General features: G+C 54.8%; 64 protein-coding genes and 1 pseudogene (2 of these 65 running past the window's edge). 20 read left to right on the forward strand and 45 right to left on the reverse strand.

What is annotated here, in order from left to right:
- The 7 genes from BLU25_RS05230 to BLU25_RS23905 form a co-directional block, all read right to left on the reverse strand.
- Nucleotides 1–776 carry the 5' portion of a hypothetical protein gene (locus BLU25_RS05230; protein WP_016781334.1) on the reverse strand. The gene continues 274 nt to the left of window position 1, outside the view, so only the first 776 of its 1,050 coding nucleotides appear in the window; the start codon lies at nucleotides 774–776; its stop codon lies off the left edge, out of view.
- Between the two features lie 119 nt (nucleotides 777–895).
- Nucleotides 896–1,285 (reverse strand): antiterminator Q family protein, encoded by a 390-nt coding sequence (locus tag BLU25_RS05235; protein ID WP_016781335.1) that lies wholly within the window; start codon nucleotides 1,283–1,285, stop codon nucleotides 896–898.
- Nucleotides 1,286–1,581: 296 nt separating this feature from the next.
- The gene (locus BLU25_RS05245) at nucleotides 1,582–2,910 is read right to left on the reverse strand and encodes a tyrosine-type recombinase/integrase (RefSeq protein ID WP_016781336.1); all 1,329 of its coding nucleotides are present in this window, start codon (nucleotides 2,908–2,910) and stop codon (nucleotides 1,582–1,584) included.
- Nucleotides 2,907–3,116 carry a hypothetical protein gene (locus BLU25_RS05250; RefSeq protein WP_016781337.1) on the reverse strand — a complete coding sequence of 70 codons (210 nt, stop codon included), beginning with the start codon at nucleotides 3,114–3,116 and terminating at the stop codon, nucleotides 2,907–2,909. Before BLU25_RS05250 ends, BLU25_RS05245 begins: the two co-directional genes overlap by 4 nt.
- The gene (locus tag BLU25_RS05255; protein WP_016781338.1) at nucleotides 3,109–3,804 is read right to left on the reverse strand and encodes a replication protein P; all 696 of its coding nucleotides are present in this window, start codon (nucleotides 3,802–3,804) and stop codon (nucleotides 3,109–3,111) included. The genes BLU25_RS05250 and BLU25_RS05255 overlap by 8 nt, the downstream gene beginning before the upstream one ends.
- Nucleotides 3,801–4,583, reverse strand: coding sequence for a helix-turn-helix domain-containing protein (locus BLU25_RS05260; RefSeq protein ID WP_016781339.1), 783 nt, complete (start codon nucleotides 4,581–4,583; stop codon nucleotides 3,801–3,803). Before BLU25_RS05260 ends, BLU25_RS05255 begins: the two co-directional genes overlap by 4 nt.
- Before the next feature lie 254 nt (nucleotides 4,584–4,837).
- Nucleotides 4,838–5,074: a transcriptional regulator gene (locus tag BLU25_RS23905; protein ID WP_016781340.1), complete on the reverse strand. Its 237-nt coding sequence runs from the start codon at nucleotides 5,072–5,074 to the stop codon at nucleotides 4,838–4,840.
- Nucleotides 5,075–5,104: 30 nt separating this feature from the next.
- Between BLU25_RS23905 and BLU25_RS05270 the strand changes: the two genes are divergently transcribed.
- The 6 genes from BLU25_RS05270 (at nucleotide 5,105) to BLU25_RS05295 (ending at nucleotide 9,032) form a co-directional block, all read left to right on the forward strand.
- A complete protein-coding gene (locus BLU25_RS05270) occupies nucleotides 5,105–5,848 on the forward strand; it encodes a LexA family protein (protein ID WP_016781341.1) in 744 nt (247 codons plus the stop codon).
- Between the two features lie 190 nt (nucleotides 5,849–6,038).
- The gene (locus BLU25_RS05275; protein WP_016781342.1) at nucleotides 6,039–6,287 is read left to right on the forward strand and encodes a DUF1654 domain-containing protein; all 249 of its coding nucleotides are present in this window, start codon (nucleotides 6,039–6,041) and stop codon (nucleotides 6,285–6,287) included.
- A gap of 342 nt (nucleotides 6,288–6,629) precedes the next feature.
- Nucleotides 6,630–7,013 (forward strand): LuxR C-terminal-related transcriptional regulator, encoded by a 384-nt coding sequence (locus BLU25_RS05280; RefSeq protein WP_016781343.1) that lies wholly within the window; start codon nucleotides 6,630–6,632, stop codon nucleotides 7,011–7,013.
- Nucleotides 7,014–7,407: 394 nt separating this feature from the next.
- Nucleotides 7,408–7,755, forward strand: a complete 348-nt coding sequence (locus tag BLU25_RS05285; protein ID WP_016781345.1) for a hypothetical protein — start codon at nucleotides 7,408–7,410, stop codon at nucleotides 7,753–7,755.
- A 91-nt stretch (nucleotides 7,756–7,846) separates the two neighbouring features.
- On the forward strand, nucleotides 7,847–8,194 hold the full coding sequence (locus BLU25_RS05290) for a hypothetical protein (protein ID WP_016781346.1): 348 nt from the start codon (nucleotides 7,847–7,849) through the stop codon (nucleotides 8,192–8,194).
- A gap of 25 nt (nucleotides 8,195–8,219) precedes the next feature.
- Nucleotides 8,220–9,032: a YfdQ family protein gene (locus BLU25_RS05295; RefSeq protein WP_016781347.1), complete on the forward strand. Its 813-nt coding sequence runs from the start codon at nucleotides 8,220–8,222 to the stop codon at nucleotides 9,030–9,032.
- A gap of 406 nt (nucleotides 9,033–9,438) precedes the next feature.
- On the opposite strand, the gene BLU25_RS05305 is transcribed toward BLU25_RS05295, so the two are convergent.
- Entirely contained in the window at nucleotides 9,439–10,476 is a 1,038-nt protein-coding gene (locus tag BLU25_RS05305; RefSeq protein ID WP_016781349.1) for a hypothetical protein, read from the reverse strand.
- A 51-nt stretch (nucleotides 10,477–10,527) separates the two neighbouring features.
- The gene (locus BLU25_RS05310) at nucleotides 10,528–11,103 is read right to left on the reverse strand and encodes a hypothetical protein (protein ID WP_016781350.1); all 576 of its coding nucleotides are present in this window, start codon (nucleotides 11,101–11,103) and stop codon (nucleotides 10,528–10,530) included.
- A gap of 127 nt (nucleotides 11,104–11,230) precedes the next feature.
- On the opposite strand from BLU25_RS05310, the gene BLU25_RS23715 reads away from it, so the two are divergent.
- From BLU25_RS23715 to BLU25_RS05365, 11 genes and pseudogenes are all read left to right on the forward strand, one after another.
- A complete protein-coding gene (locus tag BLU25_RS23715) occupies nucleotides 11,231–11,773 on the forward strand; it encodes a hypothetical protein (protein ID WP_228795893.1) in 543 nt (180 codons plus the stop codon).
- A 43-nt stretch (nucleotides 11,774–11,816) separates the two neighbouring features.
- Nucleotides 11,817–12,233, forward strand: coding sequence for a hypothetical protein (locus BLU25_RS23720; protein ID WP_228795892.1), 417 nt, complete (start codon nucleotides 11,817–11,819; stop codon nucleotides 12,231–12,233).
- Nucleotides 12,134–13,285, forward strand: a complete 1,152-nt coding sequence (locus tag BLU25_RS05320; RefSeq protein WP_228795913.1) for a tyrosine-type recombinase/integrase — start codon at nucleotides 12,134–12,136, stop codon at nucleotides 13,283–13,285. The genes BLU25_RS23720 and BLU25_RS05320 overlap by 100 nt, the downstream gene beginning before the upstream one ends.
- A 1,095-nt stretch (nucleotides 13,286–14,380) precedes the next feature.
- Nucleotides 14,381–15,367, forward strand: coding sequence for a HEPN domain-containing protein (locus BLU25_RS05330; RefSeq protein WP_029611471.1), 987 nt, complete (start codon nucleotides 14,381–14,383; stop codon nucleotides 15,365–15,367).
- Between the two features lie 145 nt (nucleotides 15,368–15,512).
- Nucleotides 15,513–16,013 (forward strand): annotated as a pseudogene (locus BLU25_RS05335) (IS66 family transposase); the annotation flags it as partial.
- 220 nt (nucleotides 16,014–16,233) lie between these two features.
- Complete coding sequence (locus BLU25_RS05340) at nucleotides 16,234–17,895, forward strand: ATP-dependent nuclease (RefSeq protein ID WP_016781356.1); 1,662 nt, start codon at nucleotides 16,234–16,236, stop codon at nucleotides 17,893–17,895.
- Nucleotides 17,888–19,060 (forward strand): UvrD-helicase domain-containing protein, encoded by a 1,173-nt coding sequence (locus tag BLU25_RS05345; protein ID WP_029611472.1) that lies wholly within the window; start codon nucleotides 17,888–17,890, stop codon nucleotides 19,058–19,060. The genes BLU25_RS05340 and BLU25_RS05345 overlap by 8 nt, the downstream gene beginning before the upstream one ends.
- Nucleotides 19,061–19,749: 689 nt before the next feature.
- On the forward strand, nucleotides 19,750–20,472 hold the full coding sequence (locus tag BLU25_RS05350; RefSeq protein ID WP_016781358.1) for a hypothetical protein: 723 nt from the start codon (nucleotides 19,750–19,752) through the stop codon (nucleotides 20,470–20,472).
- 235 nt (nucleotides 20,473–20,707) lie between these two features.
- Nucleotides 20,708–20,947 carry a hypothetical protein gene (locus BLU25_RS05355; protein WP_037001070.1) on the forward strand — a complete coding sequence of 80 codons (240 nt, stop codon included), beginning with the start codon at nucleotides 20,708–20,710 and terminating at the stop codon, nucleotides 20,945–20,947.
- Nucleotide 20,948: 1 nt separating this feature from the next.
- Nucleotides 20,949–21,575, forward strand: a complete 627-nt coding sequence (locus tag BLU25_RS05360) for a hypothetical protein (protein ID WP_016781359.1) — start codon at nucleotides 20,949–20,951, stop codon at nucleotides 21,573–21,575.
- A 2-nt stretch (nucleotides 21,576–21,577) separates the two neighbouring features.
- On the forward strand, nucleotides 21,578–22,327 hold the full coding sequence (locus tag BLU25_RS05365; protein WP_139803944.1) for a hypothetical protein: 750 nt from the start codon (nucleotides 21,578–21,580) through the stop codon (nucleotides 22,325–22,327).
- A 196-nt stretch (nucleotides 22,328–22,523) separates the two neighbouring features.
- On the opposite strand, the gene BLU25_RS05370 is transcribed toward BLU25_RS05365, so the two are convergent.
- From BLU25_RS05370 to sdhC, 18 genes are all read right to left on the reverse strand, one after another.
- The gene (locus BLU25_RS05370) at nucleotides 22,524–23,048 is read right to left on the reverse strand and encodes a lysis system i-spanin subunit Rz (RefSeq protein ID WP_016781361.1); all 525 of its coding nucleotides are present in this window, start codon (nucleotides 23,046–23,048) and stop codon (nucleotides 22,524–22,526) included.
- On the reverse strand, nucleotides 23,045–23,578 hold the full coding sequence (locus BLU25_RS05375; protein WP_016781362.1) for a glycoside hydrolase family 19 protein: 534 nt from the start codon (nucleotides 23,576–23,578) through the stop codon (nucleotides 23,045–23,047). Before BLU25_RS05375 ends, BLU25_RS05370 begins: the two co-directional genes overlap by 4 nt.
- Before the next feature lie 56 nt (nucleotides 23,579–23,634).
- On the reverse strand, nucleotides 23,635–24,672 hold the full coding sequence (locus BLU25_RS05380; RefSeq protein WP_016781363.1) for a phage late control D family protein: 1,038 nt from the start codon (nucleotides 24,670–24,672) through the stop codon (nucleotides 23,635–23,637).
- Between the two features lie 68 nt (nucleotides 24,673–24,740).
- Nucleotides 24,741–24,950: a tail protein X gene (locus tag BLU25_RS05385; protein WP_016781364.1), complete on the reverse strand. Its 210-nt coding sequence runs from the start codon at nucleotides 24,948–24,950 to the stop codon at nucleotides 24,741–24,743.
- Nucleotides 24,925–25,770, reverse strand: coding sequence for a phage tail protein (locus BLU25_RS05390; RefSeq protein ID WP_016781365.1), 846 nt, complete (start codon nucleotides 25,768–25,770; stop codon nucleotides 24,925–24,927). Before BLU25_RS05390 ends, BLU25_RS05385 begins: the two co-directional genes overlap by 26 nt.
- A 9-nt stretch (nucleotides 25,771–25,779) precedes the next feature.
- The gene (locus BLU25_RS05395; protein ID WP_169716041.1) at nucleotides 25,780–28,413 is read right to left on the reverse strand and encodes a phage tail tape measure protein; all 2,634 of its coding nucleotides are present in this window, start codon (nucleotides 28,411–28,413) and stop codon (nucleotides 25,780–25,782) included.
- 35 nt (nucleotides 28,414–28,448) lie between these two features.
- Nucleotides 28,449–28,571 carry a hypothetical protein gene (locus tag BLU25_RS23830; RefSeq protein ID WP_254925087.1) on the reverse strand — a complete coding sequence of 41 codons (123 nt, stop codon included), beginning with the start codon at nucleotides 28,569–28,571 and terminating at the stop codon, nucleotides 28,449–28,451.
- A complete protein-coding gene (locus BLU25_RS05400) occupies nucleotides 28,546–28,863 on the reverse strand; it encodes a phage tail assembly protein (RefSeq protein ID WP_016781366.1) in 318 nt (105 codons plus the stop codon). Before BLU25_RS05400 ends, BLU25_RS23830 begins: the two co-directional genes overlap by 26 nt.
- Nucleotides 28,864–28,875: 12 nt before the next feature.
- Nucleotides 28,876–29,379, reverse strand: coding sequence for a phage major tail tube protein (locus BLU25_RS05405; protein ID WP_016781367.1), 504 nt, complete (start codon nucleotides 29,377–29,379; stop codon nucleotides 28,876–28,878).
- An 11-nt stretch (nucleotides 29,380–29,390) separates the two neighbouring features.
- The gene (locus BLU25_RS05410; protein WP_016781368.1) at nucleotides 29,391–30,554 is read right to left on the reverse strand and encodes a phage tail sheath subtilisin-like domain-containing protein; all 1,164 of its coding nucleotides are present in this window, start codon (nucleotides 30,552–30,554) and stop codon (nucleotides 29,391–29,393) included.
- A 67-nt stretch (nucleotides 30,555–30,621) separates the two neighbouring features.
- Complete coding sequence (locus BLU25_RS05415; protein ID WP_139803943.1) at nucleotides 30,622–31,041, reverse strand: hypothetical protein; 420 nt, start codon at nucleotides 31,039–31,041, stop codon at nucleotides 30,622–30,624.
- A 62-nt stretch (nucleotides 31,042–31,103) separates the two neighbouring features.
- A complete protein-coding gene (locus BLU25_RS05420) occupies nucleotides 31,104–31,910 on the reverse strand; it encodes a hypothetical protein (protein ID WP_139803942.1) in 807 nt (268 codons plus the stop codon).
- Nucleotides 31,911–31,931: 21 nt separating this feature from the next.
- Nucleotides 31,932–34,136: a phage tail protein gene (locus tag BLU25_RS05425; protein WP_083369554.1), complete on the reverse strand. Its 2,205-nt coding sequence runs from the start codon at nucleotides 34,134–34,136 to the stop codon at nucleotides 31,932–31,934.
- Nucleotides 34,136–34,939, reverse strand: a complete 804-nt coding sequence (locus tag BLU25_RS05430) for a phage tail protein I (protein ID WP_016781372.1) — start codon at nucleotides 34,937–34,939, stop codon at nucleotides 34,136–34,138. The genes BLU25_RS05425 and BLU25_RS05430 overlap by 1 nt, the downstream gene beginning before the upstream one ends.
- Nucleotides 34,932–35,822, reverse strand: a complete 891-nt coding sequence (locus BLU25_RS05435) for a baseplate assembly protein (protein WP_016781373.1) — start codon at nucleotides 35,820–35,822, stop codon at nucleotides 34,932–34,934. The genes BLU25_RS05430 and BLU25_RS05435 overlap by 8 nt, the downstream gene beginning before the upstream one ends.
- Entirely contained in the window at nucleotides 35,819–36,145 is a 327-nt protein-coding gene (locus BLU25_RS05440) for a GPW/gp25 family protein (protein ID WP_016781374.1), read from the reverse strand. Before BLU25_RS05440 ends, BLU25_RS05435 begins: the two co-directional genes overlap by 4 nt.
- A 4-nt stretch (nucleotides 36,146–36,149) precedes the next feature.
- Nucleotides 36,150–36,344, reverse strand: coding sequence for a hypothetical protein (locus BLU25_RS05445; protein WP_016781375.1), 195 nt, complete (start codon nucleotides 36,342–36,344; stop codon nucleotides 36,150–36,152).
- Nucleotides 36,345–36,508: 164 nt separating this feature from the next.
- Entirely contained in the window at nucleotides 36,509–36,886 is a 378-nt protein-coding gene (gene sdhC, locus BLU25_RS05450) for a succinate dehydrogenase, cytochrome b556 subunit (protein ID WP_016781376.1), read from the reverse strand.
- A 223-nt stretch (nucleotides 36,887–37,109) separates the two neighbouring features.
- Between sdhC and BLU25_RS05455 the strand changes: the two genes are divergently transcribed.
- The gene (locus BLU25_RS05455; RefSeq protein WP_016781377.1) at nucleotides 37,110–37,733 is read left to right on the forward strand and encodes a TetR/AcrR family transcriptional regulator; all 624 of its coding nucleotides are present in this window, start codon (nucleotides 37,110–37,112) and stop codon (nucleotides 37,731–37,733) included.
- 19 nt (nucleotides 37,734–37,752) lie between these two features.
- Here the strand turns inward: BLU25_RS05455 and BLU25_RS05460 are convergent, their stop codons facing one another.
- The 17 genes from BLU25_RS05460 to BLU25_RS05540 all read right to left on the reverse strand — a co-directional run bounded on the left by BLU25_RS05460 (nucleotide 37,753) and on the right by BLU25_RS05540 (nucleotide 51,461).
- A complete protein-coding gene (locus tag BLU25_RS05460; protein WP_016781378.1) occupies nucleotides 37,753–38,334 on the reverse strand; it encodes a phage baseplate assembly protein V in 582 nt (193 codons plus the stop codon).
- On the reverse strand, nucleotides 38,331–38,822 hold the full coding sequence (locus BLU25_RS05465; protein WP_016781379.1) for a hypothetical protein: 492 nt from the start codon (nucleotides 38,820–38,822) through the stop codon (nucleotides 38,331–38,333). The genes BLU25_RS05460 and BLU25_RS05465 overlap by 4 nt, the downstream gene beginning before the upstream one ends.
- Complete coding sequence (locus BLU25_RS05470) at nucleotides 38,815–39,480, reverse strand: hypothetical protein (protein WP_016781380.1); 666 nt, start codon at nucleotides 39,478–39,480, stop codon at nucleotides 38,815–38,817. Before BLU25_RS05470 ends, BLU25_RS05465 begins: the two co-directional genes overlap by 8 nt.
- Nucleotides 39,477–39,797, reverse strand: coding sequence for a head-tail joining protein (locus tag BLU25_RS05475; RefSeq protein WP_016781381.1), 321 nt, complete (start codon nucleotides 39,795–39,797; stop codon nucleotides 39,477–39,479). The genes BLU25_RS05470 and BLU25_RS05475 overlap by 4 nt, the downstream gene beginning before the upstream one ends.
- 2 nt (nucleotides 39,798–39,799) lie before the next feature.
- Nucleotides 39,800–40,795, reverse strand: a complete 996-nt coding sequence (locus tag BLU25_RS05480) for a major capsid protein (protein WP_083369555.1) — start codon at nucleotides 40,793–40,795, stop codon at nucleotides 39,800–39,802.
- Between the two features lie 63 nt (nucleotides 40,796–40,858).
- A complete protein-coding gene (locus BLU25_RS05485) occupies nucleotides 40,859–41,203 on the reverse strand; it encodes a head decoration protein (protein ID WP_016781383.1) in 345 nt (114 codons plus the stop codon).
- Nucleotides 41,200–42,330, reverse strand: a complete 1,131-nt coding sequence (locus tag BLU25_RS05490) for a head maturation protease, ClpP-related (RefSeq protein ID WP_016781384.1) — start codon at nucleotides 42,328–42,330, stop codon at nucleotides 41,200–41,202. The genes BLU25_RS05485 and BLU25_RS05490 overlap by 4 nt, the downstream gene beginning before the upstream one ends.
- Entirely contained in the window at nucleotides 42,327–43,811 is a 1,485-nt protein-coding gene (locus BLU25_RS05495) for a phage portal protein (protein ID WP_016781385.1), read from the reverse strand. Before BLU25_RS05495 ends, BLU25_RS05490 begins: the two co-directional genes overlap by 4 nt.
- Nucleotides 43,811–44,017, reverse strand: a complete 207-nt coding sequence (locus BLU25_RS05500) for a phage head-tail joining protein (RefSeq protein WP_016781386.1) — start codon at nucleotides 44,015–44,017, stop codon at nucleotides 43,811–43,813. Before BLU25_RS05500 ends, BLU25_RS05495 begins: the two co-directional genes overlap by 1 nt.
- 2 nt (nucleotides 44,018–44,019) lie before the next feature.
- A complete protein-coding gene (locus BLU25_RS05505) occupies nucleotides 44,020–46,032 on the reverse strand; it encodes a phage terminase large subunit family protein (RefSeq protein WP_029611474.1) in 2,013 nt (670 codons plus the stop codon).
- A gap of 4 nt (nucleotides 46,033–46,036) precedes the next feature.
- Nucleotides 46,037–46,597, reverse strand: a complete 561-nt coding sequence (locus tag BLU25_RS05510; protein WP_016781388.1) for a hypothetical protein — start codon at nucleotides 46,595–46,597, stop codon at nucleotides 46,037–46,039.
- A gap of 153 nt (nucleotides 46,598–46,750) precedes the next feature.
- Complete coding sequence (locus BLU25_RS05515) at nucleotides 46,751–47,095, reverse strand: phage holin family protein (RefSeq protein WP_029611475.1); 345 nt, start codon at nucleotides 47,093–47,095, stop codon at nucleotides 46,751–46,753.
- Nucleotides 47,096–47,617: 522 nt separating this feature from the next.
- On the reverse strand, nucleotides 47,618–47,977 hold the full coding sequence (locus tag BLU25_RS05520; RefSeq protein ID WP_016781390.1) for a PA0613 family protein: 360 nt from the start codon (nucleotides 47,975–47,977) through the stop codon (nucleotides 47,618–47,620).
- The gene (locus BLU25_RS05525; RefSeq protein WP_016781391.1) at nucleotides 47,970–50,186 is read right to left on the reverse strand and encodes a virulence-associated E family protein; all 2,217 of its coding nucleotides are present in this window, start codon (nucleotides 50,184–50,186) and stop codon (nucleotides 47,970–47,972) included. Before BLU25_RS05525 ends, BLU25_RS05520 begins: the two co-directional genes overlap by 8 nt.
- Nucleotides 50,176–50,505, reverse strand: coding sequence for a TraR/DksA C4-type zinc finger protein (locus tag BLU25_RS05530; protein WP_371837503.1), 330 nt, complete (start codon nucleotides 50,503–50,505; stop codon nucleotides 50,176–50,178). Before BLU25_RS05530 ends, BLU25_RS05525 begins: the two co-directional genes overlap by 11 nt.
- Nucleotides 50,387–50,905, reverse strand: coding sequence for a phage regulatory CII family protein (locus BLU25_RS05535; protein ID WP_016781392.1), 519 nt, complete (start codon nucleotides 50,903–50,905; stop codon nucleotides 50,387–50,389). Before BLU25_RS05535 ends, BLU25_RS05530 begins: the two co-directional genes overlap by 119 nt.
- 334 nt (nucleotides 50,906–51,239) lie before the next feature.
- The gene (locus tag BLU25_RS05540; protein WP_016781393.1) at nucleotides 51,240–51,461 is read right to left on the reverse strand and encodes a hypothetical protein; all 222 of its coding nucleotides are present in this window, start codon (nucleotides 51,459–51,461) and stop codon (nucleotides 51,240–51,242) included.
- Nucleotides 51,462–51,561: 100 nt separating this feature from the next.
- Here BLU25_RS05540 and BLU25_RS05545 point away from each other — a divergent pair, with 100 nt between their 5' ends.
- The gene (locus BLU25_RS05545) at nucleotides 51,562–52,209 is read left to right on the forward strand and encodes a LexA family protein (protein WP_016781394.1); all 648 of its coding nucleotides are present in this window, start codon (nucleotides 51,562–51,564) and stop codon (nucleotides 52,207–52,209) included.
- Between the two features lie 8 nt (nucleotides 52,210–52,217).
- Here BLU25_RS05545 and BLU25_RS05550 read toward each other — a convergent pair whose 3' ends face one another.
- Nucleotides 52,218–53,567, reverse strand: coding sequence for a hypothetical protein (locus BLU25_RS05550; RefSeq protein WP_139803940.1), 1,350 nt, complete (start codon nucleotides 53,565–53,567; stop codon nucleotides 52,218–52,220).
- A gap of 353 nt (nucleotides 53,568–53,920) precedes the next feature.
- On the opposite strand from BLU25_RS05550, the gene BLU25_RS05560 reads away from it, so the two are divergent.
- On the forward strand, nucleotides 53,921–54,499 hold the 5' portion of the coding sequence (locus BLU25_RS05560; RefSeq protein ID WP_016781396.1) for a hypothetical protein. 15 nt of this gene lie beyond the right edge of the window; 579 of the gene's 594 nt are visible here — the first part of the coding sequence; it begins with the start codon at nucleotides 53,921–53,923; the stop codon falls past the right edge of the window.

Here is a 54,499-nt window from a genome sequence, read left to right on the forward strand (position 1 = left end):
AAAAAGTAAGCAAAAACTTCTACAAAGACCACCAGCATCACCCTAGGAATAACGGGCAATACTAAGTTCTTGTAAAACTTAACATTCGACTCCTCCCCTTCAGACGCTAAAGCCTTCAACAAGGTTGAAGTATCTAACATAGACACCGTAGACCAAAGGAGCCATAGGCCTCCTGCGGTTATTAACATGCCTATCAGGAGGTTGATATTTGAGCGCAAACGTAAATCAGAGATCTCACGCTTCAACCGTTCTACACTACTTCTAGAAAAAGAAGTTAGCCGCTCCAAACCTAAACCGTCAACCAGCTCTGCCTTTAGTCGACTCACCTCACTTTCAAAAATCCCCTTGATAGCCTCCGCTCCAGAATGTTTTATTATATCCTCGATAACGGCGCATCTTTCAGCCTCTGACAATCCTTTGAGCGCATCAAGCTCGTCAATCTTCTTGTTTAAAATTTCAATTTTTTTTGCCGCTTCTTGACGATGCAAATTCAGCTCATCAAACATACCCCTAACGTCTTTAGTATCTATATGCGCCCTACTACTTTTCGCATCTACCCTTGCACCTCCAGATTGCAGATATAAAAAAGCAAACATAAAAACCGAAAGAAAAAGAGTAACTATTGGTATAACCCGACCATAAGAAAAATTTTCCAGCATAAAAGAAAATGGACTTGAGAAAAACGACAGCATCGTAAACGTAGCTAAAATTACAGCAGTTACAAAAATCAACTTGAACGGGTCAGTACTTCTTGTCACTTGATTGCTGGCCTTCACGCGCTACCCCTTCCTTTTGATGGAAAACCCCGAAAAACACAAAAAAAACAAAGACACCGCAAGGAAATCGCTTTTACGGTGCGCTCTGTTTTTCATTCGCAAAAAATGATCAGCAAACTCTAAGCGGCTTGACGCACTTCATCAATAGCGCAGTCTATCCAAGCGGTTCCGGCCCTCGCTAACTCCCTAGCCTTCCCCTCACTAATTCCGTAATGCTTGCCCACTCGCATCATGGGCCATTTGGCACCGTAATATAGCCAGATAATATCACCCATCTGCTGGTCGCGGTGCGCGAGCTTGGCCACCGCATTGTCGATGGCAATAGCCCAGTCATCAGTAATACAGTAGTTCTTGCTTGCTGCCGGCTGTGCCACCGCTTGACGCATCAACGCTAAAGTCGGAGATGTGTAGCCAGGCACCACCATTCCATCCATCCTCCACCAGCCCCACTGCTCAAGTAGGTACTCGGTGTCTCCCAATGGTCGACCTGCAGGCTTACGAATCATCATGTTCTCAATCTCCTGTGTAATTTGTGCCACCCGATCCCAAGCGATTCGCTTGTTCGTACTGGCTGTGCGGCCCTGCCATAGTTTGCGAACAGTTCAGCGCCAAAATTTCACGCTGAGCCTGCTGCAATTTGATACTTAATTGGGTGACTAACTCGCCCGAAGAAAGCACCAACTTTCTACCCCTAACAACCCAACCCGAGCTGTTGCAATCAGTAAAAACGGGTTCATAAAACAGCCCTTTCACCACCGCCTTCCCCTTGCAGATCGAGCAAGACTCCAGCTCGATCCGCTCTCGCCTAAAGCCACGCCCCTGCCCTTTCTGCATGTTTTGAAACCTCGCCTATGGTTGTTTTCTGAATAGCGCTGCAAGCCTCACCGTTAGCGGCTTCCAGCGTATTACCGGATTCTCCGAATCTAACGCCTGTCTGCCCGTGGATCAGGCTGAAACCCTTCTCGTCTAGATGGGCATGCCACTTCTCCAGCGCGTCACGCTTGCGGTTCATCACGTCCGATTGGATGTACACCTTCACGTTGTGGCCCATCGCGTGGTTGATCAGCAGCTCACCGATCAGGTGGTCGATGCCGAGGACTGCCCAGCCAGTACGAGCCAACTTGCGCAAGTCATGGCTGGTCCACTCGCCCTTGCCCAACCGGGTGAACACGGCACTGGCCTGCCCTTCGCTCAACGCCTTGCCATTGCGCGCAGGGAACAGGTACTGGCCGTCATAGCCGCGGGCGGTTTGGGTGTCGCGGTACTGGATCAACAGAGCCCGTACCTGGTCGGTCAGTGGCAGGTGATGCTCCACGCCGGTCTTAGTGTGCTCGGCCGGAATGAACCACTCGCGTTCGGCCAGACTGATATGCGGCCAGCGCGCTTGCCGGGTCTCCCCTATTCGCGTGCCGTGACAAAGCATCATCAGGGCCAGCATGGCGTCAGCCGGTTCGCTGTCCATGACCTGCTCCAGCTCGGCCAGCAGATCCTGCAGTTGCACACCACGCAGCCGAGACGGCTTGATCCCGACCTTGGCTTTGGAGAAGTCGCTGAACTTGATGGCAGTCATCGGGTTGGACGTGATCAGCCCCAGCTTCAACGCCTGCCGGAATGCCAGGGCCAGTAACTGGAACGCCAGACGCACGTAGTCGATGGAAAGTGCTTCCTGCAGGGGCCACATGAACAGGGTATCGAGAGTGGCCTTGTTGACCTCCACCAGTGGCAAGTCACCCAGGCGCGGCAGCAGGTGGCACTTCATGGCCGAGGCGCCGGTGTTCTTGCGCTTGGCCGACAGGCTGCGATCACGGGCCATGCGATCGGCGTACCAGGTGAGCAATTCTCCCGTGGTGACCCACTGGGAAATGGTCGAGCCCGCATCAGCCGACACACGCAGCCGAACGGCCGGCAGTTCAGCCAACACCTGCTTGGCGCTCAAATCCGGGAACGCGCCGATGCGATGCCAACGGCGTTTGTTGAGCAAGTACCATGAGCCACGGGTGCGATTTTTGGAGAAGCGAAAGTGCAACGCCGGGTGACCGGCATCGCGCAGGTCGCGCACATGCTCAAGCTTTGCATTGCGGCCAATCTCGGCGTCGGACAGCTTCACGGTCAGGGTTTTGATTTTGGTGTTCATCGCCCCGCTCCCACAGGTGATTGCAGGTCCACCACTTCAAAGGTACTGGGCCACATCAGCCCGCCAAAGTGCTTTGCCGCGCTTTCGTGCTCAAAAAGGGCCACGGCCCGGTCGGGTTTGTGGCTCAAGTCGAGCTTGTACGAACAGCAATGAACGGCCCAGCGATAGGCGCTCGGTTCAACCGGGGCCAGATGAGGGTTAGGCATGTGCAGCACCTCCCGAACGCATGGCCCGCAGCGCCGCCAGCGCCTTGTTGCCCACTTCAGGCGCGCTGCGTTCAATGGCCCGTGGCGGCAATGCCAGCGGCATTTTCTGCAACGGCAGGCCCGCCAGAATGCGGCGCACCGTGATCGTGTAATTGCGCTCAAACAGCTTGATGCTCAGGTCATGGGACAGCCGGTTGAGGTTTTCAAAACCGCACTCTTTGGCCGTATGCCACACCGCATCGTGAGACCACTTAGCCTGGCCGGCCATCGACGGATGCGCGTTACGGCAAGCCTCGCGGTGTGCCGTAGCCAACCTCGGCAGGCCAAGCATTTCCGCTGTAGGCGTACACCAACCGATAAACACGCCCACGTTCGGCACAAAGTCCTTGGCGGCTTGGCGCGCCTGCATCAGGCCGAAGCGCAGTTGCTCAGTGCTGCAGATCCCTGCTTCGAGAAAACCGCGCATCCACTGCTGCTTGGCGGCTTTGTAGGTCGCCATATCCGGCCAAGCCTGCTTCCATGCCGGGAAGATCGATCGCAGTTCGCGGAATAGCCCGTTGATGACCTTGGCCGTGGCCTGGGACAGCTCGGCGGCGGGCTGGATGTTTTCGCTTTCACCGGCAGCGATAAATTGGCCGGTCTGCACCTTGGCCCACAGGCCGGTGGCGATTACTGAAACTTGGTTCACTTGGCACCTCCATTGATCCAACTGGTGTCTTCATCGTCATACCCGGGCGCCCCGGTCTGAACCACAGCACCGGCGGTCTTCACCCGCTCACGCTTGATCCAGGTAACCAGCCGGAAACACCAGCCCGCCGCGCTATCGACAGTTGAAGGCTTGGCAACGTGAAAGCCCTTGAAGCCTGAAATGACTTCATCGGTCAGCGAGTCAGATGGCAGACCAGCGATGGCAAGCTGATCGGCTAATGCCTTCGTCGCAGGCTCCCACTGAGCGAACATGGCAAAGCGTTGGCGATCATCGGCAGCGAGTGTTTGCTGATCCTGCTCGGCTATCACAGCATCCAAGTCGCGCTGCTGCTCTTTGGTTACTTGATGGTTAAGTGGTGGTTTGGGTGCAGAATCTGCACCCCGCTCTGTCGAAATCTGCACCCCGTTGTGTTGTAGGTTGCACCCCGGTACGTCGAAATCTGCACCCCGCTTTAAGCGGGGTGCAGCATTTGCACCCCGTAAAAGCTGAAGGTCGTACACAACCGGACGGCGGTCGTGCTGATCGATATAAACCGCAGCAAGTGCCTGGTTCCCGCGAACGATCCAACCGGCCTCACGCAAGAGGTCGAGTTTGTAACGAACAGTTCGCTCGGAAAGACCGGTGTCTTCGCTCAGGCGGTTTACAGAAGGGAATGTGCCGCGACCATCTGCACTTGCGTAGTTGGCCAAACACAGCAGGACGTGACGCGCACTTGAATCGGACAGTTCCGTTTTGGCGATTTGAAGCGCCCAGGACATTGCTTGAACGCTCACTGAATAACTCCACATGGCTTTTCAGACGAGGCATGAGCCTCCTCGTTTGATACCTCCACTGAACGCATGCGAACGTCAGCGGCATTGCGCGAAAACCGGATAATGCTCATAATCAATCTCGTAAATTGTTGTGAAGAAGCCGGTCTAGCCACCGGCTTTTTTTTGCCTGAAATCTGGTAACTGGATGGATTAACAGCTAATCCGAGGTGCTATTTCCGGGCTGGAAACAAGCGGATAATTCACTCACTCGATGCTTCAAGTGCTTCCAGGGGATAGAGGTCTGGCCGCAACTGGTGTCGAGTCACTTCCCCCTTCACGGCCTTCTCAAATGGGATGACGAGGTCAGCAGGAACCCGCTGGTTACGGTTGATGCACTGCCAGATACGCGGCTGACTCGTGTTGCAGCGGCGAGCCAACTCAGCCTGCCCTCCTGCGAGTCGAACCACCTGGTCTATGGGTCTTTCTTTGCCTGGCATGAATAAGTGCCTCAATGAATCGTGGCAAAAATGATAACTCAAGTTATAAAAACAACCAACACATGTTATTTGAATGCCGATAACGTGTGTTTTAACCTTCAGAACATGCGAACAAACAACGAAAGCCTTAAAGACCGTATTCACGCCAAGCGCGTTGAGCTCAATTTGAGCCAGCAGCAGCTCGCGGAAAGGGCGCATGTCAGCCAGGTAACGATCCAGCACTTGGAGAGCGGGCGTAATGCCACGTCCAAGCGACTGGTCGATATTGCCAAAGCATTGGGGGTGAGCGCCGAATGGCTCACATCGGGAAAGGAAGCACCTCAACAATCTGATAGCGACTCCAGCAACCTGCGGATGATCGCTCAGCCAAACCAGATTTTTCGCTATCCAGTCATAAGCTGGGTCGCCGCAGGCGCCTGGGCTGAAGCCGTGGAAGCCTATCCGCCCGGCTTTGCAGACCGCTATGAAATGTCAGATTACGACTCGAAAGGTCCAGCCTTCTGGCTGGAGGTCAAGGGCGACTCCATGACCTCCCCGGTAGGAGTTAGCGTGCCTGAAGGCATGCTGATTTTGGTTGATACCGAAGCCGAGGTTCGGTCAGGAAAACTGGTTGTTGCCAAGCTGGCTGACAGCAATGAAGCAACATTCAAAAAGCTTGTTGAGGATGGTGGCAAGACCTATTTGAAGCCTCTAAACCCAGCCTATCCAATTGCAGTGTGCGCAGATGACTGCCGAATCATCGGAGTAGCAGTTCGCATGATGGGCAAGCTGTAACCTCCCCCAACACAGCCCTGAGATTTTCTAAATCTTCAAAAAGCCGGCCCAGCGCCGGCTTTTTCATGCCCGCCAAAACACTGACAAGCCTTCTACTTTGGCCTTTTGGGCAATCTGCCATTGCTCGAACGGGGAGATTTCCTTAGAATCCGAAAGCTGTATATATATACAGCTATTCAAGGAGATAGTTATGGCTGCAAGCAGTTCCGTTACAGCAAAAACCATTGGTACTTACGAACTGATGGGGCTACGAATACAGAAAATAGTGAACTCCCACGCAGCGCAGAAAACACGTTGCGCAATCGTATCTAAAGGGGTGAATGAGCTGGACGAAGACTGGAGCCAGCTTCTCAGTGATCTTGAAGAAACAGACGGAGTGAAGGTTGCGCTGACCGAGACTGGCGCCGCGAAAATTACCTGGCAATCTCCCGACGAATAATCCTCCCCCTGCAAAGAGCCCGCTAGCTGCGGGTTTTTTTGTGCCCCTCACAAAAAATATAACCTAGGTTATTGACACAATTAAAACTCAGGTTATCATTCGGCCCATAACTTGAGTTATAAGCCAGTACCGAACAGCTCAAGCGAAACCTCAGGGGCAACCTTGGCGCTCTTTAAAAATCTGCAGACACTCCCTGACGCCATACGGCTTCGAGCTCAGGGACCAACACCTGACAAGGCATCGCTTACGCCACAGTTATTCGGCGTTCAAGCTTGCCAACGGACACTTTCACTGCTGCACCTGGCTTGCCGGGTGCATCGGGAAAACAACCGGGAAGACATCATGGAATCGACAATCGTAGACGGTGCATGGAAAGGCCACCTCGGCCGAGGCCTTGCGCCGCGGGAACTGCAATTCGTGCTTTCAGTTGCACAAGGACTGACCGCCAAAGAGATCGCCAGAGCGTTCGGTATTGCACCGGGAACAGTAGTCAAACGACTGGCCTGCGCCATGTACAAGCTCGGCGTTCACCGTCAGGGTGCAATGGTTGCCGAAGCGATGCGCCGGCAGATCATCACCCCGCTCTGCTTGTTACTGGCTGGCCTGATAGCAATGCATGCAGCTACGGATAGTCAAATGTCACGCCGCGACCGCCGCCCCTCAGAACGCCGCTTTGCGGAAATGCGTCTGGTACGACGCGCCGAAGCGCTTGAGCTGACCGTATAACCCGAATCAACCAGCGCCACGACAGCCTGTCGCTAACTGCCCGAGCCCCTGGTACACCCCAGCATCAGGTCGTATCGGTCTGATCTTCGGCATTATCCCGCCTGAGTACAGACCAATGCGGACGCCAACCCAGCAGACGCTGGACACCTGCATTACCCCTGCCCTGCTGACCATTAACACGGAGGACTCCGCCATGCACAAGTAAACAAAGACGGGCACGCCCGCACAGCCAGGCTCTTACATACGGTGGCGTTTTAAGAGTGCAGCACAGCCCGGTTTCGACTGGGCTTTTTAATACCTGCGTTTATTCGTCAGCACTCCATTGCGCGCCCATCAGCAAACAGCGCGATGGTTGAGTGCTGACGAATAACCGTAACCCTGTCGAGGATCGACCATGCACCAATCAATCGCCCAGCGCATCACCGTTCTCGACGGGTTGCGCGCACGTGCCCACCAGGCCACGGCCGAGTTCTACCAAAAGCCCGGTGTACAACCTCCGCCACTCGCACCGCTGATCATCGTGCGCCCAAGCGGCAACAACACCTTCTCGCTGATCAATCGGGCTACTGGCGTGGTCGTAGCCGAGCGCTTCGGCCACAACAATGCAACTGCTCATGCTCATGAGCTGGAGGCAAAAGAAGCGCAGTTCAACGTTAAGCAGTTCGGAAAATTTCTGAGCAGTTGGACTTTGCGCTTTGGCATCACGCTGACCGTGTTCGCCTTCTTCGGTAGTCACATGTGAAACGCGTCAACGCATCCGCACAACGACGCCTTCGCCAGTCCCAACACCACTTGCCGCCAAGCGGACTCCAAGCCAGACCGGAGCAACAGCCATGTCCAAACCTACCGATACCGCGCAGTTTCTCGAAGACCTCAATGGCGGTGCTTTCATCAGCCAAATCGGCCATGCACTCTCAGAAGTAGCTGCGGGCGTAGTGGACCACGGTAAAGCCGGGAAGCTGGTGATTACCCTCGACTTCACCCAGATCGGCGAGTCCAGCCAGGTAAAGATCAATCACAAGTTGGATTACAAGGTTCCCACAAAGCGTGGAACTCGCAGCGAAAACACCCGCCTCGATACCCCTATGCATGTCGGTACCGGCGGCAGCATCACCATGTTTCCTGAAAAGCACGACCAGCTTTTCAGCCGAGAAGAAGCCCCAATCACCCCGCGCACTTAAACCCGCTCTCACAGGTACTTGAACCATGTCCCTAAGCCAAGAAGCAATTCAACTAATCACCGACACAGCCCTTTTGGCTGCTGGCAAAACTCTATCGACCTATTCGCCAACGGCCGTCCTGCCTGAAGGCGTGAAAGTGGTTGATCTGGAAAAGTACCACATGGGCCGCAGCCGCTTCCGTGGTGTGCTTTCCACTAACTCCCTGATTGATTTCAGTACCTACGTCAAAGAACGCGCTATTGAAGGCTCGCGCGGCTTTATCGATCAGGACGACATGACCTGCACACTGATCTTCAACCTGGGCACCAACATTGCGCCCGGGCATGCAGATGATCGCGCAGTTCTGCGTCTCAAGCCGTCAGCAGGTTACAAGGCTGTCCAAGGCATCCCCGGGCGCGCGCTGTCGCAGAAAGACCTAAGCGATTGGATCGAAGACTGGAATGCCTCGTTGAACGCCACTGACGAAGCCGGCCAGACGATGAGCATCGCCAAGGCCATTGCAGCGGTGCGAACCATCACCATCAAAGCCTCATCGGAAAGCGATCACGCTGTCAGCGAAACCCGTACCAGTCGCAGCGCCATGGACCAGATCGAAGCCACCAGCAAAGAGACCCTGCCCGCATCATTGGTGTTCTCGGTAGTGCCTTACGAAGGCTTGAGCGTGCGCAACATCACTTTGCGCTTATCCGTCATCACCAGCGGCGCCCAGCCAATGCTGAAACTGCGCTGGATCGGCGAAGAAGTTCAGCGAGAAGAAATCGCTCAAGAATTCAAGTCAGTGCTCGATGCGCAGATTGGGGCAGCGACTCCGCTTACGCTCGGCACTTTCGCCGCCTAAATAACCAGATTCATAGAGGTATTCCGAAATGAATCCCGAAGTGATCACTCTCAGAGCAAAGACACGATAATCAAGATCCCCGCGCCTTGCAGGAAATGCTTAGCGTGGCAAGCGTTCGCCCAAGTGATGCCACCCGCGGTCAATGTGAGATTGACCTCTTCGAACTCGGGCTCAAGTAGGGCTCTAGTTGGCTGGGTCAATACAGATTCAACGACTGCCGGGAAGAAGCGCACACCGATGCTCATCCCATAGCCAAAAAAATCCGGACTTCCTTCAGCAACCAGTACAAGCAACCGGTGATTGGCTAAGAGGTGCTGCACTTCAGCGGTGGGGAGCTAGTTAGCGGAAACCGTGCGCAGACTGATAACGGGGCGTGCGCCCGCATGTACTTCGCAATGACACAGATCTAATCCTGATCAGGGCCGGACGCAGGAGGAAGGGGGGCTCCTGGTCTCCACATCCTGCTGCGCGGCTCCCCCACTTTTGTTGAGAGCTCAACGAAATATTTAGCTACGCGCATATCATCTTCATCAGAGCCTGGCCATAACATTGGTATCGACGAATTACTTGAGCGTTCGCAAAAAGCAATATGAGAAAGAAGTAAAAATACTCTTATAAAATTGGCGGGCGATGCAAAATCATTTTTTAACAGGTGAAGAATCAGATGCCTATTAAAACCATCTGACGCATCACGGCTACGACGATACAATACCTTTTTAAAAAAAATTCTGAATGCATTCATTACATCGCATTGGGGATTTGCATGCGTTAAGAAATCTAAACGAACCTCATTAGAGCCAAATGACCCAGGATAAATTGAAATGTCACTTGCTTCACGCTCACCATGCTTAACAATCATATCGCCTAGCCTGGCAACAAAATCTTCACTCTTGATATTTGCGTCAGTGTGACTCAGTACGATTTCTTGGACATTCCTTAATCCACCCTCTACAACCGGCAATAAAGCCATTACAGCCACATGATCGAGCTCCATATAATAAGCTTCAAGACTTTCATAGATAATCTGAATATAAGGACGCAAGGACTGGCTATTTTCGAAATATTTTAGTACGTAAGTAGATGCCACTGCCGGGGTAAAAAGATCTATCAACCATTTGTCAGCATCCTTGTTATCCGAACTAGAGACCTCATGTATTTGATTGATGAGATCGCCAAGCCCCAAAAACAAAGGAATCGGTATATTTTTCTGGATAGCCCTTTCTTGACAAGTAGTAACTCGCACACGCCGAGAGTTCATGTAAGAAACGCTGCGCTCGGAAAGAAAAGCTTTTGCCCCCAAGCTGTCGACAACAAAACCGTCAACTTGGCCATATGAGAATGGGCTGAGCTGAAAGTCCAGCCCTTTCCGCAACAGACTGGATTCTATTATCTCTTCATTTAAATATTCTTGCTTATAAAGCCAACTCAACACGTCCTTTAGCATGCCCAATCTCCACGTTATGGCCAGTAAACCTACATTACCAATACCCTACACCTAAGCATCTGGCTCAAGATTCCTTATAACCCATAATACTCGAAGACAACTTAGTAAATGGGTGACTTCCAAGCCCTGCCGCCTATGTAGCTCATAGATCAAATCTCGACAGGAATCAAAGCAAGCTCGGACTTTAGAATTTGTGAGTTGGGTTTGCCAACCCACGCTGGTCTGTTCACGGTGAGGAAATTCCATTCCCTCCACCTCCCTGGAAAAAAAGTGAGTTTCTGTTCGGCCATGGGCCATCGTATTTCTAAACTCTATAGTGTCTTTGACCAGTGGATAGACGACATCCAAGCTGGAGTCTGCCAAGCCGACCTTAGATCTAAGAAGCTTGTACTTCGTCCAGATGCTGGTTCTCTTATCAATTCCAGTATTCCATTCCGGATAGCCGAGTTCATCACCGAGGTGATTAAAGTAAGCTTCGACAAAAAAGCTACTTAGGACCATTGCATTGAGCAGATTGTAACTTCTACCTTCCTCTGCCTCCTCTGCACTAGTTAGCGCAGCCCTTGCACCTATATGAAAAAAAGCATAGGTGATAAGTTTTGTTTCACCACGCAACATCCCTGCCATTCCGTCTCTCCTATAAATCACATACCGGACAGTGACTATACCACTCCGCCGCTCGGGCATAGCCCGGCTTAGGAACCCCCATCCCTTTATTGAATGCCTGCCAGTGATCGGCGGGCGAGGTATCCCTATGCCTGCAATCCTTCAGCGATTCCATCAGGTAGCAAACGACGCGCTCGTAAAGATCAGTTCTCACTGCCTACCCGGCGCCAAGATAGCACTGGTGATTTACACCCCAGGCAAGCCCGAGGAAGACATCATCCTCAAGGATCAAGGCCTCGATGACAACGAAGTGGTCAGCTCCCTGCGCCGCCGCGGCCTAAGCATTGACGGCGACAATGCCTACAAGCGCGACCTCTGCGACGCGATTGTCGGAACCCTGATCATGGGCGCACAGAACACCAACCCGCCACCACCGGATCACTGGGGACAGCGTTTCTGGGATATTGGCCGCGAGGAGCGTTCCAGTAACGAGAGCCTTCTGAAAGCCCTAGTGGCACTGACCCAGATCGCGGGTGAATGCGAGCAGATCGCTAGCAATTACAGCGGCACCATTGACGGAATTTTTGAACACGGCGGCGGCGACCACGAAGACCCGAGCTGCGCAATTTTCCACAGACTGTATTACGCCATGTTCGATGCACGCACCGCCATCGCCAAAGCCACCCGTTAACCCGCCCTTTGCCGCCCAACGCGGCGGTTTGGAGTTTTGCACCATGGCAAACGCAACAGCAGCAAAGGTCGGACAGCACCTGCCGCGCATTCTTCGCGCTGGCGAAGCACCGGGTTACCTCGGCATGTGCCGCGGCGAATTCGACAAAACAGTAAGGCCCCACGTCCGGGAATTCCGCATCGGTACCCAGGGTGTCGGCTTTGATCGGATCGAGCTCGATGAGTGGGTAGATGCGTACATCGCAAGCAGGCTGATTGAAAAAGCAGTCAATCAGGACAACAATCGGCCTCGCAGCGAGCGCCAAGGCAAAGATAACGGAGCTACGCCATGGCCCAAAAAGCAATCACCGGCCTCCAGAAAATGCCGAGCGGCATCTGGAAAATCGACAAAAAGTACAGAGGAGAACGAATTCAAGAGAGTACTGGCACTTGTGACCGCCAAGAAGCCGAGCAGTACCTGATCCACTTGCTGGAAAAGCTTCGACAGGAAAAGGTCTACGGTGTCAAAAAGGTCAGGACCTGGCGAGAGGCGGCTACCCGCTTCTTGCTGGAGGTGAGGGATCAGGCATCAATCCATATATCTGCAACCTATATGGCCCAGCTTGATCCGTTCATTGGGGACATGCCGATCACGCACATCGATGACGACTCCCTGGCACCGTACATTCATTCCAAGCTGCACCCTGTCGAGGGCAAGCCTGTAACGAATCGCACGGTCAATATTGCCCTTCAACGGGCAATCAGGGTTCTCAATCTATGCGCGCGCAAATGGCGTGATGATGAGCGCAGACCATGGCTCGATGTTGTGCCGATGATCTCGCTCCTGGATGAGAAGACGAACTGCCGCAAGCCTTACCCGCTTTCTTGGGAAGAGCAGTCGATCTTGTTCGCTGAGCTGCCGCCACACCTGCAGACCATGGCCATGTTCAAGGTCAATACGGGGTGTCGGGAGCAAGAGGTTTGCAAGCTTCAATGGGATTGGGAAATCGCGGTACCGGAGTTGGATACCACGGTGTTTTTGATTCCGGCCGGGTTCGGCGGACGAAGTGCAAGGTCTGGTGTGAAGAACCGGGACGAGCGCCTGGTGATTCTCAACACCGTGGCCAAGTCGGTCATTGAGAAGCAGCGAGGCCAGCACAAGCTGTACGTCTTTCCTTTCGGCAAGCCAGACAGCGAAGGGGATGAAACGATGGTTCACCGTATGAATGACTCAGCCTGGAAGAAGGCCAGGGTCAGGGCGGCGAAGAAATGGCAGGAGAAGTATTTGCGGCCGGCACATGATGGTTTCGCCCGGATCCGCATTCACGACCTGAAGCACACCTTTGGCAGAAGGCTGCGTGCAGCAGGCGTGACTGAGGAGGATCGCAAAGCATTGCTCGGCCATAAGAACGGCAGCATCACCAGTCACTACTCATCGGCAGAGCTGGACCAACTGATTGAGGCTGCAAACAAGGTATCAGTAACCGACTCGCGCGCACCAGCGCTGACGATCCTGAAGAGGAGGCAGGGATAGCAGGAAACCCAAGGTCACTCGAAAAGTCACTAGGGTAGAAATGAAAAAGCCACCGTAAAGGTGGCTAAGTCATTGAAAAATATGGTCGGGACGGAGTGATTCGAACACTCGACCCCTAGCACCCCATGTTCCCTCGTAAAATATCGTAACTCGTTGTAAGTAAAAGAAAAATACAATTATGGATGATGGCAAAATGTACTGCTATTCGTGCTTAGGCAAACGGTAAACCGGGGCCTGTGGGGTAGGTTTTGCGCAGCTTTGGTGCAGTCTGTCTCACCTTCAGCTTTTTGATTACAGCCATTCTCAGACCAGTAACGCTGAGCTGAAGGCCAAAAGCTGCCCTTCGCGAAAAGCGGCTCAGAGCTTCAACCAGAGAACGATTTGTGCTAGCCGCTCATGAGTTTCCAGTCTCCAAAAAAATGATAGCAAACATTCGATTCTATTCATCCAATACGCTATCTTTTACATAGGAGTTCAGCTGCTCACATATATAAAGCCGTTGAAGGTGCAGTAAGCCACTAAAAAACAATAGTAAATAGGTAACCCATAGGGAAGAGTGGCAGCTTTGGAACAGAGTGAAAAGATCTACAGAGCAACAGTTAAGACAAGTCGAAAATATCCGAAAAGGCTTACGGACTATATTGATGCGTTAGTTAAGCATGGACGATTATTGGAGGCCAAGCACTTTTTCTTAGATCTGTGCCAATTGGGCCCCAATCATCCAAAAACCATACGACTCGGTTATACGATAGCAATTGCAACTTTTGACAACGATTGGATTTATAAATACGACCAGCTTTTAACCAACTCTACAAAAGACAGCAGTGAAGTGTACTGGTACCGCTTGCGCTATTATCATTCACAAAACAACATCACGGCCTGCGAAACCACAAGCTGTGAGTTGCTTAAGGTTAAATTGAACACTGACCGCCTATCAACAATTATTGAGGTTTGTATGGCGCGAAGAAGCTACTTAATAGCTCAGTCGCTAGCAGAGTACTTATCAATAAACCACGTAACACTAACCCCTCAATACAACAAACTGCTTAAGCAAATAGTCATAACTAGGCTCACACATTCTATTCAGAGGTACCTATGACCAGCTATTTGGTTGTAAAAATTTTGGATGACAGAAGCTTTAGTCTTCCTTCCACTTTAAACTTTGGCCCTGTTGAGCTTCGATCTTATTCGGCCGATACCAAATATGAAGTTAGCGCACTTGAAAAATCCGCATCTGAAAACGGGCTTGACTACGAAAAACATAAAGTATGCGCAAGAATTGCCACAATAGTTGAATGCGAAAATCATAGCGAAGCTGTGCATACCGCTGACACCAGATTCCTTGAGGTTCTTGACTTCAAGTCTACAGAATATTCGACATCTACAATAAAGACCTCCCAAATTGGGCTGATAAAGGACCTGTCATCCGGCGAAATCACATCCATTACAAGAACAGGATTTCAACCATCTCTCGCGTTTGTAATGCATAATGGAAGCATACAATATGTTGATACTACAGTTTACTTACTTTCGCTCAAAAACGAGCTTTGCGACCGATACAGACGGTCTTTACACTGGGCAAGAAATAGCAAGAACGAGACAAATCCTCAGCTGAGAATCATATTTTTATGGTTTGCCTTAGAAGCACTATTAAAAGCAGATGAACACGATAACTGCGTAGAAAGCTACATTAGATTATTTATAGGATTCCCAAACGGACAACAGCAATGGGTAATATCGCCATTAACCAAAGAAAAGTTAGAGAACCACCCTAGATATCAACACTGGAAAAAACAGCTTATTGAAATAGTCAAGGAGATTCGAGATTTTCGGAACGACTCTGTCCACTCAGGGTTTCGAAGCATGGACTTCACAAAAGAAAAACTTGAATTATTTAGCACAATTATGATTTATGCCGTAAGCAGGTGCCAAGCTGGTGTAATGCAGGGCTTATTAAACAACTTAGAAACCTTAGTCGAATTCAAAGAGTATGCAGTACCATTATTCGAGAACAACAAAAATCTCATCAATGACATCCATAACAATATCATCTACTCTTTAGATCACCCCATCACTTACTAAACACTCTTCAGTTAAATTACGCACTGATGACACAGATCGTTTTTTTGCCAATCGCAGTCGGTCGCGAGTGGCTCGCTAATGACCCAGGCTGCGTTAAAACGCATGCACCATTTTGAAATCCGCGCAGGTACTTAAAATCTGCCAGCGTTTGGTTATCGCCCTGAATCTGATTAACAAGCTGTACGGTATCGAGCGAGATTTAAAAGAAGTCGGCGATGAACATCGTCACGAATGCCGACAGCAAAACAGTCTGCCGGTGTTGGCGCAGTTGCAAACATGGCTGGAGAAAACCCAGCCACAAGTGACGGCGCAAAATGCACTGGGCAAAGCCATCAGCTACTTGGCTAGCAACTGGATCAAGCTGGTGCGCTTCACCGAAGCCGGTTACTTGCCAATCGACAACAATGCGGCAGAGCGTGCGATCAGGCCCTTCGTTATCGGGCGCAAGAACTGGCTGTTCAGCGACACACCCAAAGGCGCGATGGCCAGCGCTCAGCTTTACAGTTTGATCGAGACGGCTAAAGCCAACGGCCAAGAGCCCTATGCGTGGCTGCGCTACGTACTTGAGCGCCTGCCACAAGCCTCGTCAGTCGACGCTTACGAAGCGCTGCTGCCGTGGAACTGCTCGCCAGAGATGCCACGGTAAACCGTTAACCCACTGTTAGGTAGGTAGGGTTTATGGATCGCATACCTACAATCGATCAGTCAGTCCTTCTTCACTGCTTGCTTTAGGTTTCAACACGTCTTGATATAAAACGCAGTGCCTGATTAGTGACTGCACTGGACAAGGTATCCACGGCCCTATAGCGTGAACTTAATGGCCTAACGCCATAATGTTCTTCAATGTCTCATAAGGATTTGAAATCGTGCACATAGAATCGATACGTCTGATCAACTTCAAAAAATTCAAGGATCAGACTTTTGACTTCAACGAAGACGTGAATATTTTCGTAGGTGATAACAATTCTGGCAAAAGCACGATCCTGGAAGCTTTGGAGATCGTACTCAATTTTCAGTATCGCGGTCGGCCATTCAATAGCGAATTTTCCCCTGATCTATTCAACGCAGAGACAGTCGCTGCGTTCAGAGCCTCGCCAAAAACGCCTGCAGACTTACCTACCCTCGTGATCGAGGCGTACATGAAGAACCTGCCCGACTACCGCGGTGCGAACAACAGTTTGAAGAAAGATGCTCAGGGGGTTCAGATCAAAGCCAGCTTTGATCCAGATTTTACTGATGCCTATGACGCTTACCTAGCCTCCGGTGCCGCGATAACCAGCATCCCAGTGGAATTCTACCAAGTTGAATGGATGGATTTTGCCTGGAATGTTATCAAACCGATGACCAAGCAATTTAGAGCGCTCTACATCGACCCCACTCGCATTCATCCCACCTTCGGCAAAAATCAGTACATCTCGAATGTGCTGAGCACCGCACTCAGAAAGGACGAAGAATACCGTTTGAGCCTGAACTACCGTGAGACCCTCCAATCCTTTAACAATACAGATGAGGTTACCACCGTCAACAAGGGTTTGGATTCCGATAACAGGATCACGGAAAAGAAGCTGACCATCGCCGCCAACACCATGCCCGCAGGCGCTCTCCAGAACGCTCTGCAACTTGAAGTAAATGCAGTGCCGTTCCACATGATCGGTAAGGGTGAGCAGAGCAAGGTACAAATCAAGCTGGCCCTGCACAACAAGTCAAAAGACATCGACCTAGTGATGATGGAGGAGCCGGAAAATCACCTCTCGCATGTCGAACTGAGCAAGTTGGTGCAAGACATCGAGGATCAGCGAGACGGCAAGCAGCTTTTCCTGACCACCCACAGTTCCTATGTTCTGAACAAACTGAGCCTCAATAAAATCTGCTTGCTGCATGACGGATACAAGAGACTTCACCTCTTGGACAAAGTGGTGGTCAAGACGCTGAAGCGGTTACCAGGCTACGACACGCTCCGTGTCGCGCTCTCGAAGAAGGTGGTGCTGGTCGAAGGCCCCTCTGATGAGTTGATACTCAAAAAGCTCTACAGAGACACTCACAAGGGGCGACTGCCAGAGCAGGACGGGATCGATATCATTGTGGTACGTGGCGTCGGGTTCAAGACGTTCATTGCGATCGGCAAAGAAATTGGTACCGCAATTAATGTCCTGCGGGATAACGATGGCAATTACGAAAGGAACATCGTTGAAGCGGGTAAGGAATACATTGCTTTCCCAAACATAAAGCTGGTCTCTTCAAAAAACGACAATGAGTTTTCGCTGGAGCCAGCGATGATTTTAGCCAATGCCACATCTGAAAAAGAGTTGCAGGCATTTGCAGAAATTGTCCTATCCACCCAAACCTTTAAACGGCTCGCTGCCAAACCTACCTTTGCTGAAAAGCTCGAGTTTATCGTGGAGTGGTTTAGAAGCAGTGACGGCGACGGGAAAGGTAAAAAGAAAGTCGATTCTGCCATCAGCCTTTTCGAGACTGAGAAGCCGTTCAAATATCCAGTATTCCTCACTGAGGTACTGAATTTTGCCTAATAAACTCTGCATGGCGGGTGCCGGCTCAGGCAAGACTCACAAGGTAATTGTCGAATCAATCGCCGAAATCGAGCGCGGGGGAAAGGTTCTGGTGGTGACCTACACGACAAGTAATCAGCAGGAACTGAGACGTCGATTTCTGGAGGTTTTTGGTACGCACAGTGATCGGTTCGTGGTCAAAGGTCTGTTCTCTTTTTACTTGGAAGACATGGTGAGGCCGTATCAGCAGGCATTGTTCTCGCGGCGGATCGATGGCATCTGCTTCAACCAGCGCAATCCTCATATGAAGCCAAATTCAACGTTTATGCTCCCGGGGCGTGCGGAGCAACTGGACGACAAAAGCTACAACCCAAAACATTTTCTGACCTCATGCAAGACTAAGGCTCACACCGGCTTTCTCGCAAAACTGGCGAGCCGGATCATGAAGGCCACGAAAAACTCTGCTGCAGTACGACTAGGGGAGATTTACACCCAGGTGTTCTTTGATGAGGTCCAAGATCTGGTTGGGTGGGACTATGAGGTGCTAAAGGGATTGAACAAAACGATGCCGACACCTATCACGTGCGTGGGAGATTTCCGGCAGACGGTGTACGAAACAACGTTTGGCCAAAAAGCGCCTAAAACAGCCGCTGAGAAAATCGCTGCTTTCAAGTCCATGGACTTTGTGGAGGAGGCATTAGTCCTCAACCGGCGGTGCATTCAGCCGATTTGTGACGTCGCGGACGCAGTACACAAGGGCGCTTATGAAGCTACGAAATCAGCGGTTAAAGAGACCCCACCTGAATTTGCCCATCACCTCGGCACCTTCATCGTCAAGGAGTCGGACGTTGCCGAATACATCAAAGTGTTTGACCCTATGGTTCTGCGCTGGAGTGTAACATCCGGGGCAAAGCTTCTTCCTGCCCAGGCGCGATGCTACAACTTTGGAGGGAGTAAGGGGCTAGGTTTTGAACGGGTGTTGGTGCTTCCCGCGGAAAGCCAACTGCACTTCGTGCTTGACGGCCAAAAACCGTTTCCAGCGAAGGACGAAACAGCTCAGAACAAGATGTACGTCGCCATCACACGCGCGCGATTCAGTCTTGGATTCATTGTGCCGGACAAGAAGGCCGAAGGCTTGCGCTTCCCAGTTTGGGCAGCTGAACCTCAAAAAAGAGATCAACTATGAGGTCTATGCAGGCGCCTCACACTCCGGCGATGAGAAACTTGCAAAGGATCTGGAATCGACTGCGAGCCATTCCCCTTGAGTCCAGCAATTGTGAAGGAAAAGGGCCTGCAAGGCCGCGCTGATGATATCGGCATACGCATAAGTGGAATGCCCAAAACGGGCGACAAGTATGCCTTTGTTGCCAGCTCGGGCGGCAGCTTTAGATCGAAATCGGACCGAGTACAACGTCCGCGTCTGGCCAATTGCAACCAATCACGATGCATCGCTATCGACACATGGCTGACGCTGACCAAATGCACCAATCGCTCCTAAGCTGCCGCTCAATAGCCAACTACAAAGCTTGGGGCAGCTAAAGTTATGTTTTCTCGCCTCTCGAATATTTACCATGTTCTACAAAGGATGAGGAGAAGGCATAGCTGATGCTTTCTCCTGAAAGGCGAGGATTTATCTGGGGAGCATAATTTGAGCGCTGTACTTTCATAACTCTCAGAATCTGCCTCCTAACCTCTGAAAGCTAGTGGACGTTAACGGATGACCAGGGACTTGTAAGTCACGTAGCATCCTGTATTAAATGGGGTTTTCGGTCACTTTCGAAAAGTACTTTAAAGCTATCCGTCCCCCAAGTTTCCGTTTAATACCGATTAAGCACTCCTCCTGACGTGCTACCTGATAGGAAAGACTAATCTGCCATGCTCAAAATTGCACTGAATTGCATCATGTACCTATGCGCAATCTATTGCATAGGAGATAACATCCGTCGCAACCCAAAAATCGACGCATTTTTAGCGGCCCTTGAGGGTGGCTATACTCGAATCAATCAGCACCTTGAAAATGCTACAGTGCGCTCAGGACTCGCTGTGATGCGCAAAATTTACGGATGGACCAGCCTGGTCATGTTCTGTGTCTTTGCCGTCTTGACGTATTCTCTGCCGAGCTGGAAGGGGGCGATGGATGCAACCTCTCAGCTATTCATGCTGACTTTCATGTTCTGGATGTCGATCAAGTGGGCGGTTGACCACAAAGTAACTCTAATCGAGCACTGGAAAACCTATTCACTCTTGATATCTGCCCCACTTCTCATGGGGCTTTGCGACACCTTACTCGACTCAGGTTTTACGCGGGCGCTAGTAATTCCGTTGGCGCAGTTCCCGTTAAATCTGCACATCGATATCACTGCACTTCCGCCCTTGTTCATTGGTGGCTTCTACTCGGCACTATTTCTGGTTTTTTTTGTGAGCTACTACCTGATGACTTGGGTCATTACCACCCCGGTGCTAATCATTTCGGTACTGACGATTGCCATTCCTATCATTTTTTGCCGGCTGCTAGCAGCCATTGATCGAGAGAAGACATTCTTGTGGTTTGCTGTCTTCACGGGTGGGGCTTGCATGCTCTGGCTGACGCAGCTTTAAAATTTTTCACACCCTGCGCATACGCAAGATCGTAATGATTAGGGGTGAATCGCCCCGGATTCTCGAGACAGCCTGAACCCACCCACTACGGGTTATCCTCTTGGCGTACCTCTGAGCTATGCTCCACCGGTGAGTAGTTTTTTTTACTCCACAGTCAGGCATAATGCCATGAAGGGCTCTGGCGTAACCGGCCAATGGCGCTAAACCAACTGAATATGGGAAAAGTAGAGTAAATATGAGCGAGTCGAAAACTGCCGAAATTGTCAAAAGAAAAGTAAGCTCATCTAAAGAAGAAAGGGAATCTTGTAACATTTTCCCAAACAGAATCAGATGTTATACAGTCGACGGCGTTATAAATATTGACTTCGGATTTGTCACCACGGGCAACACAATAAAAATCCAAAATGGTGTCGCCCTAGGTAAAGGTATGGCTGAGAGCCTAATCGAGCAACTTAAAAAAGCACTAGAGCAGTGACATGACTAAAGCAGACTGCAAAAAACCTGACTTCTTATCAGCCGATAATTTTTTGGAGTCATCTTTTGTCGAGATATCGAGCAAAAACCTTGTAAACCTTAAATTCGAGGCTTTCGAAAATTGCTGGATAACAGAAGTCTCATACAAACCAAAGAAAGTTAGCAGAAAAAATCTCAGGCTTGACTGGAGAGGAAACTACGCAAAATACCTAGAGTGCATTTCAGAAAGCCCACAGAAAGAAAGTGTCGACTATCTATTTTTTGTAAAAATAATACATGACTTAGGCGAAGACCTAGACATAAAAGGCCCTTTTATTTTCAGGAATGAATTATCCGTACATAAAAAGTCCTTAATTAACTTTTTGAGACACGCACCAGATCTATCTGAATATCTCTCATCCGAAAGCATTCTTATAGATGGTGACACCAACTGTATTTCCGTACAAATAAAGCGCAATCACACCGCCCTAAACATGTTTTTCAAGAAAGATGGAGGCATTGTTTTCAATACATTTGACGACGATCAAGATGACAACTCCTTCAGAATATTTGGCGACTTACTTACGAGTAGCAAAAGCTATTTAAAATCAGCAAAAATAAAAAGACTACTCTCAATTCTAGGTGAGTGAACATGCCGTCCAACATTCAAAGGAGTGAATCCTCAAACCTTAACAGCGCTGTTTTAATGGAAATTAAAACGGTAGAAAACGGCTATCAATTCTGCGATGACGAAGCTGACATCCTCTGCGATTTTGACACCCTTCCAACAAATAATCTTTCTGAAATCAGTCACTTATGGAGAAATGCCAAAACGTCATCTATTAATAAAAATGATGAGGTACTCTCCACGGCCTACGACTTGAGGGACAACGAACTTGAAAGTCGGCAAATTAGTTTATACGAGGCTATTTCTAACTTAAAAGTTCCCGAAGACTTAAATCTCGAAGCCTATAACGTAAATTTCTTCTTGGCAACTCAAGCCCCCATAGATATTTCAAAAAGCACCATTATCAAGCTAGATATCAACCGCCTCAAAGTCGCCGCAGAAACAAGCAGCCTAGTTAACGAATTCATAGAATCCATTACAATATCTGATTCCCAGAACGAGAATCACATAAACGCATATCATTGGGATATGACTTTTTCAACGAGCGACCAAGACAAACTCGTACACATTAAAAGCTTGCTTTGCAGATGCTCTATAACTTTCCCCCAAGCAAAAACCATGAGCCAAGTTGATTTCTCCAAGCAAATGGACAAAATTAGAAAAGCACGAAGAAAGGGGAACACAGCCTTAACACTTACACACCAAAACCCCATTAACAACGCCACTCAGGACTCATCGCACAGCTTGAGTTCTGAGACCCCAGCACAAACATAAAATTCCGCACTATATTAGTTTAGCCTTCCACCACCATAGGCAGAAGGCATAACTTCAAGCGCCAGAACTAACCACTTATAAAATACGTGACAATATTCACACCACAGAGTAAAAAAACACACTTAATTCGAGGCCAACTTTTCAAACCTAACACATTGAATTACATGCTGACCCAGCAGATTTAATCATTAACTACTCATTCTACGTTCGAAACTTCTTTAGCATAGGCCTGACAGGCCTGCAGCGCGATCAGTCCTTGATCGCCGTCGCCGGTGATTCCGATAATTCGTTGAGCATGCGCTGGGTCAAGTCGGGCTCTATGGGCGCCATAAACCACGCCGCCGGTGCGGGTGGTGGTTTGCATTGGGTCACAACCAGTTGCGGCGGCGTCGAGTTGGACTGACAGCCGCAGGTCAGCAGTAGCAAGACGATCACGCAGACGTGCCTGTTTCGTTTTCTCATCGGTAAGGGCTCTGTAATGGGCTTGGTCACTGGCGGCCAGCCACTGCTCCAGGGCGAGGCGCTTGCCCTGCTCTTCCAGAATTTGCGCTGAGTTTGCATTTGCCACATAGGTGCGTTCGGTTTGGTGGGCGACTTCCTTGGCGGCCAGTTGCTGGCCGTAGGCGTTGGCCTGCCACTCCCATGCAGCCCAAGCGCTGCCCGCCATCAGGGCCAGGATGATCAGCAGCACCCCACCCCGCTTCACCGCATCGACCTTCACGCCAACACCTTAAGCGCCCGGGCGTACAGCGCCTGTCGATCGGCCGCGCCGTTCTGGCCACCGTTGATGCGCTGGGTGATCTTGTCGAACTGGCCCGCGTCGGCCAGTGTGCTCAGGCCCTTGGTCGCCCAGAACCATGCCGCTGACATGCAGGCGTGCTGTGGTTTCTCCAGCAGTTCGGGCTGCTTGATCAGGTCAAGGCCCAGCCCTTCACCACACGCCATGTAGTTGGCCCGGCCGGTGATCTGGATCAGGCCACGGCCCCGGTACTTGGAGCCGTCGCCGGCCACGGTGTTACCAAGGTCTTTGCGGCCTTCGTATTTGGCTTGGGCAGCCGTTGGGCCCCAGATTTCCTTAACGTATTTGAGCTGGCCGGACTCGTGTCCAATCTGCGCGATAAACGCGGCTACGCGCTTCGTCCCGACGATCTGGTAATGCCCCATCGCGGCGTTGAGTGCCGGCACAAAAACGCCGGCAACTGGGCCGGCGTTGGGGAGGATCTGCAGCAGTTGTTGCTGGGTGATAGACATAAGTTGCCCTTACGAAAAAGCCCGCACAAGGCGGGCCGGGGGTGGGTTTGTGCGGGTTAAAGCTGGACGATTTTCAGGGTCTTTTCAGGCTTCTTGCCTTTGACCTTGGCCTTGCCCTTTTTGCCAGCGTTGCACTCGATCGTCGTAGACCAGCCGGACTGGGTGAATACCTGTTCCCGGGAGTCCACCAGATACTCGCCATCGAGCCCGTCCTTGAATCCTTGGGCATTGATCATCCGTTCTGCGAACAGATCAGAGCGCCCGGGCATTTCCAGTCGCACACCTGCAGTCGAGCGGTTGAATGCGGCCAAGCGCGCCTTGGCGGCCTGCTCGGCGGCGGTTTTGTTGGGGTGGATATGCCGATCGGTATGCACCGGTGGCAGTCCTTCCGGGGCGTCGTCGTTGTTCAGATTGACCACTGAAAGTTTGCCGGTGGCTTTGTCCTGGTACTTGGTGCTGACGGCCTTGTGGGTCGAGCGATCGCCCAGCCGAAAGCTGTAGCGGCTGACGTCCGTTTTGTTAATAGTCACGACGCCCAGCGTCTTGCCGCTGGCCGTGACACCGCCCTGACGCGGCATAACGATCAACTTGCCGTCAGCGACCTTGGCCGTGCAGTCGTGCTGCCGGGCCAAGCGGGTAATAAAGTTAAAGTCCGATTCACCCAACTGGTCAGCCCGGGGCACGATCGTGGCCACCGTACAGGCCGGCTCCCAGCCGTTACGCCGCGCCACGGCACTGACGATGGTGGCCAAGGTGCCGCCCTCCCAACTGCCGCTACGGGTGGTCTTGCCGCTGCCGCGCATATCGCTGGCCTTGCCGTGTATCACCAGCGTGTCCGGCGGGCCGGAGATTTCGACCTCATCAACCACATAGCGGCCCTCTCGGGACAAGGTCGACCCGGCATAGCCCAGATAGATTTCGATGCTGGCTCCCCGAGACGGCAACGTCACTGCGCTGTCACGGTCATCAATGCGCAACTCAAACTCGTCCGACTCCATCCCGGGCTTGTCAGAGGTGCGCAACAGCAGCAGCCGGTCATTGATCATTCGGGTAATATCGCTGCCATCGGCGACGATGCGAAAAACGGGCGTCATATCCAGCTCCAATAAAAAACCCCGCACAAAGGCGGGGCTCAGGTTTTAAGGCGCGTTACGCGTAACTATCAGCTCCAGAGCTGGACGGCCTGCTCATCGCTGGCCAGCGCCAAGTCCGGCAACACGATCAGTACACCACCACGATACGGCTCCGGTTCGGCGGCCAGCCCGGGGTTGGCTTCCAGCACCGCATCCACGCTGCCATTGAGGTGGCCATAGGCGTTGTGGCAAATGGTGTAAAGCTTGTCGCCATCAAGTGTTCTGCAGGTCCTCGCCATATCGGACGAACTCCAAACTAAAGCCCTGCTTGCGGGGAATTCCGCCCTGCAGGAACGCGCTCTGATCCTCGGTGATCGAGGTCAAACACCAATCCCCCAGGACAAAGCCATAGCCCGTGGTGAGCCCCAGAGGCACCAACAACCCGCCAATGCTGCGCAGGGTGTCCAGTTGCTTGAGACCGCCCCGGTGGCCGGGAAAGATCGAACCTTTGAGGGTGATTTTGTCGTCACCCATGCCCACTGCCTGCTGTGCCGGCCGACGCATAAGGCGCTCTTGCGAGGCCCAACGAAAACCACTCTGCCGGTTCAGTTCCTCAAAAGCCGCCGTGTCCAGGTTGAAGTAGTACGGCGGCGCCTCATGCTTGTGCGGCTGCAGGATCAGCAAGTGGGGGAACGGCTTCACCGCCTCCACGGCCGGGGTGGTATCAGTCGCAAACACGCTGGTGGGCAGGATGTTTCCCAACGCGGGATTGATCTTGCCGGCGATCTGGTTGATCGCATTTTTGGCCCGAGTGGCCTGCTCGCTGAACACCCCCAGGCGCTGCTCGATCTGCGAGGCGGCACGGGTGGCTTGGTTATAGACCGCGACCACCGAGCCCACCTTGGACTGTGCCGCGCTGATACTGCGCATGACCCGCTGCAGCTTTTCACCGACCATCGGGCCAATGATCGGCAGGGTCTCCAGCTCCGAAGCGGCGCCGCTGATTTCACTGATAGCACCGTTTACCGGCCCCATCATCCCGTCCAGACTTCGCCGCCCCGCCTCCCCTGCAGTGGCCAAGTAACTGACGGTGCTTTGCATCTGCTCCATGTAGGCCATATCACCTCCTTACCCGATATGCGGGGCGTCGTATAACTTGCGGTCATTGGCGCGGCGGGCGTCGTCTTCCATCCGCCGGGTAAAGTCCTGGAACTGGCCCTGCATCATTGGCTGCAGCTTGCGCATGAACTCGTCCGGATCTTTGACATCGCCCTGAACGGTGATGGGCATATGCGGAGCAAAGGTGATTTTCTGATCCACCACTGCTGGCTTGGACTCAGGCTTTAGCATCAGCGGCGACGGGGCTTGCGTCCGACCGGACTGCGCCGACATCGAGCGCACCACATCGCCCGGCTCCGCATCACTACCAAACAGCGATTTGGCAAACGACGTCTTGCCGAACATTCCGCCGACGGCATCTCCGCCCATCCCCCCCAGAAACGCGCCGACCAGACCGCCCACCGCCGTGCCAATGATTGGCACCACGGAGCCGATCGCCGCGCCGGCAGCTGCACCGGCCATCGTGCCCGCCAGTCCGCCTGCAGCACCACCGTAACCCGCAGCCTTCTCTTCGGCCGTTTTGGCCGTGGTGTAGGTGTCAAAGGCCTTGATGCCCGCCTCAAATAGCGAGCCGGCCGGGATGGCTTTCCCCGCGTTGCTGATAGTGCCTACAGCGTTCATCAACCGAGCGCCCAAGCGCGGCGGCACGGGTGGCGGTGCCGGCGGGCGCGGTGGCCCCCGGCGCCGCGATCGACGGCCACCACGACCACCGCCACCAGGGCCACCCCCGCCGAGTTCCCGAGCATTGACCACAAATACCTTCTGCGTATGGTCAGGCCCGGCCTCATCCTCTCCGCCCTTGGCCTCCCGAATCACATCGAGCAGCTTCAGACCGGTTTCGACCGGGTCCAGTTTGGTATCCGGGGCGTCCTCACCCTCCTTGTCTTCATCCTTGCGGCCCAGCAACGCATTGAGTCCCGACGAGACCAGCGACTTGACCGCGTCCCCCTTGCCGTCCCCGTCATCGTCACCGCCGCCCAGTGCGTCCTTGGCGTTGGTGACAAAGACCGACTGCACACCGGCGCGACCTGCACCGCCGCCACCCAGTCCGCCCCGGGCCAGATTGACCAGCCCCCGGCCGATCTTGAACGCACCCAGCAGACTGGTGACAACGCTGGCCCCGGTGGCCAGCGCCGTCAGCCCCATCACCAGCTTGGGCGACTCGTCCGACAGTTTGGTGATGCCCTTGACCACCGTGGTCAGCCCAGAGGCCACCGCATCCGTGACCGGGCGAATGGCATCGCCCACACTGCGCATGGCGTCATTGCCTGCCTGAATCGTCTCGGCCCATTTTTGCGATGAGGTGTCGCGCCGTTCCGACAGGTTTTTGTCCAAGATCCCAGAGGCCCCGGACGCCTCGTTTTTAAGCTGCTCGTACAGCGCCTTGTTCTGCACATAGGCGGTCAGAGCTGACTTGACCTGCATGTCCGCGAAAATATCGCCGGTGCGCAACGCCTGCTCCAGACTGCTGAGCATGGCCTTGGCCTTTTCCGGGTTCGCCTCCTTGCTGATCTGGGCGGTGGCCTCGGCCATCTTGGCGGCTTTCTTCGGGTCGGTAGCTTCGATGTACCGCTTGGCCAACCCAAAACTGGCCTCCAGCGTGGACATACCACCCTGAATACCAGTGTTCAGCGAGCCCTGATAATCAATGCCGGCCTTCTTGTAGGCATCCACTACTTCGCCGGAACCAATTTTCTCCATCCAGTTTTTCAGGTTGTTGGCCGCCTCGTCGGAGGTGCCAGCGGTTTTCATCTGCACCTGGAGCATCGCCCCCAGCTGCGTCACGGCGTCCATGCCGGTGATGCCCTGTTTCTGCATGCTTGCGAGCAGTTGCGGGAACCAACGCGCCATGTCGCTGGCCTCAAAACTGCCCGCCTGCCCTTGGAACGCCACCGCCTCCAGCGCCTTTTCCAACACCTTGGGGTCGGTGATGTTGGCGTTACTCTGCAGCGCCTGAATCATCTTTGCCGTGTCGACACCAGATGAACCCTGCCCCACGACGAACTTGGCCGCCACCGGCGCAAACTCCATCGCCTGCTTTAGATCCATCCCCGCGCCGACCAACTGGTTGACCACATCGGCCACTTCGTTGCGGCCCATGCCGATATCATTCGACGTCGAGATGATGCTGCGCGACATGTCGGCCTCTTGCGCCGAACGGGCCACCCCGGCCTTGATCGCAATATCACGGATGATCGCCTGATAATCGGCGCTGACCTTGGCCGTCACGGCTACCATGCCGGTCGCCACAACACCCTGCGCCACACCGGCGCGCACCTGCTGCTTGCCCTGATCGATCTGGCCAAAGCCTTTGGCCTTCAGTTCAGCGCTACGCCCAGCGCGGCCCAGGCGATCGTATTCCTTCGCCAGTCGGCCGACCTCCACGCCTTCCTTGCGCAGTACGCCAAGGTTTCGCTCCAGCCGGTTCAGCAACGCTTGCGCACCCTTCTCGCCGGCGGCGTGAGCCTTGCGCCATTCATCACGCAGGCGCATGGTTTCGCCAATTGTGCTCTGCAGTACGCGGGCTTTTTTGCCTTGCTCACTGAGCTTTTTGACGCGGCTTTCCACATCCTTAAATGCAGCGCCCACGGTCGAGCTGACCGCCCCGCCGATGACAAGGCCGAGCGCCATTTTGTTAGCCATAGGATTGCCCTGTTACGTGTAGCGGAGGGAGCAGCTCAATCCGTGAGCCACCACAGCATGCGGTTAAACGGCATGGCCTCGATCTCGCTGGCCGAGAAATGAAATTCCCGGGCCAGGTACTTGGCCGCCGCTTTAATCGTGGTAGGCGTAAGGTTCATCATCTTCGACCAGGCGAAAATAGCCGACCTGCAGGCGGTTGTAGTCGACGATGGTCATGGCGCTAATATCCTTGTCCCCCGACCCTGTGAGGGACGCGAACAAGATCAGCTCGCGCTTCTCCGCATCACCGCCGGACTGGACGGTGGCTTGCTGTACATCCTTGACCGTCGGGGCGCGCAGGCTGATCCGATCAACTTGGATTTGGTTGATCTCGGTCGGTTTGCGCAAGGTGATGGTGGCACCTTCGGCCGTCAGTTCCAGCCAGCTTGGGAGTTTCTTGGTGGTGCTCATGTTCATTGCTCCTTAAAGGCCCAGGGCGTTACGCACGTCAGCCAGTTGGTCCACGCCATCGATGACGCGCACGCAGTTGATCGGATCGATTTCAAACATCACGCGCCCGTCGATTTCGAGCTTGTAGTAGGTGACGTCCACGGCGTACTTGAACTCAGCCTTGGAACCGGCCGACCACTCGCCCGGGTCGACTTCGCGCAGGCCGCCACGCAAGGTGGCCACCACACCGGTAGTCGCACCCTTCAAGCCCTTGAAGGCCCCGCGAAACGACGCGTTGAAACCGGTCTGATCAAAAGACCCGAAGTACTTCAGCACTTCTTTTCGCACGCCGTTGGTAGTGAAGCTGCACTCCAGCTTTTCAAGCCCCATGTCCATGCCCACCGGCGCATCCATGCCACCACCGCGATACTCCTCGGTTTTGACGGTCAGCTTGGGCAGGCTCAGGCTCGGCACGTCGCCTTGAAGGCTCATCCCGTCCACGAACATATTGGTGTTAAACAGGGTTTGCGGAATCATTGAACGCCTCCTTAGGCTTCCAGAACTTCAGTCAGCCACTGGTTCGTGACCTCGATTTGGAAAATCGGGTTTTCCGCCGGCGGCACATCGGTAAAGCGGATGGTCCAGTACACCTTGCCCTGCTCGATCTGCGTGGCCGTGGTTTTCTCCAGGTCGGGGTAGACCTCAAAGTTGATCACCGCGCCCTGCGCTTTCAGGTCACGCATAAAGGCGTTAACCGTCTCGGTCACGTCCTTGACGTAGGTCTTGGTGATGCCCCGGTCGACGGCCCATTTCATGCCCGCCTGAATAGCCTCCATCACCATGTCGGTGGTGCGCACGCGGGTGACAAAGGCCCACTTGGAATCGCTCGACAGGGTGCGGTTGCCCCACAGGCGATAGCCGCCGTCACGGATGATGGTGGTGATATTGGCGCCGTTGAGCAGGTTGGCCCGGCAGGTCTTGTCGCCGTCCAGGTACTCGATCGGGCGCACGGTGCCGGTGATACCGGCAATCTCTTTGTTCGACGGCGACGACCAAAAACCAAAGCGCGAATCGGTCTGTGCAAACAGGCCTGCAGCGATCGCAGAACCCGGCACCGAGACATCGCCGTTAAGCGTTGTGCTCCACTGCTTGACCGCCGGATCGACCATAAACAGGCGTTTAGAGCCGAAGTTTTCGGCGTAGGCGATCGCGGCCTCGTCGGTGGTGTTTGGCCCGTCGATGATGCCGATGGCCTTTAGCTTGCCGGCCAGAACATCCATCGCAGTGGCCACCGCTTGCGTGGCGCTGTGCTTGGGCGCAATCACCAGTCGCGGCTGCAGGTTGAACAGGCTTTTGCCATCGAGCAGCGCCTGCATGCCGGTGCGCTTGCCGTCCGCCGCCACACCGCCAATGATCGAGCTGGTGAGTGCCGCCGCCTCGGTGCCGACCGGCACACCTACTGCGACAATCGCGGCAGCCGACTGGTTGAAGATGGCCTTACAGGCTCGGGTCAGCGCCGAGTCAGCACCGAATGCGGCCACCGCTTCACTCTCACGGGTCAGCAGGGTGGGCACGTTCGCCGCCACCAGACCCAGTCCCGGGTTGAAGGTGTCGACCAGGCCAATGATCGAAGACGAGGGCAGCGCGATGATGCGGGCACCGGTCTCGACCAGGGCCACGGTGATGCCGTGAAAGAAGTCGGTAGAACTCATGGGTATCTCCACAGAAACAAAAAAACCGCTTTCGCGGCTTGTAGTGACTCCAACGCGGAACGCTGGCTTAGATGGCGTCCAGCTCGGCAATCACCAATTCGCCGGCAGCGACCACCGCCTCGACAGTGGCCTGCCCAGCGAGCGAAGCCTTGCCACCGATGCGAGCCGCCTCGATGCGGGCCGCCACCGATAACCAGGAGTCACGGGCGGCAATCACCCGCGCCGCCTGTTCTTGAGGTGTGAGCTGCAAAGCCTCGGCCTCGGCCTTAAGCAACACAAAGTCGCTGGCATCCATCGGCGACCCAGCCGCGATGTAACGCTCAGCTTCGTTCGCCTTGAGCAAATACATCGAGTCCTGACCATCGATCCGCGTGGCATTGCGTGCGCGGGCACGCGCCACAGCAGCATCGATCCCTTGCTGGAAGTGCTCAGCAGCAGCCCCCGCCAGTACCAGTACTGGAACCTCGGCCGCTAGCGCATCTTCCAAGGAGAATGACGAATAGAACTGCCCATCATATGTAAAGTTAAGCCGCATTTTTGACCGCCTAATTAAGCAAGAATAAGGTTGCTAATGACACTTCGAATTGCGCCGTTCGAGTCTTGAATAACGCCAGTCAAATAATCACCTAGCCATTTACCACCAGCGGGCAAAGTATTGCCATTAGCGGCAAAAATCATTGGGGTTCCCGCAAACTCGACTAACGGAGTATTAAGAACTACAGGGCCGACTCGGCTGATCTTGTTCAAGTAAAAAGAGGAAACACCGATTTGGCTGTTAATGGTGTGGCGTGCAAGCGGTGTATCGCCCAGCTCAATCTCGCAATTGGTCAGGTGATACATACCCATAGGGCGATCATTGCGACGAAAAAGGCCTACGTACACGTTGTTCACAGTTGCGCCAGGAACAACGTAATCAGCCGTGCGAACGCGAAGGCCTGCTAGAACAATGGTGGCGCTATCCATCAGAAAGCCGGTGGTGCTGTTGTCCATAGCCCCATTCGTTCCGACAAGACAATAATTGCGCAAGGTCGGCTTAACAGTCTCTCCTGGAGCCACTCCAATCGTAATGTTTTTAAATGAAACATTGATGCTACCGATCAGATGCTCATGGCCAAACAATCGAATGTAGCCACCACCGCCATAAGGGATAACAAGAATAGCCTTGGCAATTGTTTTAAACGGCTTCGAAAATGAACCTGTACCAGTGACATCATCGCCGCTGATAGCGTTCACATAAAGGTCTTTACTCATCGCAGGCACTGCAGCTATTGCAGCAGCTACGGACGCGTTAATACCCTTCTCTTTATCCTGAAACATTGTTAGAAGGCGAGTAGTCTCAGCCAGCAGTGCCGACATGCCCATAATAATTCCCCTGATTTATTTGCGCTTAAGCTGCGTAATTTCGTTCTTAAGAATCTCGATTGACTTACTCATTTCAGTCATCGAGTCTTTTTGCGTCAGGTGGCCGCGCATTAACCCGGCCATGCTGGTCGCACAGTCACCCGCCAAGGCATCGACCGCTGCCGCCGCCCAACCCCCTTCATGGAACATCGGATAGACCGGGTAGCGCAGAACCAAACCGCCCGCGTCCTCGATCTTGGGCAGAACTGCGTAAATGCCCGAGGCCCGGACCAACTGCGGCTTACCCGCGCTATCCAGCATCCAACGCGGGCTAGCCCCTGTATCCGCTGGGTCGGGGTCTTTTACCGTGTCAGAGAACATCTCGGCCGGCGTAATGTAGTGGCGAGCACTGTCATTGCGGCCGGCCCAAGCGGTTTGTGCTGTAGCACCGTCGCCTGTCGTGGTGGCCACAGTCGCAATGCCATAGGGGTTCCAGCCCTCCAGCGGCGTGCGCAAAATCAACTCCAACGGAATCGCATAGCTGTTGCGATAGGTTTGGCCATCCGCCACAAACGACGCCACCTCAGGGCGGGTATTGGACGCGACAAACAGCGTCGGGTCGTTGTAACTACGCAAGCCCTTGGTGCGGCCGCTGGCATTGCGCTCATGCCCATAGCGGCGGTTGTAGTAGGCCGCGTTCAGCAGCTCGGTACTGCCCCATTTGGTCAGTTTGGTCACTAAGCCGCTGTCGGTGTATTGCTCGACCAAGTTGGCCCCGGTGCCGTTCAGCCCAGGCACCTTGGCCATCAACTCATCCAGTAGGTCGATGGTCGGGGCTTCGTTATACGCGCCCCAAGTCGGATCGGCCGACAGCTCACGATTGATACGCCAGCGCTGCCGGCGAGTGTTAGCAATCTGCGGCCCCGTCAGGTTCGCATTCCAACGCTGCAACGGCAGGTCGAGCGGTGTAATGAGTTTATCCACGGGGTAATCCCCCACGCTCCCCACGTCCGCGACCGAGATACGATAACGCCAGGCCACGTACTGCGGCCGCCCGTTCTTGGAAACTTGCTGCAACGAGCTTGGGATAAACGACCCGTTTTCATTGCGACCGCTGTAGCCGGTGGCGCCAACTAACTGGGTACGCAACAACAGGTCGCGATAGCCGTTAATTTCCTCCAGATGGCGGAAGCTTTCAAAGGTGTCGTTAACATCATCGGTCAACAGCTCCGGCCAAATCTCCAGAACCGACAGGTTCCAACGAAAATGCGGCTGATAATCGCGAATGCTGGTATCGCGAACCGCAAAGGCGCGAAAGTACTCTTTCATTTCGGCGACCTTCGCCGGAATGCCAACCGCCGCATTCACCGACGCCGGGGCTTCGGGCGGCGCAATATCGCTCATTGCCAAGTACTTACCCGGCGCGGCGCTGCGCAAGCGATAGTCGTTGTGGCGGGTCCTGACCATACGGCCGTTGATCATGGCCGCGATTTCACCCAGCCCTGAAGTCGCCAGCAGGTTCGGGTGGTTATGCAGGTTGATGGCCGCATATGCACCGTCGAACGTGCGGTTAAATGACTCAGTACCGGCAGCGCCGTATTGACGACTACCCAACACCCCCGACTGACCAAAGCTCCGAAGAATTTCAGCCATGTATTCCGACTGACTCGACTCCGACACCCAGTCGGTTTCGATGAAATTGGACAGCGGGTACTTGTGGGTTTTGCCTGCCTCATGCTCGGCCGACAAGACGCTGGCCAACTCGGTATCGACAAAATCTTTCACCCAGGCCCGGGTAGCCTGAATGACTGTGCCGTCGAGGAGCAACGTCACATTGTCAGCATTACTGGTGGTGAAAATGGTGCGGATGTTGACTTCGCGGCCAGCACCGGAGGCAATCAGCGGCTTGAACGATTCAGGGTATTTGCCGATGGCGTACAGCACACCCGTGTCTGTCCAGACAGCAACCTCACGAATCCAGAATCCCCCCACGCTTTGCGGGATGATCGCTTCGACCACCAGCCAGGCCGTGTTCGTTTTGTCTTGATACAGGTTGCTGAAGTTGCCTTCCCAGACCTTTCGCTTCAAGGCAACTTGCGTATCGACTGGGTTGTAGGTGGCTCCATTGCCGTCACCCACGCTCATTTTTACCAGTTTGATCGGCTTGCCTGAGGCCTTGCAGGCGGCTTCATATTGCATGCCGGCCTTGGTCAAAATCGTATAGAACTCTTGCGCTGCCATCACGCCTCCAACGGGTAAATAGTGGTTAACTCCCCCGCGTCTACGGTGATGGACTGACAGGCCGGTTCGGCCTGTTGCTCCAGCTCAGTGACCTGCAAGGGGTGGATTGTTGTTTGCTCGCTGTAAGCACTGCCAGCCGCCTCTTTGGCGGGGTAGGCGTGTTGTTCCAGCAATGTGGGTTGAAGCGGGTAAAGCGTGGTGTCTTCGGCGGTCATGGCAATGTTCGCCGCCTCTCGAACTGCACAGGTGAGGTCCATCAACGTGACTTGTAACGGGTAAATCGTGGTGACTTCACCCTCTACAACACAGGCACCGAACCGCAGGGTGCTGGTTGTTTCCAGGCTGATACGCAGGAGATTCATGTGCCGACTGACCGGCTTAGTGTCCTCAATAAGCCGGATCAGCTCCTGGCACACTTTCTCGGTGAAGCCGCCATCCCGAACCTCGACCTTCAGCGCATAGGTGCCCGGCTCGCGTTCAGGTAGGGTCTGCCACCACTCTTCCACGTCAATGACGTAGCCCAGGGACTCGGCCACCCGTTTCAACGCGCCCACGGTGCCCTTACGCTTGTGGATCTCGAAAGAGTCTTTAATCACCTTGCGCTTGATCGCTTCCGTCCAGTCAGGGTCCCAGCGATCGACACTGCGCTGAATGGCCAGCCAAGGCAGCAACTCAACCGGACAGGTGTCCGGTGAGTTCATGCGGCGAAGGACGTTTGGCAGATCAGGGTTTTCCATCGACACTAGGGCCAGCGCCTGCTCCAGCGTCGTGCGATTCGACGGCAACAGGCTGGCATCACTCATCGGTGCCACCGAACACCACGCTAAAGCCCGTGCAATTGGCGGCCTGATGGTCCAGCACCACCACATCCTCAACCGGGTGGACCAGCTCCACGCGCTGCACCAGCGAAACATGCAAGGCGGCATGGATAGCTGATCGACGGATATCCCGCCCCAAGCGGCGCTGGGTGTTGATATAGCGATCCAGGGACGACCGGGCTTCAGCCAGGATCAGCTCAATCTCCGGGCCCGGGTAGAGGTACAAAACAGCCTCAATCCGGTAGTCGATCAGACCGGCGGACTGGACGATCACGCGGTCGCCTAACGGCCGCACATCCTCATCACTGAGGGCCACCCGAACCACCTCAAGCAAATCCTCAGAAGCCACGCCATCGCCAACCCGGCTAAGAATACTGACCTCAACCATGGCGGGGCTTGGACTGACGACCCGGGCATCCGCCACCCGACCATCGGCCGACATGGCGTGAAATACGTAAGCATCCCGAGGGCCAGCAATCGACAGGCCCTCAAATGCAAACAGCGTGCGCTCCACCAGGGAGTCGTCCGACTCGTATTGCGCCTCGATCGGCGGTACTGCACCAGGATCAGCGGCGACCACGGTCAGACGTTTTACGTTGTAGTTGGCCGCTAGGTGATCCACATCGCTGCCCCGGGCAAAGGCCAACAGCAGCGCCTTGGCCGCATCGTTGATCCGCGCCCGGCTCATCATCTTGTCGTAAGCGGCCTTTTCCAGCAGCTTGACCACCGGGTCGGACTCCAGCGCTGCCGACCAGTTGTCCCCCATCAAGCCGCGAAAGTCGGTCAGCGCCTCTTGGTACAACGACTCAAAATCCAGCGGCTCCAGCACAAGCGGGGCCGGTAAACGGGACAGGTCAAGGGTGCTCATACGTTCACTTCCAATAGCTGACTGTCGCCCTTGTAGATACCCGACAGGCGAAAAGTGATACGCCCATCAAGAACGGACAGGACTTGAACCTGCGTCAGTTCCAGACGCGGCTCCCAGCGTTTCAGGGCGCGGGCCGCCTCAGCCTGCACAGCGCTTTTCCAGCCCTCACTGACGGGCAGATCGACAAAGCGCCGGATGGTGCTGCCGTATTCCGGGCGCATTAGCCGGGACCCCAGCGGCGTGGTCAAAATGTCTTCAATGGACTGCCTCAGATGCTTAACGCCCGAGATAGGCAGCCCGGTACGGCGGTCCATTCCGATCATGGGGCTACTCCGGCAGACGCTCTAAATCAGGGTGTTTATCGAGAAATGCCTGCGCTTCGGCGTCCGACGCCTCGACGTGGTGCTTGCTGACCTGCAGCAGGCGGTCGTCGCTCATCACCAGAGTGCGTGAGATAAAAGCCCGGTCGCGGTAAACCACCGGGCTGACAGGCTTGTCGATCGGGACGGCTTTGCTCGTCATCGTTTTCTCCAGGACAAAAAAAACCCGCAAAATGCGGGCTGGGGGTACGGTCAAAAGGCTAGGGTTTAAGCATCAGAAACAAACACATTCAATACTGGCTGCTCAAAAGCTCAAAACTTGGCAATTCGACCGTGAATACTTTTCGATTTTCGATTAAGGAAAACTCAAGTCCAAAGCCAAACACCAGCAACAGCGATCAAGACGATAGAAATCACGAGCACAATCATAGATCCGCGCTTACCGCCTTCCAGCGTCTCACCAACCCCCATATCCATGATGAGATGTCTTACACCTGCGACCAAGTGATAAGCCAGTGCTGACACCACCACCCAAACAACGATCTTCGCAAATGGCGTGGACAACATGGCCTTCATTTCGTTGAAACCTTCCTCGGAGCTCAGCGATTTTCCCAGGGCGTACAACAGTAAGAACACGCAGGGAAAGAGAATCAGTCCTGAGATCCGGTGCAATATCGATGTGATAGCGGTAATCGGATACTTGAAGGTTCCAAGGTCAAGGTTCACGGGTCTTTTCTGGTTCATATCCAATCCTGATGTAGGAAAAAGGGCTTATCTATTTGGCCCCAGTTGCGTCTCGGTGCTACGACAAAACTCGGCGCAGCTATGTCTGTAGAGGGGCGAGGCTGCCATTCATCAATGGGTACATCGCAATCCTAAACTAAACCAACCGGTTCAGTTTACAGCTTAGACGCTGACCTAGCACAAGCTTTTTCGCTTACCATGCCCCTTTAATTGAGACCATCTGATGAAGAAAAGAACCGAAGCTAGACGTCTAGCTATCCGCGATGCCGCAGGGCAAGCTTTCAAAGAACTCGGATTTGAGGGCACCTCAATGGCTCACCTGGCACAGCGGCTGGGCTATTCGAAAGCCACGCTTTACTCCTACTTTGATTCCAAAGAAGAACTGTTCTATGAAGTGTTGATGGCTTCAACAAGCTCTCAAATGGATGCCATTTTTAAGATTTTAGAGAAGCCGCTATTTGAGTTACGCAAGGATTTGACATTGCTTGGCGAGAAAATTACCGAGCTCCTCTATTCAGAAGAAGTAATGGCCGTACGACGTCTGCTTTTGTCCGAGGCAGGTCGCAAGAACGAACTGGGTCTGAAGTGTTATGAGGCTGGTCCCGCTCAGTTTCTTGTTGTTATATCCCAAAGCCTGCAATGCGCTATGAACCGTGGGTTGTTGCGACAATCCGACCCTGTCGTTGCGGCGCTTCATTGGCGGGCACTTCTGGAATCCGAATGGATCGATCATTTCCTGTTCTCGACTTCAACACAGGACAGTGAGGCAAAGGTCCGGGCCACAACAGCGCGCGCCGTGGAAGCATTTCTACTGGCCTATGGTGCTTCCAGCTCGGACAAGAATTGACGCAGTGGCAACCAACACCTCAATGCTTGTGATTGGGCGTGTTGCCGCTTGTGTCGATAATTGCCCCGCCACCGTTGATATTGCCCATTACGCGTAACCCGCCGTTGATCAACACTTCACCGTAGATCGTCAGGTCGCCATCGAGTGCAATTGCCCCGGACGTGACGACCACCGCGTTATCCGTAACGGTCGCCGATGAACCACCCACCTTGATATCCACCGAGCCGGTCGGCAGCACAATGCTGTAACTGTGGGCCTGCCAGTCATAAGTCAGCGACCCGCCATCATCGAACAGCCAGAGCTCGACGTGATCGCGGTTATCCGGGGCGGGGCCGGCATCGCCAAACAATCCCGGTACAAAGGTGCCTTGTGAAACGTCACCACTTGGGCTGAGCAAAGCGCCCTGCTCGCCCATGCTGGGCACCCGCCAGTGCCGCGCCTTGCCCGCCGCCTGACTGTGCCAGCGCACCCAGGCACTGACCCATTCGCCGTCCGACACCCGGCACACGGGCGGCATGGTCGCAAGGTCCAGGGCGACCACATAACAGCCCTTGACCACCCCGGCGATCATGCGGTCGTGTTCGGCAAGTGCGTGGCTCATGGGTCAACCTCAACATTCACGCTGAACACCAGCGAACCGGGCGGCTCATCCGGCCACGGCCATTCCGTTTCACCTAGGTAAATCGTCTGGGTCCACTCCACCAGCCACACGGTGTAGCCATCAAGCTCCGGGCGGGTCCAGTCCTGGGTTGAACGCTTGAACTCGGCAGGCTCAACCGCCAGCCCCCACGTCTGAGCGCGCAACAACACCGCCAATTGCGTGGCAAGGTGAATGGCCTGCTGGTAATGCTGATCACGGATCACATCAACAATCACCCGTGCTTCAAAGGTAACGTTCAGCGTGCTTTCGCCGGTGCCGATATCGGTACCCGGCTCGATCTCGGCGATGTCGAGAAATACGGCTGGCAGCGGGATGTGCTGCTCGATGTCAGGCCAGAAGCGGACCAACTGAACACCTGACAGCTGCTCTTGCAGATGCTGTTCAATGGTTTGATACAACAGGTCGAGGCTAAACGGCTGTTCAGACACGGCGCGTCCCCTTCAGGTATTTCTGCAGTTCAAAGTTCATTTCTTGCCGGAGAATCTGCAGCAGGCGCTCATCGGCCTTGCGGCTCCAGGTTTCAAAATGCGGCCGTACTGAATCCAGTGAAATCTTGGCCTTGGCCAACGGAAAGCGATCGCTGTTTTCCCCCACAAAACCGGAGCTGGCCCCGGTCTGCGAAGTGACTTCGCTGTCGGGGTAGTCGGCCCGGGCGAAGTGTTTACTGGCGGTACGAATCCAGATATCGGCCTGATTGCCGTACACCTTTTTGTAGAAGGCGCCGCGATAGCGCCGACTACCCACTGATACACCGGCCTTGGTCTGCCGTGGGCGCCCTGTCCGGCTGGCTTCCAGCGGGTTGATACCGAACCAGAGCTTGCCGCGCATCGCCCCGCCGGCGATCGGGTAGCTGCGCAAACGCTGCCGCACCGCCTTGACCGCGATTCGCTCCTGCTTGCCAACGGCCCGGGCTATATGGGTGCTGAGCCAGCCCAAGGTTTTATTGATTGCGCGACGTTGCGCGTTGGCAGCAGCTTTGGGTATCAGGGCGGCCAGTTCCGCAAATGCTTTCAGGTCCTCGGACGAGACCTGAATATTGAACATTCCACTGCTGGCCCTGTTCTCACTAAAGCTGCCAATGCTCATGGGCGTTTCCTCAAGATCAGCGATACCAGGCCGTCGCCGCTGGGCTCCAGTTGCAGCAGGTCATAATCGCCACCACCGTCCAGCGCAGGCAGGTCGATGGTGACAAGCAATCCTTTATTCAGCCCATCCGAGTCCGCAACCCGCACGACAAAGTGCGGCTCGCGAAGGCCGGTATTGAGACGGCCAATCTGCGGCTGTTTCCACGGTGCTGAGAACATCCCCAGCACCGGCTCGGCGCGACCCTCGATGTGGCCGGTATCGCCCAGCACGTCGAAAATCACGCTGTCGATATCGACCACCAGATCACGAATGCCCACGGTTACAGCTCCAGCAGGATCTGGGCACGTGGCCGGGTGCAGATATGCAGCGGGTTGGATTGGGCTTCGCCGGCCATGCCTTTGTTGAACGGCATCGGCTCGATCTTGCTGTAGTACGGGATGCCCTGGGTGTTGACCGTTTCCATGTAATCGGCCGGAGCAAAGGCCGAGATATAGAGGTCAGGAACGCCTTCGGGGACCAGCAGGGCTTTGTCGTCGTGGACGAAGGCAACGCTCGCGATCTTGCCGCGATAGCGTTCCCAGACAATGCCGCCGAACTCGAAGCTCTCGCGGGCATCACCACGCAGAGCTGCAGCTTGTGCCGAGTTGACGTAGGTCTCCTTGATTGCCTTGAGTCCCATCATCTTGTTCCAGAAATTCTTGCCGCAGAACGCCCGGGCCCCCGTGCTGGTAACACTGCCCAGCGCATCCTCCTGCAGATCCAACGCTTCGCCACATTTGACGCGGAAGTCAGTGGACTCGACGTTCAATCCCATCGACATTTTCTGCTGCTTCACACCAAAGCGGTCATAGAGGTTGAGCAGCACCGTCTTGCCGTCAGCATCGAGAATCAGACCATTCAAGGCACCGGCACGCTGGAACTCGTGAGTCACGTCCAACTGGCGTCGGGCTTTCAACAGTCGCGCATTAACCACGTCCTGCACCGCCTGCAATTCGCTGCGTGTGCCGAAGGCGCGAATGCCCTGAATCTCATCGGCCTTGATGGTAAAACGCTCCGGCAAATGCACGGTGTTGAACGGGATCAAGGTGCGCTTGCTGGCACCCACGACCAAACCCGAAGTACCGCGCTCACCGGCCGGTACCAGTGCCAGGGTATCGCCGTCCTTTTCGATCTGCACGGTCAGGGTGGTGATGCCCTCTTCACGAAACAGACCGAGGCTGCTCAAGCGCCCGGGTAGATATTGCTGTTCGTTGATGGCAGCGGTCAGCGAAGAAACAGAAAACGCTTCGTCGTCAAAGATGGCGATATCGGCCATTGGGGACTCTCCAGAATGTAAAAACCCCGCTCGATGGCGGGGTGCGATATAGGGGCGGTCGGCTTAGCGCACGATCACAAAATGTTCGGCCAGTGATTTCTCGCCCTCGGGGTCAAGCCCAGTCAAATGCGCCTCGCTGACTTCAGCCAGGCGCACCACTGCGCGACCACGGCGTACGATGTCGGATTCGCCCAGCGGGCCGTAGAGGATGGCCACGGCGGTCTGGCTGCCGTCTTCGGCGGTGGGTACATAAGGCGCGAATTCGCCCGAGGCGGTCACCAGCCCGAGGACTTGGCCAGCATTCAGCGCAGAGCCCGCCGCCACATTGATCGCTTCACGAGAGATGTTCCCGGCCCCTTCGGACAGCAGGAACTCACCCGCGTGCATCGGCTCTTTTTTAATGGTCATGCTTTTACCCCTGTCTGGACGGCGCGGCGGGCCGCATAAATGGCATTGGTGTCAGGCTGTTTGGCCTGGGTTTTCGGCGCCGGCTCATCGCTGATCGGCAGGCTGTTATCGATTTCAAAACCGCCGCCGCTGACCAGCTTGTCGAACAGACGACTGCGCACCGCTTCAGCACTGAGCCCGGCAGCTACAAACTCCTGGGTGAACTCCGGCAAACGCGCCGCCACGCACAGGTCGCGCACGGCCTTGGCATTGGTCAGCGCGGCATTAACTGTGGCCTCGTCGGCCAACTTGGTGGTGCTGATCAATGCTTCGATCAGGTTGCTAATCCCAGCGGCCGTGCAACTTTGGGTGATCAGCAAGGCCAGCTTCGCCGAGTCCACGATGGGCGGTTTTTCGGGTTCAGGCGGAATAGGTTCCGGTGTTGGCTCAGGAACTGGCTCGGGCGGTTCATCCAATTGGGCCAGTAATGCTTGCGGTGCATGTTGGTAGCGCTGCAGTGCACCGCCCTGCCCCAGGCAAGCTTTGACGGCAACGCCCTCGCCCACTTCGTCAGCCAAGCCCAAGGCCACCGCTTCGCTGGCCGTGAGCCAGGTTTCAGCATTGACCATGCGCCGCAGTTCAACTTCGTCGATGTCGGGTGCCTTGGCCTTGTAGGCCGCGATGATGGCTTCCATCGCCTGATCCAACGCCGTGGCCACCTTACGCAAATCTTCGGCATCACCTGCGGCGTAGGTCCACGGGTTGTGGATCATCAGCATGGCATTGGACGCGATCACCACGCGGTGCGCGCCACACACCGCGACACTGGCCGCGCTGGCTGCCAGCGCATCTACACGGCCGGTGCAACGCTCGCCCAGGCGCGACAGGGCGTTGTGAATGGCCAAGCCGTCAAACAGGTCACCGCCGATGCTGTTAAAGGCCACAACAATTGGCGACACACCATCATCCAATGCCGCCAAGTCGCGGACAAATTGGTTGGCAGTGATGCCCCAGGTACCGATCTCGCCGTATACGTAGACCTCAATGCTGCGTGTCTCGGCCTCGCCGCTGGCCTTCAGGCTGTACCAGTGCTTGTTTTGCGGCGCCGGTGGGTCACCGGCCTTGTTGAAAATGCGTAGCCTGTTCATGGTGTCTCCTTATCGGCGGCCGGTTCTGGCTGGTCGACGAGCGTTTTGTAGTTGAGGCCCAGATCACGGGCACGGGCCTGATCGGCAGCGTTTTCAGCGTCGACGGTTTCAGCGTCATAGCCCGAACGCAGGACCATTTCACTGCGGGAGTTGAAGCCCGCATTGACCTCCATCATTCGCGCCTGAATGTCCTGCACCGGCTGGATATAGGCCCAGCCCTGCGGTACCCAGCGGGTACGCAGGTACTCGCGGCGGCGTTGCGCGTAATCGTCCAATTTCAGACGACCCGCCAACACCGCCATATCCATCCATGCGGCCCGCACCGGGCGGCACAACTGGTGGACGTACACGCCGAACTGCAGTTGCTCCAGACGACGCCGGAATTCGTTGAGCACAACCCGCAGCGCCCGGTCGTTGACCTCGCGCATATCGCCGGTGAGGATTTCGTAAGGCGTGCCGGTACCGGCGGCAGCTGCCATCAGTTGCTGCCGCATAAAGTCCGGGTAGTTGTTGCCGGCGTCCGGTGGTTTGGAAAACTCCACTTCTTCGCCAGGTCCCAGTTCCTGCATAGTCCCGGGCTCCAGCGCGACCATCGGCGTGAAGCCGTCTCGGTCTTCGGTCAACAACTGCCCTGTGACCGGGTCGCGGGGTTGCTGTGAGGCTTCGGGGGGCGGTCGGCTGATAAACCCGGCAAACAGGTTGGCCACCTCCTGACGAAACAACACCGCGTCATCGTAGTTGTCCAAGCTGCGCAAGCGCTTGAGCACCGGCGCCAAACGCGGCACACCGCGCAACTGGCCAGGCTCGACGGGCTCAAAGATATGCAGCACCTGCTCGGCCGGAACCCGCACCAACTGGTTGTAACCGGCGTTTAGCGACGACGCATCACGGGGATGCACCCGGTACATGTGATACGCCACGCGCTGGTGAGCCGGGTTGAATTCGATACCGGCGCGGATGCTGTTGCCGTTTTTGGCGGGCTCAAACTTGTCGTGTGGCACAAACTCGGGGGCCAGTACCTGGAGCTGAAGCGGTACCGCCAGATCCTGGTCCAGGCTGCGTGGCCGTATACGCACAAAACACTCACCAGCGGTTTCCACGGTGCGAGCAATCAAGGCCTGCTGGCCGTAGAAATCGGTCAGTCCATCGGCGTCCGACTCGTCCACCCAGTCCTCCCATAACTCCTGCTGCGCTTTGCGCAGGGCATCGTCCTCAATCTTGGGTCGCGGAGTGATGCCGGTACCGATCAGGTTGCTGACGCGCTTGTCGATGACGTTGAAGGCGTAAGGGTCATTGCGCACTGCTGCCCGCGAACGGGCCCGCAGGTTGCGCAAGGCCGGGGTGTTGATGCTGTTGATACCAACATCAGGGGCGTCCCAACTGGCCGAACGCCTGCCCTCTCCGGCCCCTTCATAACTGGCTTTGATCCGCTCGGGCAGCAAGAAGCCGTTGCGGGTCAGGGTTGGATATTGGCGTGCCATTAGAGTCCCTTGCCTCCATGGTAAAGCCTCACCACTTTTGAACGTGGCCCGGCGGACGCGACCAACGAAGTGCGGATCTGGTCACGCGCCTTGAGCAGCTCATCCACCGTGCGGTACTCCACGGTGCGATCGGCATAGCGCACGGTTTTCTCACCGCGAGCGATGGCCGCCTCAACCGCGTCGAGGTGCTTTTGGGTAAAGGACATAATCAGCGTCTCTTGAGATAGCCGCTGCTAGAGCTGCGACGTTGAGGGGGTCGTGCAATTGGTTGGGTTTGAACTACGGGTACAGCAGGTTCTGGGGTTGGTGAATGCATCTCCGGCTCGGTAGCAATGACGGGCTGATCGACTGCCGATGCAGCTACCGGGGCTTTTTCAACAAACAACTCAGCCTGAGCCAGCGCCTGGGCAACTCGGTCCCAGTCACGCTCCTTGTAGCGATCCAGCCCCAGGTAATGGGCCATTGCCAGGCAATAAACCATCAAGTCCAACGCTTCGTTACGCTCGGACTTGCCCTTGATCCACTCAGTGACCGGTTTACCCTTCACATAACGTGTCATCCGGCGCTCAGCCACACACTGTGCAAAAAAGTCATCCGGCAAATCTTTCGCAAAGTGCAATGCACCAGGACCGCTTTCAAACGGGTAGCGGTTATAGATCCAGTCCTTGGCTGTATCAGTCCCGACGATCCAAAGCTCGGCGCCGTTTCGTTCGGTCTGGCCACGCCATGTCACATCGACCATCGAAGGCCGCTGGGCAATGGGTGGTTTGCCAGGCTTGCTCGCACCTTTGATTGCAAACACATTGCGCCACCGCCGCAGACGGCAGAACTGGTACACCTCATTTGTGTGGTGTCCCCCGGTGTCGATAGCCGTCGCCAGAATCGACAAGCCCACGCCGCAGGGATGCCAATAGCGCGACTTCAATTTTTCATCGAGCGCGGACCAGGTGCGGTCGTCTGAGGGATCACCCATGATGACTTGGTGATCGATGATCCAGCGCTCTAACCCCACGCCCCAACCCATCACCATGAATTCAAGCCGGTTGGCCTGCACATCGACCGAAGCCGTAAGCATCAATGCACCCTTCGGTACCGAACCAAGGACATAGTCTTCCTGCAAAGCACGGGCCTGAAGAACGCTCGCCTTGGTCTGCTCCTGAGTGCTGTCCCAGACCTTGGCTAACCGGGTGTTGAAGAACACCTGCATAGCCTCCAGATCACCACTGGCCTGTTTCACGATGGCCTCGTCATAGTCCTTCGCCATCGATAACCAACTGGTCCACCCCAGGGGGGCGTACAGGGCATTGAGGTGGAACCCTACAGTTTCACCATCACCTTCCGCGTGGGAACGCCACTCGCCCTGGGCCAGCATTTCGCCTTTGTGGTGCTCTTCAATCAGCGCACCGCAATCAGGGCCGCTGCAGAGGTACTCAATACGGCTGTAATCCTCCGTATATTTGAGGTTCTCCCACTCAAGAATCTGCATGTGCCGGCAATGAGGGCATGGGACGTAGTAGTAACGCTGGTCGCTGATCGCAAATAGATCGGCAATGCGTGAAGCACCTTTCAGCGTGGGCGAGCTTGAGAAGTAGAACTTGGCCTTCCTGCCAAACGTACTGCCCCGAATTTCGGCCAGTTTTACCGGATCACCTTCGTTGCCTACGTCGACCTCCCAACGGTCAATCTCATCTCCATAAATAAACCGGGCGGCCAGCTCCGCAAGGTTGGCGGCGGAGCCTGCAGTAACTGCATACAGAGTGCCGCCCTCAAACTCCTTGGTGTCCTGAGTATTCTTGGCATCGCGCGACCTCGGCGCAGCCACTCTTTCGCGCAGCACGGGGGTGGCGTCGATGGTCTTGCTTATCCGGGATGAAACCCGCGACGCGAGTTTGAGTGTGGGGAGTAGCGTCAGAATGTTCGACGGCGACATGTGGATCAGGGCACCAATCCAGTTCAGCGCTATCTGGGTTTTCATCAACTGCGAAGCCACCATCGTAACCACGCGTTTGCAGGGGTGAGCCGGTGACAAACAGCGCATGGGCTCCCGGGCGTATGGAGTGCGGGCGGTTCGATATTGACCTGGCTCAGCAGCACCGACACTGCGAGGAATACGCATGTACTCGTCTGCCCATTCATCAACCCAGAGGTCTGGGTCTGGACGCAAGCCACGGTAATACGCCAAACGGTAAACCTCCGTTCCGTCAGCGTATGGAAAGTGCATAAGATCAGCTCTTGGTGAGTGCTCGGGAAAGATCACTGATGGACATGCGTTCAGCGTCTTCAAGCGTTCTGCGAATAGAAGTAGTCAGGTGTTTTTCGATTTCCCAAGGATCGGTCAACGCAACCAATTCAGAGGCAATCTGCGGTGGCAGTCCGAGAAGAAGGTCCCGCAGCATGCGGCCTGCTTCAAAGGCCGCCTTATCAACCACACTCGCCTCCACTAGGGAGCCGTTTTCTTTTCGGACCTGGGCTTCGATCTGTTCCGCCTGAGCGTGTTCACGACGTGCCCGGGAACGCTGGTAGTCAGGAATAGACGGAAGCGAGGCGTTAGCCGGAGGGTGAATCGGCGCAGTAGCTGGAGCACTGGCCTGCTTGCCCTGAGCATGACGAGCGCTCACACCAGCCTTGCTGGGGTCACGAGTCATCGCCAGAAACTGCTCACTGGCGTCAACATCCACAAGACCTGCTTCATTCAAAACCAGACGATCATTTTGAATCAGCTTGCTGATGTGTTGTTTGGACCAACCCTTCAGTTCGCCGTATTCCTTACGTGTCAAAAACGCCATGTGGTCGTCCCTTTTAATACCGAGTCAACTGGTCAACCAGTCAACTGTGGTCAACTAACTTTGAAACCCAGCCACTAACGATTTCCCGCGGGTTTCCTGCCCCGTACCCGTGGAAAATGCCCAGGGTCCCCGGCAGGATTTGAGAGACGAGAGTTATTCTGATTGGTCCGAACGGGGTGGAATTTCACAAACCCCGAGGCGTTTGGCGGCCCAGCGCTCGTAAAGGCCGATGGCGACGTCTGCCCCGGCCATCGCCGTGAGGCAACCCACCGCCGATGACGCCCAGATCGACACGCCGTTGGCATGCAGCAGCATCATCGTGGACAGCCCGCAGCCGATACAGGCACCTGACCTCAAGGCCAGGCGCCGCACCAGTGACCAACCCCGGGCGCCATCCTTGTCAGCTCGCCACATCTCACCCGACACCCCACCGATCAAGGACAGTGCAATCACCAGCCAGATCGGCATATCCGCTAACGCTTGTTGCTCTGTTGTCATTGCCTGCCCCTAAACGCAAAAAACCCGGCGCAATGGCCGGGTTTAGTGGTGGGTGTCGGCCGCTCTCTGCGGTCGCACCTATCGAAGATGACTACTTTTTACAGGTGGAATTTACTGGCAGCAAGCAGGTTTTAATGCCACCGGCGAATAAGTAGGCTAGGCAGCTGAACGCCCGGCGAATGTCGGCGAATACATCATCCCGGCTAGCGCTTTTGGGGGCTGTCTGCCCTGCCCCACTGCTCAGGATCAAGGTGGGACAAGGGAGAGAGCCTAAATCAAAGGCTGTGCCCTACTGTCCTACTTCTTTTACTTTTTCCTCGTATATAGAAAGATTATTAAGAACACGCATGCGCGTGAAACGCGCGTATTGCTGCCCGCTACGCTCACATGTGCGAGGGGCAGTAACAGGCGGGACGGTGGGACAGCCCAGTAACGGCGCGGGCTGCGCTTGACCCACTGCTGTTGAAAGCAGCGGGACAAGGTGGGCCATAGATAATGGGTGGGCAAAGGGAGAGGCATCGATCACGCAGCTTTTTTCCCAAGCAGCAGTTCAGCAATACACTCATGAGCTTCGTGCAGTCGCTCGTAGTAGGTTTTCCGGCAGCACCCGCAGTGAGTGATCTTCTGCGACAGGAAGCTGTCGTGGTTGCAGTAGTGCTCGCGCACCACCACCGACAACTGCGGCGGAAGGTGTTTATTGACGATCAACTCAATGTCGGCCGACTCATCGAGCAGTACCCGACTGCCCCGCGTGCCGCGAATCAGCTCGCCCTTGGTTTCCATCAGCATGGCAATCATGTTGCCGCTGCCAGTGCTTTCGGGCGCTGCGCTGTGCAGATCCTCTGCCCACAGTTTGAGCATGGCGTCGATGTGCTTAATCAAAGCAAGGCTCCTCGATCTTCTGCACCTGCAGGGCTGAGTGGCCACCCCAGTTATCAGGCTTTTTGTACGCCCAGGGACGCTGCCCGCTTTTTGCCAGGGCTGGCAGGCGCACACGACGCCATCCAAGCCGGTGCATAATCGCGCCGACACGCATTTGCTCGGGCTTGCCCCAATGGCCGAAGTCGAGTTTGAGTGCGCTGGCCAGTACTTCGCTGCCGCTGGTGGTTTCACCGATCTGCGACTCTTCCAGCCAGGTCAAGATCGGACCTTCCCATTCATCCACCACAAAGCGCTCGTCCTGGGCTTCGGAGAACATCGCAGTTTCGTCGCGGTTAACCCACCAGATCTCATCGGCCTTGTAGCAAAACATCGCCTCAGCCCAGAGTTGGTCACGGATCTCGCGCAGTTGCTCCAGATCGACCTTAGTGCAGGCCACCGGCCAATAACGGCGGTTGCCCGTGGCGTCTTTGAGGTATTCGTCCTGGTTGGTGGTACCCACGAAAACACACTGGCGTGGCACGTCATTTGTTCTGCGTCCGTAGCTCTCGCGGTAGGTGTCTGTGGACGCTGAGAAGAACTGCTTGGCCTTGGTACTCTCGGCCTTGTTGAAGCTGTCCAGTTCGCCCAGTTCGATGATCCATTTGCCACGGATCGCCTGAAAGCCGTCCTTGTCGCCCAGGGCAAACGGCGTATCCATAAACCAGTCGCCGCCGAGGATGCTCATGGCCGTGGACTTGCCTTCGCCCTGCCCGCCTTCAAGGATCATCACTGAGTCAGCCTTGCAGCCCGGCCGCATTACCCGTGCGACCGCCGAGATCATCCAACGCTTACCGACCTTGGCGCTGTAACCGCTTTGGGTCACACCCATGACCGTGTTGAGCCAGGTGTCGAGACGCGGCACGCGGTCCCATTCCAACTTGTTCAGGTAGTTGCGCACCGGGTGAAAGGAATTGTCATGGGCCACAACGCTGACCGCCTCGATCACGCTGGAGGCTTTGACCCGCAGGTTGTACTGCTGGGCCAGCCACTTCATCACCCGGATATCGTCGATATCGCCCCAGTCCCCCGTGCCACCGCCATAGGGAGGTGTGCGCAATTTGACGATCTTTGAGCTGAAGGCGCTGAAGGTGATCACACCGGCCCAGCGCTCATCGTTGCCCAGGATCAGTTCGACGTTTTGCATATGGGCGATCAATGAGCCGTTTTCAGTACGTGCCAGTTGGTCTTTCCAGCCACCTGCAGCCGGCGGCCTGACCACCGACAACACCTGGCGGCGGACAGCGTCCAACCCTTCGGCACAATGCAGATCGTTGAAGTCGGTCCACTTGATCTCGCGCTCGCCCGAAAAGACCGGGCCAACCACCTGGCCGCCAACGATCAAGGCCGCGTTGCTGCCCTTGTCTTCGCCCGGGTTCCAAGGCTCGCCGTTGGCGCGTTTGGTCTTCCAGTCATCGTCGCGGCAGACGATCAGGGCGCGGCCCGGGAAACGCTCGCGCATGGCCTTGGCCACCACGCTCAAATTACCCGCGTCAAACGCGATAGCCACCGTCAAAGAGGTGGCCATATGCAGGCTTGCGCCGGTGGCGTAGCCCTCACATACAAGGACCGGTTCACCGGGCTCAGGATGTGGGCCAATCAGGTGGAAGGCGCCCTCCTTGGACATGCCATAGGGCCAATAGGACTTGTCGCGGCCAGTGTCCTGCTGCTTCTCCGGGTAGATAACCTGCAGCCCAACGATCTGATCCCGCACATTGCTCATCGGCACCAATACCGCCCCGGAGCGCGGGGCGTAACGCACGCCCATGCCGACGATCTGTTTACGATCGAGGTAGGCGCTACGGCCCTTCTCCGGCATGCGCTTGAACAGGCCAGATGCACGATTGGCAGCACGCCGTGCGGCGTCCGCGGCAATCTCGGCAGCGCGGCGTTTACCTTCCTCTTGACGAGCGCGCATTACGTCGCGCTCTTCCTGGCTCATACGCCCGGCCTTGACCTTGATCTTGTTGCTGTCGCCCGAACGCCAGTCACCGAAGCTGCCGAAAATCAGCGTCTCGTTTTTCTCGGTGCGATGTTCATGAATCACATACCAGCCGTTTTTCTCTTTGCCCTTGTCCTGCGTGGTCTTACAGCGGGTCAGCTTGCCGAACGTGAGTGGTTGCGCAGGCTCAAGGCCGTGGTCAGCAAATTGACCCAGAACGTCATCGAGCATAACGGGTACCTATTTGTTCATTCAGTTGTTGGCAGGCTGCACAGCGCGTGCAACTGGTGACGGCCAAACGGCGGGCCAAGGGAATTGATGAATCGCAGTCCACACAAAACTCGTAAGACGCAAACACCGGCTGCGCTTTGCGCGCTGCCAGCGCTATGTCGATACGCTCCTGCACCAGGTCATTAGCAAAATCTGCGATATCAGCCACGGTCAGTACCCCGCGTAGTCGAGTTGACGTAGCAGGCGCGATTGAACATGCCCAGCAGCCCCTGAATACCGCGAAACACCTGCAAGCGGATCTCGGCCAGTTCGCGGTCATTGACCACACCGTCGCCGATGCTCTTGGCCCAGGTATCAGCCAAATCGGCTACCTGCCGGAAATACACGGCAAGGCCAGTGGTCAGCGTTTCGGGTATATCGTCGGTATAGGCTTCGGCCAGTTCCTGCCAGATCGTGTCGCCCACCAACGCATGCACCGCATCCAGGATGCGGCGGTCTTTAGTCAGCTCCAGGATCTCGGCGAATTCTTGAACATTCACCGTGTGGCTTGGGTGGGTCGGAGACAGCTTGTGCTGCAGCGTGGTGGGATTACGGCCGGTGGTGGCGGCGATGGCAGCAGCGCCACCCGGGTAGTCGCGGGCAGCGTGATACAGGGCCAGATCGAGCGGCAGAATTTCGCGGCGCGCTCGTTGGGTGCAACTAAGAGCAATACGGCTCATGGCATTAATCCTTGAATGTTGCCAGTGCCGCGCGGCGTGCTGTGGTGGTACATTTGCCGCGTGGCTTGTAAGGGCCCAAAAAGCCGGTCTAGATTCTTAAGATCGAAACCGGCACCGTGCCGAGGCGAGCGATCCGTCGCTCACCTCTGGCGCAACAGCTGCCTGATCTGTGGTGGAGAAGGCAGCAACCCAAAGCTTCCGAGCCTTGGAAAGCGCGGTTAAGGGAGGCGGAATTGCATGTGGTGTGCCCGCCTACCTTGACCGCGACCCGGCGACACTGTGGTGGTGTGTGCTGGGAGGAAATGGGCGGCCTTATTGGTCGCCTTTTTTCTATCTAGGCCGCCTTGGTTTCCGTCACACCGAAGTGATCAAGAACCTCAGCGAGCGATACACGACCTTCGCTTTGGCGGGTCAATGACTTGATCAGCGAAACGCTTGGGTCTTTGCTGGCGTACTTAACGTGCAAACGCAGGTAGTTGACCGCGATCTTGCAACGCCCGGCGTAAGCCTGCAGTGCGTCTGAATCTAAGCTGTCGATGTAGTCACGCAATTTCATGTGGTGTACCTCCGGGTGACGCAATTTAACCACAAAGGTTAACTATTGCAATACCTCTAAGGACATTCACCCCATAGGTTAATCTGGGCACAATCACTGCATGAGAATTTCAGATACTCGCCTGCACAATTTCCGCCAGATCCTGGCCGAAAAAAAACTACGCCTGATCGACATTGCCGAGCTGCTCGGCAAAGCGCCTGCGCAAGTGAGCGCTTTCGGCGGGAAGAACCCAACCAAAGGAATTGGCGATCAAATTGCGCGTGAAATTGAAAGAGCCCTCAGCCTGCCTAACGGCTCGCTCGACATCCCGCATGGTTTTGCAAATTTCGATAACGGCTCTGTACTGGGCTACACCGGCAGGAAACTGCCTGTGATCGGCTCAATCGCTGCAGGCGCCTGGTGCAGTTCTGAAGAAAACTTTGATCCGCGCGATGCTGAAGAATGGATCGAAGCACCTGGACCGGTTGGGCCGCGTGCATTCATCCTTCGCGTTGAAGGCATCAGCATGGAGCCCAAGTTTATGGAAGGCGATAAGGTTGTTATCGATCCATCGCTTGACGCTTTCCCTGGCCACTTTGTGGCAGCCAAGCGCACACGCGACGAGGCTACAACGCTAAAGCAACTTAAACAGGAAGGGAGCGAGTTGTATCTGTACGCGCTCAACCCTGACTGGCCAGAGCGCATTATTCGGATGACTGAAGAGTGGAGCATTTGTGGGCGGGCTAGGTGGAAGATTTCAGATTTATAGCGGGTATTTCAACTGTTATAAACATCATCCACAGGTGCAGGTGCAGGTGCAGGTGCAGGTGCAGGTGCAGGTGCAGGTGCAGCTTCGCTCTTATTAGAAGTATCTAACTCAGACATATTAATTTTAGATCCTAAATCTTTGGCCAAGTGTGACTTCAACATTTCTATTTTCAATCTAGTTCTCAAATGAAACTTTTCAGCAGGATCTATCCCTAAATCTTCAGCAGTCGAAAAAACTGTATTCTTTGCCAAAATGAGCAATTTTGCCAAAGCAAGGCGTTCTTCCTGAATAGAAAAAATCTTGACCATGAAGGCATGAGCTATCCGCCAAGAATAGTAGATTGCCCCACCTACAACTGCTGCAAAGGGAAGGCGCAAAAAAAATGCAGCAACAACATCCGCAGCACTCACATAATGAGCAGATAGGAAATTCCCTGCACCATTAAATATCACTGCCACACCCAACCCAATAACAAACGCAGGAACCACCATCAGCCGCAAATATACCGCTGCCTGCCCCTTCCCCTCTTTTATATAGTCAGAGAACTCATCTGAGATAAGACTTCTGTCGTTTACGAGTCCCGAAAGCTGTTGTTTAAGGTCGGCAACCCCATCATTTAAATTTTTAGTTTCTCTTGTTAGTTGTTGTAAATTATTTTGCTTTGCCTGTAGTTCAACAACTACGTTACTAAGACCTGCCTTCAAAGCCTCTGCATCGGACTCAAGTTCATTCAGGCTCTTTTTCCCTCTTTTAATTGCAACATCTAACTCCTCAGACTCCTTAGTCTGTTTTGAAATAACATCTACATATTCATCAATCTCTTCAGACAAGGTTTCATGCTTAACTTCTAGCGCAGCAACAGCCTCCTTCGACTCTTTAACATGTGTAGTAACTTTATAGGCGGCAGATGCAAACTCAACTAGCGTAGAGCGCATATCTTTTGGCCTAGTGAACTCAAAGCCATAAATAGTAATTGTCGACAACTTAGGCCTTGCAAGAACTCCTTTCGTACGAATAGAAAACTTTGAACAGAACTCATTCACTGATACCCAGCCACCTCTTGAGCCCACCTCTACAGTTAAAGCTTTTGACTTACCTTCTGAAGTATACAAACACAGTTCAATACTCTTATAAGCCTCACCAATAAAGTCTATTCGCCTGATAAATACCGGGGTTGTCGTTTGGAAAACTCTTTCCCGCTTTTCTAAATCAATACTCTTTTTACCAGCCACCTGGGGAGACAACATAGGTGAAAAAAGAGGAGTAGTAGAGAAGCTCCTAGTTATGTTATCAACTGTAAATGATAACGCTTCAATATTCGAAACCAGCTCATCTAACTCAGTAGTAAATAACGTCATAGTACTCACGCTCTTATTTTGACATCACTATGACATCAACCGATTAATAAGGCCAAACCTTGATGCTCTATCCCGTTAGCGCCTGAACCAAAAAACCAAATAGAGCATTTTTTCTTGTAAAATTAACCTTTCAGGTTATTATCGTCTCACTCTCCCACCACAGAGCGAGGCAACACCATGCACACCACAGCAACCCTGCACGTCCACCCAGCGTGCGCCAGTAACCGTCGACTGATCGAGCAGCTGCAAGCCACCACCGGCTGTCTAGTCATCCTTCACAACCACAAACCCCGACTGGTCCCGCACAGCAACAGCCCTGCCCCGTTCGATCCAAACAACGGAGGGCATGCAGCATGAACCGGTTTTTTTTGGCTGATAAAACCCTTCGCCTGCTGGCTGCGCAGGTCAATTTGAACGGCACGTTTCGCCACTCGTGCAGCTTCAAAAATACCAACCTGCCGTTGATCTTCGTACTGCAGGTTGAGCGCGGCTCCTCTGGCACGCTTTTCACCATTGTTTCCGGCGAAGAGAAGCACAGCCTGACGGTTTACGACCCCGACAAAGACACACACCTGGTACTCGCTGACTTTATTGAGTCCATCGCCAACGGCCGCATGGACACTGCCGAGCCAGCAACACCGCGCGTGCGTGCTGAATCTGTCGATCGCGGCCAGCTACTGGATGCCAATCAACAAGAGTTGCTGCAGAAACTGGTGCGCAAAGGTGGCTCGTTGTTACTCGATGTCGGTCTGGATGAAGCTGTCAGCTTGGCAGTGCATCGCACACAGAGCCGTAAAGGCATCACGGCGATACTGATCGCCGGCGACAGTTACCCGCGCACTCAGTGCTTTACCGCTTATGGCGACGACCAGCACAGCTTTAGCCGGCTGCTTCAGTCGCTCGATCACTTAGTCGCGTCGGCGACTTCTACC

The organism is Pseudomonas fragi, assembly GCF_900105835.1.
Classification (GTDB): domain Bacteria; phylum Pseudomonadota; class Gammaproteobacteria; order Pseudomonadales; family Pseudomonadaceae; genus Aquipseudomonas; species Aquipseudomonas fragi.

Coding starts and splice junctions, on each gene's coding strand:
- BLU25_RS05235 (WP_016781335.1), bottom strand. CDS start 1,285: ATGATGATTCGTAAGCCTGCAGGTCGACCATTGGGAGACACCGAGTAC.
- BLU25_RS05245 (WP_016781336.1), bottom strand. CDS start 2,910: ATGAACACCAAAATCAAAACCCTGACCGTGAAGCTGTCCGACGCCGAG.
- BLU25_RS05250 (WP_016781337.1), bottom strand. CDS start 3,116: ATGCCTAACCCTCATCTGGCCCCGGTTGAACCGAGCGCCTATCGCTGG.
- BLU25_RS05260 (WP_016781339.1), bottom strand. CDS start 4,583: ATGTCCTGGGCGCTTCAAATCGCCAAAACGGAACTGTCCGATTCAAGT.
- BLU25_RS23905 (WP_016781340.1), bottom strand. CDS start 5,074: ATGCCAGGCAAAGAAAGACCCATAGACCAGGTGGTTCGACTCGCAGGA.
- BLU25_RS05270 (WP_016781341.1), top strand. CDS start 5,105: ATGATAACTCAAGTTATAAAAACAACCAACACATGTTATTTGAATGCC.
- BLU25_RS05275 (WP_016781342.1), top strand. CDS start 6,039: ATGGCTGCAAGCAGTTCCGTTACAGCAAAAACCATTGGTACTTACGAA.
- BLU25_RS05280 (WP_016781343.1), top strand. CDS start 6,630: ATGGAATCGACAATCGTAGACGGTGCATGGAAAGGCCACCTCGGCCGA.
- BLU25_RS05285 (WP_016781345.1), top strand. CDS start 7,408: ATGCACCAATCAATCGCCCAGCGCATCACCGTTCTCGACGGGTTGCGC.
- BLU25_RS05290 (WP_016781346.1), top strand. CDS start 7,847: ATGTCCAAACCTACCGATACCGCGCAGTTTCTCGAAGACCTCAATGGC.
- BLU25_RS05295 (WP_016781347.1), top strand. CDS start 8,220: ATGTCCCTAAGCCAAGAAGCAATTCAACTAATCACCGACACAGCCCTT.
- BLU25_RS05305 (WP_016781349.1), bottom strand. CDS start 10,476: ATGCTAAAGGACGTGTTGAGTTGGCTTTATAAGCAAGAATATTTAAAT.
- BLU25_RS05310 (WP_016781350.1), bottom strand. CDS start 11,103: ATGGCAGGGATGTTGCGTGGTGAAACAAAACTTATCACCTATGCTTTT.
- BLU25_RS23715 (WP_228795893.1), top strand. CDS start 11,231: ATGCCTGCAATCCTTCAGCGATTCCATCAGGTAGCAAACGACGCGCTC.
- BLU25_RS23720 (WP_228795892.1), top strand. CDS start 11,817: ATGGCAAACGCAACAGCAGCAAAGGTCGGACAGCACCTGCCGCGCATT.
- BLU25_RS05320 (WP_228795913.1), top strand. CDS start 12,134: ATGCCGAGCGGCATCTGGAAAATCGACAAAAAGTACAGAGGAGAACGA.
- BLU25_RS05330 (WP_029611471.1), top strand. CDS start 14,381: ATGACCAGCTATTTGGTTGTAAAAATTTTGGATGACAGAAGCTTTAGT.
- BLU25_RS05350 (WP_016781358.1), top strand. CDS start 19,750: ATGCTCAAAATTGCACTGAATTGCATCATGTACCTATGCGCAATCTAT.
- BLU25_RS05355 (WP_037001070.1), top strand. CDS start 20,708: ATGAGCGAGTCGAAAACTGCCGAAATTGTCAAAAGAAAAGTAAGCTCA.
- BLU25_RS05360 (WP_016781359.1), top strand. CDS start 20,949: ATGACTAAAGCAGACTGCAAAAAACCTGACTTCTTATCAGCCGATAAT.
- BLU25_RS05365 (WP_139803944.1), top strand. CDS start 21,578: ATGCCGTCCAACATTCAAAGGAGTGAATCCTCAAACCTTAACAGCGCT.
- BLU25_RS05375 (WP_016781362.1), bottom strand. CDS start 23,578: ATGTCTATCACCCAGCAACAACTGCTGCAGATCCTCCCCAACGCCGGC.
- BLU25_RS05380 (WP_016781363.1), bottom strand. CDS start 24,672: ATGACGCCCGTTTTTCGCATCGTCGCCGATGGCAGCGATATTACCCGA.
- BLU25_RS05385 (WP_016781364.1), bottom strand. CDS start 24,950: ATGGCGAGGACCTGCAGAACACTTGATGGCGACAAGCTTTACACCATT.
- BLU25_RS05390 (WP_016781365.1), bottom strand. CDS start 25,770: ATGGCCTACATGGAGCAGATGCAAAGCACCGTCAGTTACTTGGCCACT.
- BLU25_RS05395 (WP_169716041.1), bottom strand. CDS start 28,413: ATGGCTAACAAAATGGCGCTCGGCCTTGTCATCGGCGGGGCGGTCAGC.
- BLU25_RS23830 (WP_254925087.1), bottom strand. CDS start 28,571: ATGAACCTTACGCCTACCACGATTAAAGCGGCGGCCAAGTACCTGGCC.
- BLU25_RS05400 (WP_016781366.1), bottom strand. CDS start 28,863: ATGAGCACCACCAAGAAACTCCCAAGCTGGCTGGAACTGACGGCCGAA.
- BLU25_RS05405 (WP_016781367.1), bottom strand. CDS start 29,379: ATGATTCCGCAAACCCTGTTTAACACCAATATGTTCGTGGACGGGATG.
- BLU25_RS05410 (WP_016781368.1), bottom strand. CDS start 30,554: ATGAGTTCTACCGACTTCTTTCACGGCATCACCGTGGCCCTGGTCGAG.
- BLU25_RS05420 (WP_139803942.1), bottom strand. CDS start 31,910: ATGTCGGCACTGCTGGCTGAGACTACTCGCCTTCTAACAATGTTTCAG.
- BLU25_RS05425 (WP_083369554.1), bottom strand. CDS start 34,136: ATGGCAGCGCAAGAGTTCTATACGATTTTGACCAAGGCCGGCATGCAA.
- BLU25_RS05430 (WP_016781372.1), bottom strand. CDS start 34,939: ATGAGTGATGCCAGCCTGTTGCCGTCGAATCGCACGACGCTGGAGCAG.
- BLU25_RS05435 (WP_016781373.1), bottom strand. CDS start 35,822: ATGAGCACCCTTGACCTGTCCCGTTTACCGGCCCCGCTTGTGCTGGAG.
- BLU25_RS05440 (WP_016781374.1), bottom strand. CDS start 36,145: ATGATCGGAATGGACCGCCGTACCGGGCTGCCTATCTCGGGCGTTAAG.
- BLU25_RS05445 (WP_016781375.1), bottom strand. CDS start 36,344: ATGACGAGCAAAGCCGTCCCGATCGACAAGCCTGTCAGCCCGGTGGTT.
- sdhC (WP_016781376.1), bottom strand. CDS start 36,886: ATGAACCAGAAAAGACCCGTGAACCTTGACCTTGGAACCTTCAAGTAT.
- BLU25_RS05455 (WP_016781377.1), top strand. CDS start 37,110: ATGAAGAAAAGAACCGAAGCTAGACGTCTAGCTATCCGCGATGCCGCA.
- BLU25_RS05460 (WP_016781378.1), bottom strand. CDS start 38,334: ATGAGCCACGCACTTGCCGAACACGACCGCATGATCGCCGGGGTGGTC.
- BLU25_RS05470 (WP_016781380.1), bottom strand. CDS start 39,480: ATGAGCATTGGCAGCTTTAGTGAGAACAGGGCCAGCAGTGGAATGTTC.
- BLU25_RS05480 (WP_083369555.1), bottom strand. CDS start 40,795: ATGGCCGATATCGCCATCTTTGACGACGAAGCGTTTTCTGTTTCTTCG.
- BLU25_RS05485 (WP_016781383.1), bottom strand. CDS start 41,203: ATGACCATTAAAAAAGAGCCGATGCACGCGGGTGAGTTCCTGCTGTCC.
- BLU25_RS05490 (WP_016781384.1), bottom strand. CDS start 42,330: ATGAACAGGCTACGCATTTTCAACAAGGCCGGTGACCCACCGGCGCCG.
- BLU25_RS05495 (WP_016781385.1), bottom strand. CDS start 43,811: ATGGCACGCCAATATCCAACCCTGACCCGCAACGGCTTCTTGCTGCCC.
- BLU25_RS05500 (WP_016781386.1), bottom strand. CDS start 44,017: ATGTCCTTTACCCAAAAGCACCTCGACGCGGTTGAGGCGGCCATCGCT.
- BLU25_RS05505 (WP_029611474.1), bottom strand. CDS start 46,032: ATGCACTTTCCATACGCTGACGGAACGGAGGTTTACCGTTTGGCGTAT.
- BLU25_RS05510 (WP_016781388.1), bottom strand. CDS start 46,597: ATGGCGTTTTTGACACGTAAGGAATACGGCGAACTGAAGGGTTGGTCC.
- BLU25_RS05515 (WP_029611475.1), bottom strand. CDS start 47,095: ATGACAACAGAGCAACAAGCGTTAGCGGATATGCCGATCTGGCTGGTG.
- BLU25_RS05525 (WP_016781391.1), bottom strand. CDS start 50,186: ATGCTCGATGACGTTCTGGGTCAATTTGCTGACCACGGCCTTGAGCCT.
- BLU25_RS05530 (WP_371837503.1), bottom strand. CDS start 50,505: ATGACCGCGAACTGGCCGAGATCCGCTTGCAGGTGTTTCGCGGTATTC.
- BLU25_RS05535 (WP_016781392.1), bottom strand. CDS start 50,905: ATGAGCCGTATTGCTCTTAGTTGCACCCAACGAGCGCGCCGCGAAATT.
- BLU25_RS05540 (WP_016781393.1), bottom strand. CDS start 51,461: ATGAAATTGCGTGACTACATCGACAGCTTAGATTCAGACGCACTGCAG.
- BLU25_RS05545 (WP_016781394.1), top strand. CDS start 51,562: ATGAGAATTTCAGATACTCGCCTGCACAATTTCCGCCAGATCCTGGCC.
- BLU25_RS05550 (WP_139803940.1), bottom strand. CDS start 53,567: ATGACGTTATTTACTACTGAGTTAGATGAGCTGGTTTCGAATATTGAA.